The organism is Bradyrhizobium hipponense, assembly GCF_008123965.1.
In the GTDB taxonomy this organism is placed as follows: Bacteria; Pseudomonadota; Alphaproteobacteria; order Rhizobiales; family Xanthobacteraceae; genus Bradyrhizobium; species Bradyrhizobium hipponense.
The window spans coordinates 1-53,282 of record NZ_VSTH01000101.1 but is presented as its reverse complement, the minus strand read 5'-3'; the positions used below and the strand labels follow the sequence as shown (position 1 = coordinate 53,282).

At 59.4% G+C, this 53,282-nt stretch carries 54 protein-coding genes and 4 pseudogenes; 46 read left to right on the top strand and 12 right to left on the bottom strand.

What is annotated here, in order from left to right:
• Positions 1 to 1,523: 1,523 nt before the first annotated feature.
• Together FXV83_RS27950 and FXV83_RS27940 are read left to right on the top strand one after the other, a co-directional pair.
• A complete protein-coding gene (locus FXV83_RS27950; protein WP_148742796.1) occupies positions 1,524 to 2,336 on the top strand; it encodes a ferredoxin--NADP reductase in 813 nt (270 codons plus the stop codon).
• Positions 2,337 to 3,120: 784 nt separating this feature from the next.
• The gene (locus FXV83_RS27940) at positions 3,121 to 3,303 is read left to right on the top strand and encodes a hypothetical protein (RefSeq protein ID WP_148742794.1); all 183 of its coding nucleotides are present in this window, start codon (positions 3,121 to 3,123) and stop codon (positions 3,301 to 3,303) included.
• 448 nt (positions 3,304 to 3,751) lie between these two features.
• On the opposite strand, the gene FXV83_RS27935 is transcribed toward FXV83_RS27940, so the two are convergent.
• Positions 3,752 to 4,006 carry a helix-turn-helix domain-containing protein gene (locus tag FXV83_RS27935; RefSeq protein ID WP_148742793.1) on the bottom strand — a complete coding sequence of 85 codons (255 nt, stop codon included), beginning with the start codon at positions 4,004 to 4,006 and terminating at the stop codon, positions 3,752 to 3,754.
• 163 nt (positions 4,007 to 4,169) lie between these two features.
• Between FXV83_RS27935 and FXV83_RS27930 the strand changes: the two genes are divergently transcribed.
• The 6 genes and pseudogenes from FXV83_RS27930 (at position 4,170) to FXV83_RS27905 (ending at position 6,514) form a co-directional block, all read left to right on the top strand.
• The gene (locus FXV83_RS27930; RefSeq protein WP_148742792.1) at positions 4,170 to 4,448 is read left to right on the top strand and encodes a DNA -binding domain-containing protein; all 279 of its coding nucleotides are present in this window, start codon (positions 4,170 to 4,172) and stop codon (positions 4,446 to 4,448) included.
• A 162-nt stretch (positions 4,449 to 4,610) separates the two neighbouring features.
• The gene (locus tag FXV83_RS44320) at positions 4,611 to 4,802 is read left to right on the top strand and encodes a transcriptional regulator domain-containing protein (protein WP_148742791.1); all 192 of its coding nucleotides are present in this window, start codon (positions 4,611 to 4,613) and stop codon (positions 4,800 to 4,802) included.
• 58 nt (positions 4,803 to 4,860) lie between these two features.
• Complete coding sequence (locus FXV83_RS27920) at positions 4,861 to 5,382, top strand: DUF2285 domain-containing protein (protein WP_187436206.1); 522 nt, start codon at positions 4,861 to 4,863, stop codon at positions 5,380 to 5,382.
• 124 nt (positions 5,383 to 5,506) lie between these two features.
• Positions 5,507 to 5,785, top strand: coding sequence for a helix-turn-helix transcriptional regulator (locus FXV83_RS27915; protein ID WP_148742789.1), 279 nt, complete (start codon positions 5,507 to 5,509; stop codon positions 5,783 to 5,785).
• Between the two features lie 3 nt (positions 5,786 to 5,788).
• Positions 5,789 to 6,107, top strand: a pseudogene (locus FXV83_RS27910) (replication initiator protein A); the annotation flags it as partial.
• 29 nt (positions 6,108 to 6,136) lie between these two features.
• Entirely contained in the window at positions 6,137 to 6,514 is a 378-nt protein-coding gene (locus FXV83_RS27905; RefSeq protein ID WP_148742804.1) for a DUF2840 domain-containing protein, read from the top strand.
• A 301-nt stretch (positions 6,515 to 6,815) separates the two neighbouring features.
• On the opposite strand, the pseudogene FXV83_RS44315 reads toward FXV83_RS27905, so the two are convergent.
• Positions 6,816 to 6,944, bottom strand: a pseudogene (locus FXV83_RS44315) (transposase); the annotation flags it as partial.
• 20 nt (positions 6,945 to 6,964) lie between these two features.
• Between FXV83_RS44315 and FXV83_RS27890 the strand changes: the two are divergent.
• The 7 genes and pseudogenes from FXV83_RS27890 to FXV83_RS27855 form a co-directional block, all read left to right on the top strand.
• Positions 6,965 to 7,214: pseudogene (locus tag FXV83_RS27890) on the top strand (EAL domain-containing protein); the annotation flags it as partial.
• 664 nt (positions 7,215 to 7,878) lie between these two features.
• Positions 7,879 to 11,079: a hypothetical protein gene (locus tag FXV83_RS27885; protein ID WP_235940228.1), complete on the top strand. Its 3,201-nt coding sequence runs from the start codon at positions 7,879 to 7,881 to the stop codon at positions 11,077 to 11,079.
• A gap of 102 nt (positions 11,080 to 11,181) precedes the next feature.
• Positions 11,182 to 12,552, top strand: coding sequence for a hypothetical protein (locus tag FXV83_RS27880; protein WP_235940227.1), 1,371 nt, complete (start codon positions 11,182 to 11,184; stop codon positions 12,550 to 12,552).
• A gap of 142 nt (positions 12,553 to 12,694) precedes the next feature.
• Complete coding sequence (locus FXV83_RS27875; protein ID WP_235940223.1) at positions 12,695 to 14,881, top strand: di-heme-cytochrome C peroxidase; 2,187 nt, start codon at positions 12,695 to 12,697, stop codon at positions 14,879 to 14,881.
• Positions 14,882 to 14,940: 59 nt separating this feature from the next.
• Entirely contained in the window at positions 14,941 to 15,129 is a 189-nt protein-coding gene (locus tag FXV83_RS27870; RefSeq protein ID WP_148742786.1) for a hypothetical protein, read from the top strand.
• Between the two features lie 140 nt (positions 15,130 to 15,269).
• Positions 15,270 to 15,722, top strand: coding sequence for a hypothetical protein (locus FXV83_RS27865; RefSeq protein ID WP_148742785.1), 453 nt, complete (start codon positions 15,270 to 15,272; stop codon positions 15,720 to 15,722).
• Positions 15,723 to 16,274: 552 nt separating this feature from the next.
• Complete coding sequence (locus FXV83_RS27855; protein WP_148742784.1) at positions 16,275 to 16,595, top strand: DUF736 domain-containing protein; 321 nt, start codon at positions 16,275 to 16,277, stop codon at positions 16,593 to 16,595.
• A 162-nt stretch (positions 16,596 to 16,757) separates the two neighbouring features.
• Here FXV83_RS27855 and FXV83_RS27850 read toward each other — a convergent pair whose 3' ends face one another.
• Complete coding sequence (locus FXV83_RS27850) at positions 16,758 to 17,039, bottom strand: helix-turn-helix domain-containing protein (protein WP_148742783.1); 282 nt, start codon at positions 17,037 to 17,039, stop codon at positions 16,758 to 16,760.
• 107 nt (positions 17,040 to 17,146) lie between these two features.
• Between FXV83_RS27850 and FXV83_RS27845 the strand changes: the two genes are divergently transcribed.
• The 5 genes from FXV83_RS27845 to FXV83_RS27825 all read left to right on the top strand — a co-directional run bounded on the left by FXV83_RS27845 (position 17,147) and on the right by FXV83_RS27825 (position 19,655).
• The gene (locus FXV83_RS27845; protein WP_148742782.1) at positions 17,147 to 17,425 is read left to right on the top strand and encodes a DNA -binding domain-containing protein; all 279 of its coding nucleotides are present in this window, start codon (positions 17,147 to 17,149) and stop codon (positions 17,423 to 17,425) included.
• A gap of 158 nt (positions 17,426 to 17,583) precedes the next feature.
• Positions 17,584 to 17,766, top strand: a complete 183-nt coding sequence (locus FXV83_RS44310; RefSeq protein WP_148742781.1) for a transcriptional regulator domain-containing protein — start codon at positions 17,584 to 17,586, stop codon at positions 17,764 to 17,766.
• A 172-nt stretch (positions 17,767 to 17,938) separates the two neighbouring features.
• Complete coding sequence (locus FXV83_RS27835) at positions 17,939 to 18,346, top strand: DUF2285 domain-containing protein (protein ID WP_342760689.1); 408 nt, start codon at positions 17,939 to 17,941, stop codon at positions 18,344 to 18,346.
• A 124-nt stretch (positions 18,347 to 18,470) separates the two neighbouring features.
• On the top strand, positions 18,471 to 18,749 hold the full coding sequence (locus FXV83_RS27830) for a helix-turn-helix transcriptional regulator (protein ID WP_148742779.1): 279 nt from the start codon (positions 18,471 to 18,473) through the stop codon (positions 18,747 to 18,749).
• 3 nt (positions 18,750 to 18,752) lie between these two features.
• Positions 18,753 to 19,655 carry a replication initiator protein A gene (locus tag FXV83_RS27825; RefSeq protein ID WP_148742778.1) on the top strand — a complete coding sequence of 301 codons (903 nt, stop codon included), beginning with the start codon at positions 18,753 to 18,755 and terminating at the stop codon, positions 19,653 to 19,655.
• Between the two features lie 317 nt (positions 19,656 to 19,972).
• Here FXV83_RS27825 and FXV83_RS27820 read toward each other — a convergent pair whose 3' ends face one another.
• The 3 genes from FXV83_RS27820 to FXV83_RS27810 form a co-directional block, all read right to left on the bottom strand.
• Positions 19,973 to 20,167, bottom strand: a complete 195-nt coding sequence (locus tag FXV83_RS27820) for a hypothetical protein (RefSeq protein ID WP_148742777.1) — start codon at positions 20,165 to 20,167, stop codon at positions 19,973 to 19,975.
• A gap of 81 nt (positions 20,168 to 20,248) precedes the next feature.
• Positions 20,249 to 20,932, bottom strand: a complete 684-nt coding sequence (locus FXV83_RS27815; RefSeq protein ID WP_148742776.1) for a transposase — start codon at positions 20,930 to 20,932, stop codon at positions 20,249 to 20,251.
• 15 nt (positions 20,933 to 20,947) lie between these two features.
• On the bottom strand, positions 20,948 to 21,247 hold the full coding sequence (locus tag FXV83_RS27810) for an IS110 family transposase (protein WP_187436205.1): 300 nt from the start codon (positions 21,245 to 21,247) through the stop codon (positions 20,948 to 20,950).
• Positions 21,248 to 21,621: 374 nt separating this feature from the next.
• On the opposite strand from FXV83_RS27810, the gene FXV83_RS27805 reads away from it, so the two are divergent.
• From FXV83_RS27805 to FXV83_RS27760, 10 genes and pseudogenes are all read left to right on the top strand, one after another.
• Positions 21,622 to 22,086 carry a DUF2840 domain-containing protein gene (locus FXV83_RS27805; RefSeq protein ID WP_148742774.1) on the top strand — a complete coding sequence of 155 codons (465 nt, stop codon included), beginning with the start codon at positions 21,622 to 21,624 and terminating at the stop codon, positions 22,084 to 22,086.
• A complete protein-coding gene (locus FXV83_RS27800) occupies positions 22,086 to 22,592 on the top strand; it encodes a S26 family signal peptidase (RefSeq protein ID WP_148742773.1) in 507 nt (168 codons plus the stop codon). Before FXV83_RS27805 ends, FXV83_RS27800 begins: the two co-directional genes overlap by 1 nt.
• 305 nt (positions 22,593 to 22,897) lie before the next feature.
• Complete coding sequence (locus FXV83_RS27795) at positions 22,898 to 23,491, top strand: lytic transglycosylase domain-containing protein (RefSeq protein WP_235940220.1); 594 nt, start codon at positions 22,898 to 22,900, stop codon at positions 23,489 to 23,491.
• A gap of 241 nt (positions 23,492 to 23,732) precedes the next feature.
• A complete protein-coding gene (locus FXV83_RS27790; protein ID WP_148742771.1) occupies positions 23,733 to 25,460 on the top strand; it encodes a relaxase/mobilization nuclease domain-containing protein in 1,728 nt (575 codons plus the stop codon).
• A 1,037-nt stretch (positions 25,461 to 26,497) separates the two neighbouring features.
• Positions 26,498 to 28,477: a conjugal transfer protein TraG gene (locus FXV83_RS27785; RefSeq protein ID WP_148742770.1), complete on the top strand. Its 1,980-nt coding sequence runs from the start codon at positions 26,498 to 26,500 to the stop codon at positions 28,475 to 28,477.
• A 13-nt stretch (positions 28,478 to 28,490) separates the two neighbouring features.
• Positions 28,491 to 28,910, top strand: coding sequence for a CopG family transcriptional regulator (locus FXV83_RS27780; RefSeq protein ID WP_148742769.1), 420 nt, complete (start codon positions 28,491 to 28,493; stop codon positions 28,908 to 28,910).
• Positions 28,911 to 29,550: 640 nt separating this feature from the next.
• The gene (locus tag FXV83_RS27775) at positions 29,551 to 29,886 is read left to right on the top strand and encodes a hypothetical protein (RefSeq protein WP_148742768.1); all 336 of its coding nucleotides are present in this window, start codon (positions 29,551 to 29,553) and stop codon (positions 29,884 to 29,886) included.
• A 92-nt stretch (positions 29,887 to 29,978) separates the two neighbouring features.
• Positions 29,979 to 30,533: an SDR family oxidoreductase gene (locus tag FXV83_RS27770; RefSeq protein ID WP_210250767.1), complete on the top strand. Its 555-nt coding sequence runs from the start codon at positions 29,979 to 29,981 to the stop codon at positions 30,531 to 30,533.
• Between the two features lie 53 nt (positions 30,534 to 30,586).
• Positions 30,587 to 31,421: pseudogene (locus tag FXV83_RS45505) on the top strand (nitrilase-related carbon-nitrogen hydrolase); the annotation flags it as partial.
• A gap of 657 nt (positions 31,422 to 32,078) precedes the next feature.
• Complete coding sequence (locus FXV83_RS27760) at positions 32,079 to 32,234, top strand: hypothetical protein (protein WP_235940216.1); 156 nt, start codon at positions 32,079 to 32,081, stop codon at positions 32,232 to 32,234.
• A 155-nt stretch (positions 32,235 to 32,389) separates the two neighbouring features.
• Here the strand turns inward: FXV83_RS27760 and FXV83_RS27755 are convergent, their stop codons facing one another.
• The 3 genes from FXV83_RS27755 to FXV83_RS43090 all read right to left on the bottom strand — a co-directional run bounded on the left by FXV83_RS27755 (position 32,390) and on the right by FXV83_RS43090 (position 34,244).
• Positions 32,390 to 32,605, bottom strand: coding sequence for a hypothetical protein (locus tag FXV83_RS27755; protein ID WP_148742765.1), 216 nt, complete (start codon positions 32,603 to 32,605; stop codon positions 32,390 to 32,392).
• 940 nt (positions 32,606 to 33,545) lie between these two features.
• Positions 33,546 to 34,004 carry a hypothetical protein gene (locus FXV83_RS43095; RefSeq protein ID WP_187436203.1) on the bottom strand — a complete coding sequence of 153 codons (459 nt, stop codon included), beginning with the start codon at positions 34,002 to 34,004 and terminating at the stop codon, positions 33,546 to 33,548.
• A 27-nt stretch (positions 34,005 to 34,031) separates the two neighbouring features.
• Positions 34,032 to 34,244 (bottom strand): hypothetical protein, encoded by a 213-nt coding sequence (locus FXV83_RS43090; RefSeq protein WP_187436209.1) that lies wholly within the window; start codon positions 34,242 to 34,244, stop codon positions 34,032 to 34,034.
• A 31-nt stretch (positions 34,245 to 34,275) separates the two neighbouring features.
• On the opposite strand from FXV83_RS43090, the gene FXV83_RS27745 reads away from it, so the two are divergent.
• The 15 genes from FXV83_RS27745 to FXV83_RS27680 all read left to right on the top strand — a co-directional run bounded on the left by FXV83_RS27745 (position 34,276) and on the right by FXV83_RS27680 (position 48,977).
• Complete coding sequence (locus tag FXV83_RS27745; RefSeq protein WP_430648953.1) at positions 34,276 to 35,571, top strand: MFS transporter; 1,296 nt, start codon at positions 34,276 to 34,278, stop codon at positions 35,569 to 35,571.
• A 223-nt stretch (positions 35,572 to 35,794) separates the two neighbouring features.
• On the top strand, positions 35,795 to 36,997 hold the full coding sequence (locus FXV83_RS27740) for a TlpA family protein disulfide reductase (protein ID WP_148742763.1): 1,203 nt from the start codon (positions 35,795 to 35,797) through the stop codon (positions 36,995 to 36,997).
• A gap of 546 nt (positions 36,998 to 37,543) precedes the next feature.
• Positions 37,544 to 38,839 (top strand): C4-dicarboxylate transporter DctA, encoded by a 1,296-nt coding sequence (dctA, locus tag FXV83_RS27735; protein ID WP_187436207.1) that lies wholly within the window; start codon positions 37,544 to 37,546, stop codon positions 38,837 to 38,839.
• A gap of 247 nt (positions 38,840 to 39,086) precedes the next feature.
• On the top strand, positions 39,087 to 39,245 hold the full coding sequence (locus FXV83_RS43085; RefSeq protein WP_187436202.1) for a hypothetical protein: 159 nt from the start codon (positions 39,087 to 39,089) through the stop codon (positions 39,243 to 39,245).
• Between the two features lie 281 nt (positions 39,246 to 39,526).
• Positions 39,527 to 40,447, top strand: a complete 921-nt coding sequence (gene trbB / locus FXV83_RS27730; protein ID WP_148742799.1) for a P-type conjugative transfer ATPase TrbB — start codon at positions 39,527 to 39,529, stop codon at positions 40,445 to 40,447.
• Positions 40,444 to 40,770, top strand: coding sequence for a TrbC/VirB2 family type IV secretion system protein (locus FXV83_RS27725; RefSeq protein WP_148742762.1), 327 nt, complete (start codon positions 40,444 to 40,446; stop codon positions 40,768 to 40,770). The genes trbB and FXV83_RS27725 overlap by 4 nt, the downstream gene beginning before the upstream one ends.
• A complete protein-coding gene (locus FXV83_RS27720; protein ID WP_148742761.1) occupies positions 40,770 to 41,033 on the top strand; it encodes a VirB3 family type IV secretion system protein in 264 nt (87 codons plus the stop codon). The genes FXV83_RS27725 and FXV83_RS27720 overlap by 1 nt, the downstream gene beginning before the upstream one ends.
• Positions 41,034 to 41,041: 8 nt before the next feature.
• Positions 41,042 to 43,483, top strand: a complete 2,442-nt coding sequence (gene trbE / locus FXV83_RS27715) for a conjugal transfer protein TrbE (protein WP_148742760.1) — start codon at positions 41,042 to 41,044, stop codon at positions 43,481 to 43,483.
• Positions 43,480 to 44,214, top strand: coding sequence for a P-type conjugative transfer protein TrbJ (gene trbJ / locus FXV83_RS27710; RefSeq protein ID WP_148742759.1), 735 nt, complete (start codon positions 43,480 to 43,482; stop codon positions 44,212 to 44,214). The genes trbE and trbJ overlap by 4 nt, the downstream gene beginning before the upstream one ends.
• On the top strand, positions 44,214 to 44,591 hold the full coding sequence (trbK-alt, locus tag FXV83_RS27705) for a putative entry exclusion protein TrbK-alt (RefSeq protein ID WP_148742758.1): 378 nt from the start codon (positions 44,214 to 44,216) through the stop codon (positions 44,589 to 44,591). The genes trbJ and trbK-alt overlap by 1 nt, the downstream gene beginning before the upstream one ends.
• A gap of 3 nt (positions 44,592 to 44,594) precedes the next feature.
• Positions 44,595 to 45,821 (top strand): P-type conjugative transfer protein TrbL, encoded by a 1,227-nt coding sequence (gene trbL / locus FXV83_RS27700; RefSeq protein WP_148742757.1) that lies wholly within the window; start codon positions 44,595 to 44,597, stop codon positions 45,819 to 45,821.
• 47 nt (positions 45,822 to 45,868) lie between these two features.
• The gene (trbF, locus tag FXV83_RS27695; RefSeq protein WP_148742756.1) at positions 45,869 to 46,549 is read left to right on the top strand and encodes a conjugal transfer protein TrbF; all 681 of its coding nucleotides are present in this window, start codon (positions 45,869 to 45,871) and stop codon (positions 46,547 to 46,549) included.
• 2 nt (positions 46,550 to 46,551) lie between these two features.
• Positions 46,552 to 47,526, top strand: coding sequence for a P-type conjugative transfer protein TrbG (gene trbG, locus FXV83_RS27690; protein ID WP_235940211.1), 975 nt, complete (start codon positions 46,552 to 46,554; stop codon positions 47,524 to 47,526).
• Complete coding sequence (locus tag FXV83_RS27685; protein ID WP_148742755.1) at positions 47,523 to 48,728, top strand: TraB/TrbI/VirB10 family type IV secretion system protein; 1,206 nt, start codon at positions 47,523 to 47,525, stop codon at positions 48,726 to 48,728. The genes trbG and FXV83_RS27685 overlap by 4 nt, the downstream gene beginning before the upstream one ends.
• A gap of 6 nt (positions 48,729 to 48,734) precedes the next feature.
• Positions 48,735 to 48,977 (top strand): DUF2274 domain-containing protein, encoded by a 243-nt coding sequence (locus FXV83_RS27680; protein WP_148742754.1) that lies wholly within the window; start codon positions 48,735 to 48,737, stop codon positions 48,975 to 48,977.
• Here the strand turns inward: FXV83_RS27680 and FXV83_RS27675 are convergent.
• From FXV83_RS27675 to FXV83_RS27665, 3 genes are all read right to left on the bottom strand, one after another.
• The gene (locus tag FXV83_RS27675) at positions 48,950 to 49,903 is read right to left on the bottom strand and encodes a LysR family transcriptional regulator (protein WP_148742753.1); all 954 of its coding nucleotides are present in this window, start codon (positions 49,901 to 49,903) and stop codon (positions 48,950 to 48,952) included. The two genes, FXV83_RS27680 and FXV83_RS27675, sit on opposite strands and share 28 nt — an antisense overlap.
• 63 nt (positions 49,904 to 49,966) lie before the next feature.
• A complete protein-coding gene (locus FXV83_RS27670) occupies positions 49,967 to 50,599 on the bottom strand; it encodes an acyl-homoserine-lactone synthase (protein WP_148742752.1) in 633 nt (210 codons plus the stop codon).
• A gap of 84 nt (positions 50,600 to 50,683) precedes the next feature.
• On the bottom strand, positions 50,684 to 51,406 hold the full coding sequence (locus tag FXV83_RS27665) for a LuxR family transcriptional regulator (RefSeq protein ID WP_148742751.1): 723 nt from the start codon (positions 51,404 to 51,406) through the stop codon (positions 50,684 to 50,686).
• Between the two features lie 303 nt (positions 51,407 to 51,709).
• Between FXV83_RS27665 and ald the strand changes: the two genes are divergently transcribed.
• Entirely contained in the window at positions 51,710 to 52,822 is a 1,113-nt protein-coding gene (gene ald, locus FXV83_RS27660) for an alanine dehydrogenase (RefSeq protein WP_148742750.1), read from the top strand.
• The last annotated feature ends 460 nt before the right edge of the window (positions 52,823 to 53,282 follow it).

Genomic DNA, 53,282 nt, shown 5'->3' with positions numbered 1-53,282 from the left:
CAACTTTCAGCGATAGCTCGAAGGTGGCGAGGGGTACACCCTGCTCTGGTCACGGCCGCGCAAGAACGGCGAGTGAGACTCGCTCTAAAGGCCCGCCCGAGTTGATCGGGCGGGTTCCTTTTGGAGCCTAAAGTCGAAATCATCAACGCTGCCGCTGCGTCGGCGCAGTCGATTCGTGATTTTCGCGTTTTAGAGCGCACAGTACCGATCTGGGTGGCCATAAAGTCGCTCTTGCGCAGCGGTGCTATTTCTTCTTGGAACGTGGGCTCGCCCGCTTGCGAACCTTAGGCAAAGTGCTTCGGTGTCGTCGCTCCTCTGGGTGGCTGAACAGAGACTTCAGATAAGTGAACATCCAGCGTCTCGGCCAGCCGGTCAAGAAGATCAGTTGTCGGGTTCTGAGATTGCCTCTCGAGGCCACCCATATATGAGCCGTCAATGCCGGCACTGTGGCAAGTTGCTCTTGGCGCACCGGAGCCCTTGCCGAGGCTAGTGCCAGTCGTGCGGAGCGCGTCTGCCTCGCCGCTGCGCTTCTGCTGACTTGCATCGGGCAGCTACAGACAGGCATCCCTTGGTTGGTGTGCTGTAGTGCGCATTCGGGGAGCGCAACATCAAAGAGGCCGCACCTAGGGCCTTCTATTCCGCCGAACTGCACTCGATGCAGACTTTGAAGTCCGTGCCCACGCCTCTTCTGTTTCCGCGTCGCCTGCTTGATTCAGTGGGAGGCCGAGGCACGGGGTGTCTGCATCGGTCCGAGCATGTGCCGTCATGACAAGCCCGCTGTCCAGAGGCGATCGGGGAAGTGCGGGAGCAGGCGCGTGGAATCCATCGAAGAAGGTAGCCAAGATGCAGGATTTAACCGCGAACACGCGGCTCATTGCATTAAGCAACATCACAGAATTGTTACAGTCAGCTCGGCGCAATCACGTGCGGTCGTAGGAAGCATGTTCAGGCGATATTATCTCGGCGAATCTCGGAGCGTCGATTCTCGCTGGGGCTGCGTTCCAGTAGCTTTGCAATAGAGCGCAAGTTCAAGGCGAGATGGGGGGCTTCTGTACGCAACGCTCCAATCTGGAGTCGAGACACCACCCTTCAGGTGCGAAACGAGATTGTTTGTTCGCTATGTACTGTGTTTTGTCGGAGCAAATGCGCCAAAGTTGCCATTAGCGTCTGCTCGAGGAGGGCACGACCACTCGGCAGGGAGTAAGCTGGCAAGCCAGCCGACCGGCCCGGTGTAAACTGGCGAAAAAGTTCATCTGGGTAGCGCAGATGCCGGCGGGCTCAAGAGTAAAGCGGTTGAATATCTACGTGAATGGGCATCGGCCGGAGTTGATGGCTACAGGCGGGGCACAGGCCGATCTTCCAATGAAAGCCAAAGCGGTTGTGGGCGTGAAGCTATCGGTCCGACTGTACTTCATCGAGAGCCTGTTGGTGCCTGTAGTATGATCATTCGGAAAACTGGTGCAAACTTTGCGCGAACGCGGCCCGTGGATTTGGATCGTGCTTTAATTTCGCCGGGCGGTGAGATGAGCAATTTCACAAAGGAAAGCATACTGAGCGTCCATCACTGGACCGACAATCTCTTCAGCTTCACCACGACCCGGAATCCGTCGTTCTGCTTCCGTAGCGGTGAATTCACCATGATCGGGCGCAAGGTCGACGAGAAGCCGCTGCTGAGGGCCTACAGCCTCGCCAGCGCCCATTACGAGGACCGGCTGGAATTCTTCTCGATCAAGGCGCCGGATGGTCTCTTAACCTCGCGTCTGCAGCATCTGAAGGAGGGTGACGAGATCATCGTCAGCCGCAAGGCGACCGGGGCGCTGGTCATCGATAATCTCGAGGACGGGCGCAATCTGTATCTGATCGGCACCGGCACCGGGCTTGCGCCGTTCCTGAGCGTAATCAAGGATCCCGAAACCTATTTGCGATTCGAGAATGTTGTGCTGCTGCATGGCTGCCGCCGCGTCGCCGAGCTCGCCTATGGCGAGATGATCACGGAAAAACTGCCGAGCGACGAGCTGGTCGGCGACTTCGTGCGCTACCAGCTGATCTATTATCCGACCGTGACGCGCGATCGCTTCCGTAACCGCGGCCGGATCACCGATCTGATCGTTTCAGGCAAGCTGTTTACGGACATCGAGCTGCCGGAACTGGAGCCGCAGCATGACCGCATCATGATCTGTGGCAGCCCCGGTTTGGTGCGCGACGCCCGCGAGCTATTGGTGGCGAAGGGCTTTGTCGAAGGCGATCACGGCGAGCCGGCGCAATTCGTGTTCGAAAAGGAGTTCGCCGAACGCAAAAGTTTGAGCTCTTCTCGGAAAAGAGGTCATGAACCATAACGGCAAGTAGGAATTGCAATGAAGCATCTGCAATGACAGACGAACAGCGCGAGCTGGAGCGCTGCAAGCAAGAGATTCGTCGTCTCTCACAGTTGGTTGCGTTTCTCAAAAGGCAGGTTGTGCGGCTTTCTGAAGTCGTCTTACGCAACGCCGTAAAGAGCGCCGGGAACGGAAAATCGGAACGCACGTGAGTCTCTGAGCGACGCCGAAGTAGCGCGCTGTTTCCCAGTAGCGTGGCTCCCTGGCTTTGGGTGTCGGAGAGCGGCCTCGCCCTTGCACTCATGGAGGCCGGGCTCTTAGTTTTCAGTCAGAAGCACGGTGCTATATGAGGATTAATGTTCAATCATGACGGTGACGTTTGGCCTCAACTTGCGGCCTATCTCTGCGCTGTGCTTGTCGCGTTCTCTCTGTTGTACGGCATTGGTCAACTTCTAACAGGGGCCAATCTTGAGCTGCCTCTTAACCTCGGATGAGAGAGCATCGGTACCTTATTAGAGAGATCGCACGCGCCTAAGCGAATGGGTGGCGGGAGCGATCAAACGGCATCCGCTACGGGTCCAGCCGCGAAAATGGAATTGTAATGAAGTCATCTCCTCTTATGTGGCGAGACAAGGCTGGGGCGACCTCAATTGAGTACGGCCTGACCGCGGGCCGGGATTTCTGCTACTGTTGCCCTTGCCCTGACTGTTCTTGGCACCAGCCGCATGCAATTCTTCAGCTTCTCGGCGCGCCAACTCGACAGGTTGGATCTCGTACGTGAATTCAGCAATGATAGGCAAGGCGAATGACCGTCAGCGAATATCAGTTCAGGCACGAGCTGCGGCAGCTGATCGAGACACACATCAGCTCCTCGAGCACTTTCGAGAACTACGTGCTGATCACAGGGGAGCTGGAAGAGGCGAAGAACAGGCTGGAGCTGGACGCCGAGAAATTCCCGGACGAGGAGGTCGACGCCTGTGAACTATAGTGCCGGCCCGAGCGCTTAGCGCTCGTGGTCAATCCTTGGGCGGAGGCTCAGTTGGAATGACAAAGCGCCTTTAGGCAGCCTATTATGACCATGGTCTTGAAGCCCTAATTTCCGAGTCCTCATAGATGAATTGCCGGGTGAACGACTCATAATCTTGCTATGTGATGCACAATATAAGCGCGAGATAGCGCAGTGCGGTCAAAGCGCTCCGAAGAAGGCGCGCGAATAGCTCTCGCACGAGCTCGACGACCCTCCTCGACGCGCCGATCTACGCGAATTGTTCGACCACAAGGCCGCAAGGGTTACACGCTGCTCTGGCCGCGGCCGCGCAAGAACGGCGAGTATCACGCTCCACCAGGTCCCGCCCGATCTCCTCGGGCGATGGCTTCTTGTTCCAGCCGTCAGCAGCAAGTGCCGGCGCACCAAAAATTTGCCTCTGGCCGAAGTTCTATGACTTTTGCTTCGGCGTCTTGGTTCGCTGTTTCCAGAATTCTTCATCGGGCAACACGAGATGGACGTGGCTAACACCTAATGTGCTCGCGAGTTCGAACAGCGTCACCACCGTCGGATTACGCCGACCACGCTCTAAATCGCTGATGTATTGCTGAGTAAAGCCAGACGCCTCGGAGAACTTCTCCTGCGTGAAGCCTTTCTGCTTCCGCAACTTAGCGAAATTCCGCCCCACCAACTTGCGCATGTCCATCTGCGCAAGTTGCGTCTTTACATACTATGAGGTTTATCTCCTATAGTATGTATTCCCAAGCGGACCTGACTTGGGAACAAAGCCAAGGTGCGGCTTTCAGCGGACGCCCGCTGAGCGTACGTTGGCTGCGGGCGCTCTTATTGTTTTTCTTGCGAGATTCTTGATGCAAACACCGCCGCTTGACCCGGATGTCGCGGAGCTGGCGCCCAACGATGCGGTGCTCACGTCCTATGACGAGCAGCATTTGGTAACGTATTGGCGTCTGCTCGATGCGGAGGCCGATGGCGCGGACTGGAAAGAAGTGGCCCTGATCGTATTGCATATCGATCCGGGTCGCGAACCGGCGCGAGCCCGCAATGCATTTGACAGCCATCTGGCGCGAGCAAAATGGATAGCAGACCAGGGCTACCGCGACTTGCTTCGCGGCGGCACCAATAAATAGCAAAGATTCTATCGTCTCGAATTCCAAATCGAGAACAGATTTCTCCCGCTGAAAGCGTGATCGCCAGCGCGCATCACGCAATGCACATTTGGTGACTTCCCCGACAACCCAGGGCTTTATAAACATTTCGCGGCAATCGATTTACGGCAGGGGATCAGAGTAATGTCTAAGTTCGACTGGCGCTCTCCCGAGGCGTATCAGCACGCCATCAAGTCAGCGGAGATGCCGGACTTGGCTTGGGAGTCACTGCGGCGCAGTCCCAACTATCGAGCTTCCTTTCGGGAAGTTCGCTCCAAAGGCGGGCAGGTGACGTCCGAATTCCGGAGGAGATGGGGCGTCTGCTTTCGTTCATGACCCGCAGGGGTCCTTTTACCAACAGACAATCTTCTGGGCACCTGAGGCGTTGCCGACGGTGGTGCCGGTCGTTCGATGCGCGTCCGGCTCAAAAGCGGTCGGCGAGGGTCTACCGCTTGCCGACCTTTCATCGGGCACCATCAGACAGGCATCTGATGGCTGGCATGCCGTATTGCGCATCCAAGGGGCACAACATCATCTCTGGCTGAAAGAGGCGCCGCAGTTTGGTGTCTCTTATGCGGCCGAACTGCCGCTCGATGCGGACTTTGAGATCCGCGCCCACGCCTCACATCGGCTGTGGCGCGCAATCAACGGCCGCCCGCCAGGACCACCCTTTCATCAGCTTTCGGCGCAGCGGCGCGAACGACTCGTCTTGGTGCTGCGAGCGCTCGATGGACACATGGATGGTGCTTCATATCGCGTCATCGCTGAGGTGCTGTTCGGCCGAAAACGCATCCCTGAGCGCGCCTGGAAAACCCACGAATTGCGCAGCCGGACCATCCGCCTGGTGCAGGCTGGCTTGGCTCTAATGCGTGGCGGCTATCGCGCGTTGCTACGTCCCTCATCTCGCAAGGAGTAGAGCAGGGGTGCCGAAAATCATCGCTCAATCTTCGGCATCCCCCTAAGCACTCCTACTGCGCCATCGTGACCGTCGACGCGCGGCCCGAGCCGGCCGCGCTCCAGACGACCACGGAGCCTCGCAAATGCCCGATCCGAACGCCGGCCTGCCGCCGCGATACCTTCGCACGTCCGAAGCGGCGCGCTTTCTCGGACTCTCCGGCCGAACCCTCGAAAAGCACCGCACCTATGGCACAGGCCCGACCTACCGCAAGCTCGGCGTTCGCGTTGTGTATGCGCTCGAGGACTTGAAAGCGTGGGTTGATCGTGGCGCCAAAACGTCCACAAGCGATCCCGGCACGGGCACGGTCCTGCCCGCGAAGCGACACGCACCCATTCCCTATGCCGGCAAGGAGCGGCGCTGACCCATGCCGGACAGCAACTCCACTGCAAGCAGCCGGCGGCGGTCAGAGCGCGACCAACTCGATCTGTTTCGTGCGCTCCCTGGCGATCTGCCGCCACGGGACGAAGACCTGATGGCATATCCGTTCTTTTCGCTGGCAAAATCGAAGCGGATCGTTCCCATCGATTTCCGCGCAGGCACCATCACCATTCGTGTCGAGGCCGTGCCGGAACACGGCATGGCGACGATCTGGCATGCGGACGGTTCTGATCTGGGCTGCATCGCAGATTGTCGAGGCCCGTGATGCCGGCCTGAAAACGTCCCGGCTGATGGTAGCGACGCCTTCCGGTTCGGCAAGCCTGTATCGGAGAAGATCATTGACCAGCACCGGCGCATTCTCTCGTTTATGCCCGGCAGCACCTTCGCGTTCGTGCGCTGGACATCCAATGACTTCGGAACCATCCTGTCTCGCTTCGACATTTTGCGCGCGATCATACCGGGGCAGCGGTATTCGACCGTGCCTTGGGTCAGCCCCGGCGGCGAAAGCCTGCTGCGACTGGCTGGCTGGCGAAAGGTCGAGCGCGTTCTCCAGTTGATCGACGCCGTGGAGTCACTCCGCATTGATCCTGCCGATGCAGCCCCCGAATACTGGCATCACGTCCACAACCGTCTTTCCGTCAACGAAACGCCGCGACCTTATACGCGTGCGCGCCACCAGGCGTGGCTCCGCCGGCGCAGGATGGTATTCTGATGGGACGGCTAAGGATCATCCTTGCGATCTGTGGGGCCACAACGCTCGCGCTTTGGCCGGTCACCGACACCTCACTATCGTACATCTGGAACGCTTCCGAAAATGTGCCGATCGGCCTCTACCGTTTGCAAGGGACCACACGATTGCACATCACTGAGCTCGTGGCCGTTCGACCACCAGAGCCGCTTGCGAGCTTCCTCGACTTCAGACGAGGTGCAGTCCCGATGATCACAATCGCATTTCGTCGCAGGATGTCGAAGCTAGTCGCAGCTTTGAGAGTGGTCGGCAGAGAGCCGGGATTGGGCCACCGGGCGAGGGCCGGATAAACCTTGAGGTGAAGAGGGATACCGACGGCCCACGCCAGGCCGCGTGTTGTGAGCCGCTGACGGAACGGCGCGCTGAGGCCGTAACCGGCATCCGCCGTTTCGCAAGGTCCTTCACAAAGAGCGCTTTCCGTTCGATAAGATCAAGAACGATCGGTTCCGACTGCGTCGCCATCGTGCGCGCGATCTCGGGCCTCGGGCGTAGCCTCAACATCACCACGACCGCGGAGGGCGTGGAGACCACCGAGCAGCTCGATTGGTTTCGCGCCGAGGGCTGCAACGAGGTGCAAGGAGTCTTATTCAGCAGCGCCAAGCCTGCCGCTGAGGTAGAGCAGCTCTTGCGTCGTTTTGGCGCGAGGGCCTCGAGAGCTGCGTAAATTTCGGGCCCGACAGCACCCGGTTTGTAATGAATCGCGTACAGATCCTGATCGGGCGCGATACCGCCCGAGACCGTCTCTCGTGCCCACTGGGCGGCATCTGGGAACGCATTGTGCTGCGCTAAGGTCGTTTCTATCTCAGCTCACCTCTCGCGCATTTCTCGCGTAGACCAAGGATCAGCGCTTGAGAGCGCGAAAAAGCTGCGCAGTTAGTCAATTAGGCGCATATATTCAAACTCTAGTCGGACTAAATTGAGAAACTCTGACTTCAAGGTACGGTACGTTGACCGCGCCGGGACCCTGTCCGGCGGCGAGTAGGACGAAGACGATCTATCGAGTGGAGACCGATAAATGTTGTACGCAACGTACAAAGGCGTGTGCTTGCCGCGTGGACCGGCAATGCAGCCAACGAGTTCGTTATAGTCTCGGGTATCCGCGTCGAAAAACTCTTGATCCACCGTCGACAAAGCCGGATTGCTACTGTAGGTTAAGTCATCCATTTCGACGCTCTTCTCGCGAGCGCGCCCATAATTATTTTGTTGCAGGTCGCCTGTATGTCCACGGGCTCGATCCTGTTCGGTACAAGCAGCACGAATGTCCGGAATCCGCGTCTACTTTACTAACTCAGTGAGTATCTCCGCAAACCTGTGAGGGAAATGATGCGATGACTGTGCGCGAGCAGCTCTTTGCCCTGTTACGCAACCTCCGGTGGATGATTGTTCTATCGGTAGCCATCTCAGTATTGCTATATCTGCCAGATCAGATTCAGGAGCTCTATCGGATAGCCGCTGACGACATTGGTTGGGTGACGGTCAGGGAGTTCGCTGCCCTGGGCGTGATTGCCGTAACGATCTGGGCAGGCGCGTTTCAGCTCACGACTGCGTCCCTGCCAGAAATCCCCCACGCTACGGGCCGTTTGGCCTTTTACATAAGGCTTGCGCCCGTTTTGCTCGGAGCGCTGCCGATAATCGCCGCGACGGCAGGTCAATTCGCGTCGCGCCCAGCGAGAAAGGTCGGTGAGGTCGAGGAAGTCGGAAGTATCTTCCGCATTCAGGACCAGGCGCTCGCGTTCGAGCGTAACATGCTGCTCATCCTCGCAATCGCCATGCTGATCATGCTCGTCTGCTTCGTGATATTTACGTGGCGGATGGGATCGAGAGATCGATCGATTGATCTCGCGAGCCGCGCCAACAATACCTACTTCATCCGCTACAGGTTTCTCGCGCTCACGATCGGCGGCATCGTCCTGTTGACAACGGCATTCATCCTGCTGCCGGATAGGCTCGCACAATTTTTCGGATCGTTCGGCGTGATCGCTCTCTTTGCGGTTTGCGTCGTTGGTCTCGCCGTCCACTTTGCTCTACTGACGATCAAGTTTACCTTTCCATTTATACCCGTTGTCTTTGGCGGCTTGTTTCTGCTTGCCTCCTTGTTGGGAGGCGACGACCACGAACTGCGCACCGTCGCTGAAGCAAACAGCCTGCCGAAAGACGCACGCATGTCTGCGGTCGCGGCGTTCCGTGAGTGGCTCTTACAGAAGCCGCGGCTGGAGGAAGCCAGGAGGCTCGGCGAATATCCCGTCTTCATTGTCGCGGCGCAAGGAGGAGGTATCTATGCTGCCAATAATGCGGCGCGGTTTCTTGCGAGAATGCAGGATCTCTGTCCGGCATTTCGACAGCATCTGTTTGCGATAAGCGCTGTCTCAGGAGGCAGTGTCGGTTCCGCCATCTTCGCCGCTGCGCTCCACGCCGAGAATGCGTCCCTTGATTCGAATGCCGCCGACGGAAAGACATGTCCGAAAATCGCGGACTTTCTGGCCGGCGTCGGACGAGTCCAAGATATTGATGCCCCTGGGCCGGTGGAGCAGCGCGTCGCAAGCGTCTTGGCGACCGATTTTCTGTCGCCTTTGGTCGCCGGCTTCCTGTTTACCGATTTCACTCAGATGTTTTCTCCGGTCGCGATCCCCGCCTTCGATCGCGCGCGTTTTCTGGAATATACTTTGGAGAACGCCGGTGACAGAATGCTCGACAGCCACAAGGGCACCGGCGATCAATCCAATCTGCTAAGGGCCGACTTTCAGTCCCATTGGACAGCCGGCAACAACATGCCGGCGCTGTTGTTCAATACGACAGATGCCGGCAGCGGCAAACGGGCCGTCATCTCTCCATTCGATTTCGATCCGTTACACCCGAATGACACGGACCTGTGTATTCTCGCGGGACTCGAACGCGTCGCAACGGGGGCCGACCAAACGGTCAAGAGCCACTCACTTCGTATTCCGCTCAGCACAGCCGCTTTCGCGAGCGCGCGATTTCCATGGGTGACGCCGGCAGCGACCGTCTCGTTGAAAAATGACTGTATAACCACTAACCCGCAGGCGCGCTTGGTCGATGGCGGATATGTGGAGAATTCGGGAATCGAGACCGCGCTCGACCTAATTGAGAAGCTTAACAGCATCAAGGGCACTTCTGACGCACCAAAATTCCGGATTTACCTGCTGTCCCTGGTGAGCGGGCAATTCGGTGATCATGGTTCATTCATGTTCGGTGAGCTCATGGAGCCGGTACGCGCGCTCTTGAGCACGCGAACCTCCCGAACCTATGTCGCGCTCAATCATGCAACCAGCATCGATCGTCGGCCGGACGCCGAAGTCACCCCCAGCGTGCAGCGTTTTCCAACCTTCGGCCGAACCGACATAACAGGCTTGTTCTATAGCCTTCCGCTCGGATGGACGTTGTCGCAGAAGACCGAAGATATCATCTCACTGAGCAGTGGCCGGTTTTGGGACTGCGTGCCGAAGGACGACTTCGATCAGTCCCGCCAGAGGCAGAGCAACGCTGATTGCCTGCAAGTGAAGTTGTTTCATCTTCTGAATGGATCGGTCGCGTCCGCATTTGAAACGCTCAAAGACGCCAAACTCGCACAGGCTGCCTACGCCGACGAGCTAGCCAAGGAATATCGACCAACTCCAAAGATCAAGCCGCAGCCGTTGCTTGCCTGTTATGAGAGCAATTGGTTGCAAGAGCGCGGTTATGAGAAATATCAGGATAAAGTCGCCGCCTACGAGCACCAGCTGACTGAATCGAGCAAGGACCATTCGCCGGCCCCTTCACCTGTTCCGCCATATCGCAAGAGCTATATGGCATATTTTCAGGCCGAGCAGGTCAAAGCCTTGTTGCAGGAATGGGATCGCGTCGAGGAAACGGATCCCCGTATCCTGGCCTATATTCTGGGATCAGTCTCCTACGACAGCGCCGACTTTACGCGCAGCAGCGAAAACTTCTCTTACAGCGCGGCTTCTCAACTCCCGCAGAAATGGCACGATCGCATCGACAAGAACAACGCAAAGCTTGTGGCCGCAAACAGGCCGGCGGTCGACGTGAACTCATTGCTTAACCATCCCAAGGAGTTGGCCAACTTCGTTCTTGGCTACGACGGCAACCCGTTCGGAAACCAGCCCGGAACGGATGACGGTTGGCTGTTTCGTCCGCGAGGAATGTATCAATTGGTCGGGCGCGAACAATATCAGGAAGCACAGAGCCAAACGCAACAGCTTGACGAGCTGGAAGGACTTGATCTGCTAACGCTTCCCGACGCGCTAAGGGATGCAAAGATTGCAGCCAAGGTGACGTTCGCTCACTTTCGACTCCATCCTTACGAAAACCATCAGACACTGTTCGAGTTGCTGAAAGATCGTGCGAAGGAATGGACGGCCGTGCGTGCATTGCAGACGGACATGGAACATGCCCCGGCTGACGGCGCGCGCGTCAATGCAAGGAGTGAGATGTTTGTCGGCTGTATCGAGGAGGCATTGCATCCGACGAAACTCAAGACCCTGCAAAGCCAGTTCTACGGTGAGGAATGAGAAGCTTGATCCGCCGGTCCGTTTTGCTTGTTGAGTGAACGCTGCGTCGAGATTTCGACGACTGATGTTTGAACTTTTTGGTCTCAAAGGGGGATTGCCAAGATGACAAGGGGTGAGATGTGCGGATCGAGGTTTCGTCGACGGCTTGCAAGACTGTTTGCGGCGGGGGTGGTGTTCGTCACGGCTTTGGGCGTGGGAGCGGCTCCGACGCAAACGGCCGCAAAGCCGCTTTCGCCCAACGATGTGTCCATCCTCTTCCCTCCACCGAAGTCGTCGGCTGACCTGGCCAATCTGATCGCGGCATCCGATCTCGCCGGCCCCACAGGATCTCCGCAGCGACTTTTTTCCGACGCAGACTTCGTGCGCTTTATTGCCAACGCCGAGAATCCCGAGCGTCCGGGAGTGCCAGACTTGGGTGTACGTCACATCCAGCTGCCCGATGCCGTGAAAAAGATCGACGCCTGGTTTGTTGCCGGCATCAGAATCGACCCGGGCGCGCCGGGATTGTCGCCGGATGTCATCGCCCAGTTTGGCCGACAACCGCAAATCCGCCTCATCATTCAGCCGGTAACCAATGGACCAGACGGATTCAAAGTTCATGACACCGCCGGCCACCTTATCTTTAGCTTTAACCTCGACCCGGATCCGCCTCTCGACGGTTGTGCGCCGTTTCCGCGGTTCAAGCCGGACGATGAAGCCTTTAAGGCAATCATTCGTGATGTCGCGACCTTGCGCGATCAACTTGCAGCCGGACATTTTGGCAATGTCAAAGTCTCGACTGCCGGAGATCTGAATGTGCATCCGGGCCTTGTTGGGGCATCGGCAAAGGCGTTTCGTGATGCACTCAAGACCTTACTCGAGAAGCATCTTTCACCGCAGCGCCTCAACACCATGGCTGTCATGGGCATCTCGTCGCCCGAGCCCTGGATTTTCGTCTCGATGTTAAGGGTCCCGCAGGCTGGCTTGATACCCGTGCCTGGCCCGACGCTTGATGGCGTGCACGCAGCGCAGATGTTCAGCATTATCGGCGGAAAACCCATCATCCCGCAGCCGGTTACCAACAATCAGAGTCCGATCACCTGTCGTCACGCGGCATTGCAAAATCCGCCTTTAGCAGCCGCCGATCGCAAGGGTGTTTCGACGTCCGAGTTCATTGATGGCAACGTGCCCAGCAGTCGCATACTCGAAATCGTCGATATCATTGCCGACCCTAAGAAAAGCCACTTCTTCAATACCGATTGCGTCAGCTGTCACACCGAGACGGCGCAGCCACTCGCCAGGAAAATTCCAAACTTCGCAGTGCCAGGCGTGAACCGAGCGGTCTTGCCAAAGGAAAACTGGAATGTTCGCAATTTCGGTTGGTTTCCATCCTTCTTGCAGGGCGGCCCGGCGGCGGCGACGATCACGCGGCGCGCGGCAGCCGAGACGGCCGACGTGGTCGCCTTCATCAATAGCCAATTGCTGAACAAGTAACAGACGCCGCCGCCGTTTCCGGCTGCCCGCCGGCCCGGCTGAACGCACGACAGAGATAGATGGAGTGCTCGCTATGGGGAGACGTTCTTTCGGCTCTCGGCTTTATTCCTCGGTGAGGCGCTGGCCTCATGTCGCCGGGCTGTTGTTCGCAATCGTCGTCGTCGCGATCGTGTCGGCCGGCTTGGTGTATTTCGCGCCGGAGAAGGTTCGCGATGCAGCTCTTAAAATCAAGAACGACGCAAATCTGATCGCTCAACTGCTGCCTGCGACCTTGCCGCAGCCACCGAAAATCGAAAGCGCCTATTGGCTGCCGCAGAATTGGAGCTCGCGCCAGCGTTACTGGTTTCACCACACGTCGCAGGGGACGGCAACCATACCTGTCCCTTATCAATGGTTCCTGGCGTTGGAGCGCCCGGAGTTGTCCTTCTCTTACACAAGCTTGACGGACGACGGCTACTTGCGCCGCCTTGGCTTTATCCCCAGTCCTGGCTCAAATAACTTCGCCGGTAACGCTCCCTCATACGGTTATCACGAAGATGGCTCGAATGGGGACGGTGGGAGCCCCGGTTGGACTCCAAACTTGCCCGACAATCCAAATGGCTTGCCTGTCGGCTTTGCCATCCTTAAGGGCGGTGTCGACCCGACGACGGGAGCCTCATATGAAGATCAGATCGGATTGACCTGCGCCGCCTGTCATACAGGGCATCTGGAGTACAAAAATGTCAGCCTTCGGTTCGACGGTGGGCCGGCGATGGTCAATCTCGGCGAGGTTGAACGAGTCATCGGGCTGTCTATCGGCTACACGCTGATTTTGCCGTGGCGGTTCGAGCGTTTCGCCAGCAGGCTGGAGCAGATCAAAGGTCAAGGCGTTGATCGAAAGCAGCTTCGAAGCGATCTAGAGCTTGCACTTCAAAAGATCAAAAAACAAAAGGTGCAGGGCGATAGGCTTTTGACGGGACAGGGAGTTGCGGATCTCGATGAAGGTTTTGGTAGACTTGACGCGCTGAACCGGATCGGGAACCAGGTTTTCTATAGCAACCTACTCGATCCCCTGACCGGCGAACTCCCGGATCCACTCCTCAAGGGCAACTTTGCCCGCCATGATGCGCCAGTAAGCTTTCCGCCCATCTGGGACACACCGTATTTCCTCTGGGCGCAGTATGACGCCTCCGTTCTCAACGAACTTGTTCGCAATTCAGGCGAGGCGCTCGGTGTCAGCGCGAAAATCAATATGACCGCGCCCGCGCCCGGACGGCCACTTTTTGCCTCATCGATACATCTATCCGACATCGCGCGGTTCGAAGAGCTTCTGCGCGGCGCCGATCCCTTTTCGGCGGCCGATGCAAGCGGCAGAAAATTTACCGGGCTCGTAGCGCCCAGGTGGAAGGACGCACAGGAAAAATTTCGGAGCGACCCGGCATGGGGCATTGACGAAAAGTTCGTTGAAAAAGGCCGCGATCTATATCGCGCGCACTGCTTTGAATGCCACCGAGGCCCGGTCAACGATCCTGCCTTCGACAAAAGATGGCCGGAGGATTCGTTCTGGAAGCCGGAGAACCCCGATCGTTCCGCCAAGAATGAGAAGAATTGGGTGGACATAGGGGGGCGGCATTATTTCAATGTGGTCCAGATGCCGGTCACGGCGATCGGTACCGATCGTCAACAATCCGATGTCCTCACGACGCGCCGCGTTCACCTACCTGAGTCACTTGGATTAAGTCCAGTCGATGACCTCAATAAAGCCTGGGCTTGCGGCCTTCCCGCGAACAAAGGGGCAGATCCTCTTTTCGTACTCGCACTCATGGACGTGGTCGGGAAGACAATCGACCAATGGATCATTGCGAACGGCACCTCCGAAGAAGCCAAGCAGCAGATCTGGGGACCCAGGAAGAATTGTCAAAACCAACGAGTCTACGTTGGGGCTCGGGCGAACCATAACGGAAAGGACGAAGATGTTCTTGCCCTGGAACCTCAATATCGGGCGCGCCCGTTGGATGGCGTTTGGGCGACAGCGCCCTATCTGCACAACGGGTCCGTGCCGACGCTGAGAGACATGTTGTTGCCGCAGAAGGAGCGGCCGACGTCTTTCTGCGTTGGCAGCCGCGAATTCGATCCGGTCAATGTCGGGCTTGTTACGAAAACACAAGCGAGCGACGCCTGTGCGGCCGGTCTGACGGACTTCAATGTATCGCTGCTTGGGAACAGCAATCGTGGACATTCGTTTGAGGGCAAGGAACCCGACTTAACAAAGCTGCCGCCTGGTGTCATCGGGCCAGAATTGACCGACGCCGAGCGGCGAGCGCTTGTCGAGTATCTTAAGACGCTGTGAGAGGTCCGTTGCCCGCACGTGGAAAGTCAAAGCGAGATCTTTCGAATTGTCGAAGCCGTTTGCTCATCTCGACCATACGAGCAGCTCTTCCCTCGGTCGCTTCCCCGAGGTGGGTCAAGCGCAACGACGCTCTGCTCGAGCTTCTGCCAATCGGCGTCATGCATTTCCCGGGCACGGGAATTCAGGACAATCTCGCTGACAAGGCGAAGCGGCTCGGCATTCCCGTCTGGAAGTTCGGCGGCGCGTGAGCGCCGTCTTCTCGCCTCCAAGCTAACGAGGCGGAGTTGCGCTGCAACTCCGCCTCGTTTCGGTTCTATGTCCGAAATTGCGCCATGGTGGTGGTGGTGGAAGGCGCGACTGGTACATCTATGCACATGGAGCCACCACCATGCTCGCTCTTGGGCTCGTTCTCAACACACTCGGCATCGGTTTGTTCTGCTGGGCGATTTTCGCGCTGGCAGTGTATGCCTTGCCGTTTTTCGTCGCACTCCGCGTGGGTGTCGTCGGCGCACTGCTTATCGGAATTGCTTCTGGCGCGCTGACGCTCGCCGCTGGTCAGGTCGCCGTCGCCGTTAGTCGGTCCTTGACCTTGCGCGTCGCGATCGCAACCGCATTCGTCGTCCCTGCGGCAATCGCTGGCTATCATCTGGTGTTGGCCCTGTCGCAGATCGGGGTGCCTTCGCTAGCTTGGCGCGAGGCCTTCGCTTGCCTAGGTGCGGTTTGCATCGGCGGCACGGCATGGGCGCGCCTGACCGTTTTCGCGGAGACCAGCCCGTTCGAGTCGGCTGGCGTGGCGGAGAAGATGCCGCAACCAGTTCTCACAGCCGCCACGCATGAGTGATGAGGCTTCGTCGCCATCATCGGTCGGGCACGACCGCACAGGGCGCCACGTTGAACGAGGGGTCGTCGAGCTTGAGCGAGAGCTAACCGCACTTCTCCTCGGAGCGCTTTAAGCGAGCTCTACCAATCACTGTCTGGCCCACATAGCTGCGGTGGGGCGGCGCGCCGCGCTCGATCATTCCTTCCGGGACGGCCCCCCTTTGCGGCAGATTGTTTCTCTTCCGCGCCGAACCGTACCAACCCCTTGTTCAGCACAACCGAGATTCGCCAGTGTTCTCCTCAAGATTGCGGTTCAGCACGCAGACCACGTGGCCTCTTTGATGGCTTGATCTGGCCGAAGACCGGCTGCGCCTCGATCGTCTGAGCCGCAACGCCGTTGATGCGACTTTCTTCCCCTGGGCTTCGCCCATTCCTCGCGAAACAAGAAAGTCGCTCCAACGGCGTCCTCCGCTGCGCTCCGGCCCTTGCGGGTGCGTCGCCGATCGTCATCGGCCTGCAGATCGCCATCGAGGCCGCGGTGGTCGTGGGCTCGAAACACAACAGGAGAAGTGACATGGCTAACATCGGTTCCTTCAAGAAGGTCGGCAACGATTTCCAGGGCGAGATCATCACTCTCAGCTTGCAGGCCAAGGGCGTCCGCATCGTCGCAGAGACCAATCGCTCCAACGACAACGCGCCTAGCCATCGGGTCTACGTGGGACGCGCGGAAATTGGGGCCGCCTGGTCGAAGCGCTCCGAAGAGGGCCGCGACTACCTCTCGCTCAAGCTCGACGATCCCTCATTCAACGCGCCGATCTACGCGAACCTGTTCGATGACGAAGGCGGCGAGGGCTACACCTTGCTCTGGTCGCGGCCCCGCAAGAACGGAGAGTGAGGCTCATCATAGCCCCGCCCGACAGCCTCGGGCGGGGTTCACTCTTGGAGAAAAGCCGATTGACCAAAGCTGCAGCTGGACCGGCTTGGTCGAGTTGATTTTCACTTGTTTAAGACGCGCCCTTCCGTGGCGCTTGTCCGCATGGGCTGAACTCGCCCAATGCTATTGTTTATTGGAACGTAGACGCGCTGACCTGCGGCCTTTGGGCAACGTCTTGGGTGTCGCCGCTCCCTTGGGTGGCTGAATAAAGAATTCAGATAAATGAACACCCAGCGTCTCGGCGAGCCGGTCGAGAAGATCAATTGTCGGATTCTCAGATTGCCGCTCAAGGCCGCTCATATATGAGCGGTCAATCCCGGCATCGTAGGCCAGTTGCTCTTGCGGAATGCCGCGATCCACGCGGATCCGGCGCACATTCCAGGCCACGAGCGCACGAGCTTTCATGCGCTCAAACAGCCATTAGGCAGACCATCAAACCACTGGCTATAACCGAACTATTCCGGTAAGTTTCGCCCACAATGCAGATTAGCGAAGTGCGCGCATAAGCCTACATGACGAAGCCGCAGCTAGATCCTGATGTCGCCGATGCAGCTCCGGATCAGTCGGTGCTGACGACCTATGACGAGCAGCATCTGGTGACGTATTGGCGACTTCTTGACGCCGAAGCCGATGGCGCGGATTGGAAAGAGGTGACCCGGATCGTGTTGCATATCGACCCGGATCGCGAACCGGCGCGTGCCCGCAATGCGTTTGATAGTCATCTGGCGCGAGCAAAATGGATGGCAGACCACGGCTACCGTGGCTTGCTTCGCGGCGGCGCGACCAAATAGGAAAATCTGTCATGATGAATTCGCACTCGAGAACAGATTTCTCTGCTGACGCGTGATCGCCTGCATGCATCACGCGATGCACAATTGGTGACTTCCCCAACAATCCCAAGCTTCATAGACATTGCGCCGCAATCGACTTACGGCAGGGAATCATAGCAATGTCTGAGTTCGACTGGCGCTCACCGGAGGCGTATCAACACGCTATCAAGTCGGGCGAGATGGCGGATTTCGCCTGGGAGTCACTGCGGCGCGGCCCCAACTATCGAGCTTCCTGTCGTGAAAATCGATCGCAGGTAACTTCCGAATTCCGAAGGAGATGGGGCGTCTGCTTTCGCTCATGACCCCCAGAGGTCCTTTTACGAGCAGACGATCTTCTGGGCGCCCGAGGCCTTGCCCACCGTCGTTTCGGTCGTGCGCAGCGCGTCAGCATCACGAGCGATCGGCCTTGGGCTACCGCTTGCCCAACTTGGATCGGCAAGCATCAGACAGGCATCTGACGGGTGGCATGCGGTCTTGCGCATTCAGGGGGTGCAACATCATCTCTGGTTGAAAGAGGCGCCGCAGCCGGGTGTCTCTTACGCGGCTGAATTGCCGCTCGACGACGACTACGAGATCCGCATGCACGCTTCGCGTCGGTTGTGGCGCGCGATCACCGGCCGCGCCCCAGGACCACCCTTTCATCAGCTTTCGGCGCAGCGACGCGAACGATTGGCCTTGGCGCTGCGCGCGCTCGATGGGCACTTGGACGGCGCTTCTTATCGCGTCATTGCCGAAGTGCTGTTCGGCCGAAAACGCATCCCTGAACGCGCCTGGAAAACCCATGAGCTGCGCAGCCGGACCATCCGCCTGGTGCAGGCTGGTTTGGCTCTGATGCGCGGCGGCTACCGTGCATTGCTACGTCCCTCATCTCGCAGGCAGTAGAGCCGGGGTGGCGAAAATCATCGGTCCATCTTCGGCATCCCCCTGAGCACTCCTACTCCGTCATGGTGACCGTCGACACGCGACCGAACCCGGCCGCGCTCCAGACGACGACGGAGCCTTGCAAATGCCCGATCCGAACGCCGGACTGCCGCCGCGATACCTGCGCACGCCCGAGGCGGCGCGCTTTCTTGGACTGTCCGGCCGCACCCTCGAAAAGCACCGCACCTATGGCACAGGCCCGACCTACCGGAAGCTGGGCGGCCGGGTTGTGTATGCGCTCGAAGACCTGACGGCGTGGGTTGACCGCGGCGCCAAAACGTCCACCAGCGATCCTGGCGCAGGCACAGTCCTGCCCGCGAAACGGCACACGCCGATTCCGTATGCGGGCAAGGAGCGGCGCTGACCTATGCCGGACAGCAACTCAACTGCAGCCAGGAGGCGGCGCTCGGAGCGCGACCAACTCGATTTGTTTCGCGCGCTTCCTGGCGATCTCGCGCCACGGGACGCGCAAGACTTGATGGCATATCCGTTCTTTTCGTTGGCAAAGTCGAAGCGGATCGTTCCGATCGACTTCCGCACAGGCACCATCACCATCCGTGTCGAAGCGGTGCCGGAACATGGCCTGGCCACGATCTGGGACGCGGACGTTCTGATCTGGGCTGCCTCGCAGATTGTCGAAGCCCGCGATGCCGGCCTGAAAACGTCCCGGCTGATGGTAGCGACGCCTTACGAGATCCTGACCTTCGTCGGCCGCGGCACCAGCGTACGCGACTACGACCGCCTCAAGGCTGCGCTCGACCGATTGCAATCAACCAGCGTCATGACCTCAATCCGGCAGCCGACAGAACGGCGGCGGCACCGCTTCTCCTGGATCAACGAATGGAAACACACAAGCGATGTGCACGGGCATGCCCGTGGGATTGAGCTGATCTTACCCGATTGGTTCTACACGGGCGTTCTAAACGAATCGCTCGTGCTGACCATTGACCGCGCGTATTTCGATCTGACCGGTGGACTGGAACGTTGGCTCTATCGCCTCGTCCGCAAGCACGGGGGTCATCAGCATGGCGGCTGGAGCTTCGGCCTCGTGCACTTGCATGCCAAGTCCGGGAGCCTCTCGCCGCTCAAGCACTTCGCCTACGACCTGCGGCAGATCGTGCATCATCAGACCCTGCAGGGCTATCGGCTGGCCATCACACACGACCTGAATGGCGAAGAACGATTGAATTTCGCACCCGTGCCGATCAACCCGCCTACGCAGCGGCTGCGAAAGCGTGGCGTTATCAGCCCTGCGGGGGATAAGCTGTGAATTCGCTCGTGCTATTAGGGACCAGAACCCTCGTGCCATCGGGGACGCGATGCTCGTGCTATCGAGGACCGGAATCAGAGCTAAGGTTCTGCGGCGCCAAGACTTCCTGCTCTCGTAACTTTACTAACGTACTGACACTAACTTCTTGTTGTGAATCAGTGCGTTGTGAACAAGTCAGGCGCGCATGCAGCAGCAGCGAGGATGCCTCATGCGCCCACTCTGTCACGCGCAAAACCGTCCTGCAATGCGAATCTGTTTTCCAATATGCGCGCGCGAGCGCCATCACGCGCAAAATTACGCGATCGCCGGCATCGGCGTCACCGCATCACGCTCGTCGCATTCCCTTGCGGCAGCTCGCTCCTCGAGGAGAACTCGCTAACGTCCGTGGTTGGCACGGCCGCCACCACATGCCGGAATCTGGAGAATGGACGGTCAGGCTCACCAGCGCCGTACTTGATGGCTTCAAAGGTGTCCATGAAGCCGCCGGCAAGAAAAGTTGCGATTTCACCCACATCCCCGTCTGCTCGGGAGACGCCGCTCCGCCATCACGGAAGGAAAAGGCGCGCGTGGAAGCTGCCGGTTCGCGGAGGCCCTTAAGCCGCCGCAGCGACCGGGCCGCGCTTGCCGCCGGCGCCAAACCGGAAGGTCGTGCCATCGATCCAGATCTTGTGCGGCAGAACGGCGAGCGCGCGCGCCACCGTGGTCGCCTCGCACTTCAGATCCTTCTTCCTGGCCCGCCGCAGGACCCGCAGCCGCAGCTTAAAATTCTTCGGAATGCGCGTGAGGATCACGATCGCCGCCTCGTCCAGCATCGCTCGCGTCAGCTCATCGCCGCATTTGGAGATGCTGCCGATCCGGCCGGTCTGGCCGGATTGATAGCCCCGCAGCGTCAACCCGACATGGGCGCCGACATTGGTCGACTTCTTGAATCGCACCGGATCATCGATGGTGGCGCGGAACGTCAGCGCCACGAGCGCGCCGACACCGGGGACGGTCATCATCCGCCGCACCGCGCTGTTGCTGCGCGCCGCCACCAGCGCCAGGCGGTGCAGTTTGGCCAATTGCAGCCGCATCGCGCTTCGGGCGTCCAACAGCGGCGCGACGATCGCTTCCAGTTCTCTCTTTCCGGCAACGATCTCGCGCACCCGCGCGTCAAAACGGCCGACCGAGATCTCGGCGACTTTGAGGCCGAACGGGGGCAACAGGCCGCGGAGCATGTTCTCCATGTCCAGCACCTTGCCGAGCGTCGCCTTGCGCCCGACCAGCAGCGCTCGCACCGTTTGCGCGCCTTCCTATTTGACGTCGACGCCACGGAACCAACCGGTCCGCACCATCTGCGCAATGCCTTTGGCGTCGTTGCGATCGGTCTTCTTCAGCATCGCGTTCGGCGCCGCCTTGGCGTGCTGGGTCTCAATGCAGATCACGGGAACGTCCTTTTCGCTCAAAGCCGTGAACAGCCAGGCAGAATAGGACAACTCCTCAAGCCCGTCGCGCTTCCGCTGGAGTGTCCACTCCGCGAGACACAGCTTAGTCGCGTCCGGATCGGCCTCGAGCGTCGCTTCCTGGACGACGTTGCCGTCGCCGTCCGCCACGCAAACATTTGTCGCCTGCAGCTACACGTCGAGCCCTGCATAAAATTCGGTCGTTCGTCTCTACCATTCTCTGCCGGAACGCGCCGCCAGCTCCGTTCCCGGACAGTCGCGAAGCATCATCTCCGCAATCCCGCCGGCGAGAGGACACAAGTCACTACCTCGGGAAAACCTGCAATGCTTTCGGTTCTTCTAACGAATTGGAGTCTCGCCGATGTGGTCCTTTGCAGCAGGATTGCTGCAAGCCTTCGGCGACCACGATCCATCGAAGCCGTCATTGCAGCCGTCCTGCCGACGCCAAGGCTCTTCGTGCGATGCGCCAGCGAAGCGCATCGTTGGCACGACAAAAAGTCCTCTCAACAATATGGAGCAGTCAGGTGAGCGACCTCACAACTATTGAGCTCTTGTGGCTCGAGAAGCGGATCGAAAATCGAATCCGGTTCGGCAAACCTGCATCAGAGAAGATCGTTGACCATCACCGGCGCATTCTCTCTTTTTTGCCCGGTAGTATCTTCGCGTTCGTGCGCTGGACGTCCAACGACTTCGGAACCATCCTGTCTCGGATCGACATTTTGCGCGCGGTCGCGCCGGGGCAGCGATACTCAACCGTGCCTTGGGTCAGCCCCGGCGGCGAAAGCCTGCTGCGATTAGCTGGTTGGCCAAAGGTTGAGCGTGTTCTCCAACTGATCGACGCCGTAGAGTCACTGGGCATCGATCCTGCCGATGCAGCCCCTGACTATTGGCATCACGCCCATAACCGTCTTTCCGTCAACGAAAAGCCACGAGCTTATACCCGTGCACGCCACCAGGCGTGGCTTCATCGGCGCAGGATGGCACTCTGATGGGACGGCTGGGGAACATTCTTGCGATGTGCGGGGCCATAATGCTCGCGCTCTGGCCAATCAACAACACCTCACCATTGTACATCTGGAATGCTTCGGACAGCGTGCCGATCGGCCTTTATCGCTTGCAAGAGGCCGGACGTTTGTACGTCACTGAGCTCGTGGCGGTTCGAGCGCCAGATCCGCTCGCGATTTTTCTAGACCTCAACGGCTATTTGCCAAGCGGTCTTCCAATGCTCAAGCGTGTGCTGGCGCTTCCTGGCCAAAGCGTCTGCAGAACGGGCCTCACGATCATCGTCGACAGCATACAGATGGGTGAGGCAAACGAGCGCGATCGCCGCGGCCGACCCTTGCCGGTCTGGCAGGGTTGCCGCGTCATTGCTGAGGACGAAGTCTTTCTCATGAACTGGCAGTCCGCGGACTCGCTAGACGGCCGGTATTTCGGCCCCCTGCCGAGATCGGCCGTCATTGGGCGAGCGCTCCCGGTGTGGACCAGGGAGAAGTGACCATGCCGGATGTGCCCGATTGGCCTGTCATTTCTCCATGCGCCTGGTCGCAACATCGTTCCTCCGTCTCGGCCAGCTTCTCGAGAATCGGCGCGCATTGCTGCAGGATCGGGCGGCCTCAAGGTCGGTTGGGAGAAACTTTGTACTTGGCGGCTGTCCGCACAATGCGATGTGGGGCTACTGCTTGCTTTTTGGTAATTCTGCTGACGTTCGGACCGCCCTCGACCGCCACAGCGGAGCTCGCATCGCGCGCACAAGCTGCGCACTCCACAACCCTGCTTCCTAGCCTTGCATACGCCGCCTTCGTGACCGAAGCCTCCCATCGATTCGCGATCCCGGAGCGCTGGATCAATGCCGTGATGCAGGTCGAAAGCGGCGGTAATGCGCACGCCATATCGCCTTCGGGAGCGCTCGGGCTGATGCAAATCATGCCCGCGACTTGGGTCGAACTGAGCGCTCGTCACGATCTTGGTATCGATCCGTTTGATCCGCACGACAACATTATGGCTGGGGCAGCGTACCTTCGCGAGATGCTCGACCGGTTCGGATCGGGAGGGTTTCTTGCAGCCTACAATGCGGGACCGAAGCGGTACGAGCAGCATTTGACGACAGGCCGATCCCTTCCAGATGAAACGCAAACCTATGTAGCCAGAGTAACACCATTGATCGGTCTTGAGCAGCGCGAGAGCGCTGGTTCGGCCGCCAGACAAGTTGTCCTGTGGCAGCAGGCTCCAGTTTTTGTTGAGCGATGCGGCAGCTCATCCGCTGCCGATGGCTGTGCATCAGGAGTGCGCACAATGACTTCGTCGAAGCCAGCGACTAGAGCGGTTGCCAGCGCACTCGTACCTCGCGCGACGGGGCTGTTCATGCATCGATCAGTCAAGGAGCAGTCTCCATGATAGCAATCGCATTTGCTCGCATGGCCTCGAAGGTTCTCGCATCTTTGAGAATGGTCGGGAGGGTGCAGGGGGTAGCCGACCGCCGAGGGCAGGATAAAAGCCGCAAGGTGCGGCCGGTCGGTTGTGCGAGAAAGTCTATCGATTTCAATGATCGACTATACATTGCGGCGACTCGGAGCAAAGTTCATCTTTCGCCAAGGCGCTGTTCTTACACGGCTTTCGGTGCCTTGCGGCGGCCGGAATGACGCGTGACGATGATCTTCGGATCCGTCCCGGCCGTATCCGTTCCACGCGCGCGCCCCGGACAAAGCCCTTTCTGGCGCAGGCACTCACAGCCGCTCAGAAGGCCGGCGGCCTCTCGCGAGGCAAGCATGGCCATGGCCGTAAGTTTGGACGCGGCCGCGCCGCGAGCATCGCTGCGGCGCGGCTCCTCAACGCCCGCGCCCGCGGCGCTATGGTCAAGGCGCGGGTGGTGCGGCGGATGCGTTCGCCGGGCGCGTTGCGCGCCCATATCAGTTACCTGCAGCGCGATGGAGTCACGCGCGACGGCGCTCCGGGCAAACTATTCGACGCTGCGGGGGACGATGCGGACGGTCGCGCCTTCGTCACGCGTTGCGAGGGTGATCGCCATCATTTTAGGTTCATTGTCTCGCCTGATGATGCTGGTGAACTTGCCAGCCTGCGTAGCTTCACTCGGGAGCTGATGGACCGAGCCTCGCGCGATCTTGGCACACGGCTTGACTGGGTCGCGGTCGACCATTGGAATACCGAGCATCCGCACATTCACATTCTCGTGCGGGGCCGTACGGATGACGGTGCTGACCTCGTCATCAGTCGCGACTATATCGCTATGGGCCTGCGCGCCCGCGCCAGCGACCTTGTCACGCGCGAACTTGGCCCTCGCTTGGAGCTCCAGATCCGCCAGAGCCTTGAGGCGGACATGACAGCCGAACGCTGGACCAGGCTCGACCGGGCGCTTGCCCGGGAGGCGGGGACGGCGGACGGCGTCATCGATTTGAGGTCAGAGCGGGATGCCGGGGGCGATCCATTGCGGGAAATTCGGATCGGGCGGATGCGGACGCTTGAGCGGCTCGGCTTGGCGGAACCTGCGGGGCCCGCGGTCTGGGTCCTTGCCGCCGATGCGGAGGCGCGGTTACGCGCGCTTGGCGAGCGCGGTGACATCATCAAGCGGCTGCACAAAAGTCTCACGCGCGACGGCGCCAGCCGCGCTCCTGCATCCTGGGCACTGGAGGGCGAACGTCATGGCGAACCGATCGTTGGTCGTCTCATCGCGCGCGGGCTTGATGACGAGCTCAAGGGCACGGCTTTTGCCATTGTCGATGGGATTGATGGGCGCGTGCATCACGTGAAGCTTCCCGACCTCGAGGCGGCCGGCGATGGGCCGATCGGTGGGATTGTCGAACTGCGCCGGTTTGCGGACGCCCGTGGTCGAACACGGACTGCACTCGCGGTTCGCTCGGAGCTCGGTCTCGATCAGCAGGTCGCGGCGGACGGAGCGACCTGGCTAGACCGCCAGCTCGTCGCGCGAGAGCCTGCCGAGCTCTCGCGAGTTGCATTTGGCGCTGAGGTTCGTACGGCACTCGAGCAGCGCATCGATGTTTTGGCCGGCCAAGGGCTCGCCCAGCGCGATGGCAACAAGGTCCGGCTAAGCCGCAATTTGATCGAAACCCTCCGCGACCGCGAACTCGACGTCATCGCACGACGTCTCATGAAGGAAACGGGCCTTCCGCACTTGTCATCTGATGCAGGTGAGCAGATTTCGGGGATTTATCGTCGGCGCCTGTCATTGGCCTCGGGGCGCTTCGCGATGATCGACAACGGCCTCGGCTTTCAGCTTGTGCCCTGGTCGCCTTCGCTCGAGCGGGAATTGGGCAAACAGGTCAGCGGCATCGCCGGTCCAGGCAGCGTCGACTGGGACTTCGGGCGCAAGCGCGGACTATCGCTCTGACCTGAGGTCCTGGCGCTGCACTGCGCCCAATTGCAGCGCGGGCGAGACTTGGTTGCCCCCGCGTGGACTGGTCAAGACGGGAAAATGGGAGAGAAGCGACAGTGAGCAGCGAATGGCAAATGGAGGATCCACCGTTCTGGACCTATCTCTTTATCGCCCCGCTTTCCCTCGACCTTGGTGGCGCTCGATGGTCGGCTGGACGCAGCTGTGTGGAAAAATGCGCCGTACGATGAGCTTGCTGAGACTCGTCAGCCTCTCAACGGCCAAATCGGCTAGCCGGACCCTTCGAATCTAGATGGCCATCCCGTGTCGCGGAAACGGCATAGGACCTTCCATCTTGAAGTGATCGGAAGTGTCTGGCTGTGGCGTGATCGCGGTGACGGTACTTCCGTGCGTGCTGGTCTCGGATGCCGATGGTCAGATGCTCTGCGCAGATGACTCAGCCGCTTCGCTCACCGCCTTTAGCATCTAGCGGGCCAAAACAATAGGGCGCCAATAGGCGACCGGCTGGAGGAGGGACTCGCTCGATACCGATCTGCGGGAGTATCTCGATGAACGTCGGCCCGGCAGTGTCGTCCCGTCGGGAATAAGCTCCTGCCGGGACGCTCCCCGCATGAGCCTTATACTCCGGGAACTCCGCCTCCTGCCGATTTAATCCGCGAACGTCCGCCTCATCAACAAGGAGTTGAGGCACGCCGCACGCTCTCTGGATCGCGGGCGCTTGACGGAGAGCTTAGGGGGAAGACCACAGCTAGCCTTCGCAGGAATCTAGGAGCGTCGCTTCGCGAAGGCCGGCCCGGTTCGCCTCGAGCGGCAGCACGGTACGAGTTGATTCTGTCATCATCCGAGCGCCGATCACGCGAAGCTGGTTGGGACGGTTCCTTGAGGAAGCCTATTCTAGGCCGCGCGAACTTTTTTCGGCCCAAACGCCGCTTCCCGATCTGATCCGCCGATCCCTTCGCTAGGGCGCGCGCGACTACGAGAAGCGTAAGCCCCTGATTGTAGCCAACGGTCAATGGTGTCGATATCCGCAAGCTATGTCTGCGACAAAAATCATCTGGCATCAGGTGATCCTGGTTTGCCTAATCGCGTTCACCTTCGTGTGGGCAGCGACCGAATGGACCGCCTATCAGCTTGCGTTCCAGCCGCAGCTTGGACCGGCCTGGTTCAGGTTGGGGAACTGGCCCATATACGAGCCGTTTGCCTTCTTCATCTGGTGGTTCGAATTCGACGCTTACGCTCCCACGATATTCCTCCAGGGGGGCGCCATCGCCGGAAGTGGTGGGATCGCGGCAGTCGCCGCAGCAATGGTGCTTTCGGTCTTGCGCGCGCATGAGGCTCGCGATGTCACGACTTACGGATCAGCGCGTTGGGCCGATACGCGCGAGGTCAAACGGGCGGGGCTGCTAGACGCCGATGGCCTCGTGCTCGGGCGTTTCGACGGTCGATATCTTCGCCATGATGGACCTGAGCACGTGCTCTGCTTTGCGCCTACCCGTTCGGGCAAGGGGGTCGGCCTGGTCGTTCCAACTCTGTTGACCTGGCCGCGCTCGGTGATCGTCCACGATATCAAGGGCGAGAATTTCCAGTTGACCTCGGGATGGCGCGCGCGCCTTGGAGATGTACTCTTGTTTGACCCGACAAACGCGGCAAGCGCGGCCTACAATCCCCTTCTTGAGATTCGCCGTGGTGATTGCGAAGTACGAGACGCCCAAAACGTGGCGGATATCCTCGTCGATCCAGAAGGGGCGCTCGAGCGCCGCAATCATTGGGAAAAAACCAGCCATTCTCTGCTCGTCGGCGCGATCCTGCATGTCCTCTATGCTGAAGCTGACAAGACACTTGCCGGGGTCGCCAGATTCCTTTCGGACCCATGCCGCCCGATCGAGACCACGCTGAATGCGATGCTTGCGACCCCTCATCTTGGTGATCGTGTTCATCCTGTCGTCGCTTCAGCAGCGCGAGAGCTGCTCAACAAGAGCGAGAACGAGCGGTCGGGCGTGCTGTCGACCACAATGAGCTTCTTGGGCCTTTATCGCGATCCGGTCGTCGCTAAGGTCACCGCGCGGAGCGATTGGCGCATTCGCGATCTCGTCGACAGACCGCAGCCCGTTTCGCTCTATCTCGTCGTGCCGCCATCCGACATCGTCCGCACAAAACCCTTGATGCGGCTCATCCTCAATCAGATCGGGCGGCGCCTGACCGAGAGCCTGGATCCCGACCGCCGCCGCCAAAAGCTCCTCCTGATGCTCGACGAGTTTGCAGCCCTTGGCCGACTCGACTTCTTCGAGAGCCAGCTTGCCTTTATGGCGGGCTATGGCATTCGCAGTTTCCTGATTACTCAGAGCTTGAATCAATTAGAACGCGCTTATGGGCCGAATCACGCGATCCTCGACAATTGCCACATCCGGATCGCCTTTTCCACGAATGACGAGCGCACCGCCAAGCGCGTCTCGGATGCGCTGGGGACCGCGACCGAACTGCGCGCCATGAAAAACTATGCCGGGCATCGCTTAAGCCCATGGCTTGGACACTTGATGGTGAGCCGGCAAGAGACGTCCCGTCCGCTCCTGACGCCCGGCGAAATCATGCAGCTCTCATCGAAAGAGTCGATTGTGATGGTGTCGGGCCTCCACCCTCTGCGTGCCACCAAGGTTCGTTACTATGAGGACCCGCAATTTCAGAAGCGAATCTTCAAGCCCGCTGAGACAGGAACGATTCTCTTGTCCACGCGCCCGGATGAGGACTGGTCAGGGCACCCAAGCGCTGCGCCCTCGATCGAACCGCTTGCGCCTCGGCAGCGAAAACATGGCGATCCGAACGGGGGGCTGCGGCGCGAGCCAGAATTGCCGCAGCACGAGGAGATCGAAATCAAGGCACCGCTCGCGGAACATGAGTTCGATGCTGGTCCCGATGAGCCGGACGCAGATGCGGTCCAGGCACAAGCCCTAAGCCGCGCAATGCAGGGAGTGGCGCGAGCGACCAGCCTCGACCCTGACGATGGCATGGACCTGTGAGCGGGCTAAATTGGTGAAAAAGATTCAGCTCAGCGTCTACCTTGATCCGCAGACATTCAGAACGCTTGAAGTCTTCGCAGGGCGTCGTGGCCAGCCCAAGTCGCTGGTCGCAGAGGCCGCGATCGCGTCATTTCTCTCGCCTGACGATTCCGATCGACGCGAGGCGGTTGTTGCCAAGCGGCTGGATCGGATCGCGCGGCTGCTCGAACGTCTCGAACGCAATGACACCATCATGCTGGAGACGCTCGCCCTGTTCATCCGCTTCTGGTTGACGTCGGTGCCGGCGTTACCGGAACAGTCTAGTCCAGCCGCCCGAGCCAAAGGCGCCGAACGTTATGATCGGTTCATTGAAGCACTCGGCCGAAGGCTTTCCAGTGGTTCAACTGTTCTGAAAGAGGTGAGCTTCGATTTGAACGCCGAAATTCCAGAGTAAGTCATCGACGGTCGGAGCGGGCGGATCATGCTGTTTGAGAACAGGCTGCGATTGCGCGCGAGGACCGCAAGGGAGCTTCCGAAGGTACCTCGCGCCGAGTGCATTCGGCCGCAAACAACAATAGGGCCAAATCGAATCGTGCGAGCGCGTTTGATCAGAACCGAGGACGGATATCTGAGGGGACAGACTGCATGACATGAATGCTGAAATCTGAAGCGAGTTAAGAAAAGGCTCGGCCTCCATCCGAGCTGCCGCTCAATGGAGAGAGGCTGCTTGCTTGAGCAAGCGCAAGCCTCTCAGCCTTCGCAAGAGCTTCTTAATAGTTGCCCCTACCAGTTTTTGCGGATTGCACGGCAGGTCCTCTGTGTTAGCAATCCACATTGTCCGGCCTGACTTCGCGAACACCATGTCGAAAAATGCGACAACGTACACTGCCCCAAAGATCAGCGAATCGGTGCGACGTCATCTGTTTACGTCAGATAGCAATCAGGCGGTGCCCGAGACCGCCTGCAATAAGTTTCGGCATTCAAAAGGGACGCGAACTAAATCACCCCGTTTCGATGAAAGGGACAACTGGGCCAAGAGAAGCACATTGGCTTGGAGCCGTTCAATGAGACCCAATTCCCCCGGGGTGGCGACGATGGCCAAGCATCCTCACAGCGAGATCAATCTGATCAGCTCTCTCGCCTCGCGGCCAGACGGCGTTACGCAAGCAGAGTTGCGCAAGGCCACGGGATGGAAGCTTGTCCCGATGCCCCTGATCGCCAAGCGGTGCAAGATGCAGCTGATTACCAAACGTGAGAAGGGCAACGTCACTCGCAAGAACGGCAAGATCGCCAGCAAGAGCGGCCACTTCACCACGTACTACATGATGGCGCATCATTCGACTGCGGCAGTAGCCGACGCGACTACCTACACAGCGGGCAGAAAGCCTTGTCCCTCAATGCATAAGCCGAGCGGTGCGGAAAACGCGTAATGAGCCAAAGTCCTGCAGTGCGTTGCGCAGCTATCCGGACAGCGAGGCTTGGCTATTGGCGCTTCTCGCGCCAGCTATCCCGCTTCGAAGGAATGCGCGAAACGATCATAGCCCATTTCGATGCCAATGCCGAAATCGCGAAACTCGGCTCGCTCGCGGAAGCAACGCGGCAGAGCTTTGACGTCTTGAACGTCAATTTCCGCAGATCCGATTTTAACGTTCAGAAGGCATTGCGTCTGATGCACAACGGCAGCGCGATCGTTTTCACGTCTTCTTTGTCCGATCAGGCCGGAATCGCGGCCACATTGACCGTACCGGCATCGAAGGCTGTACGGCGCAACTTCACGCGAAGGCTTGGCGCCGAGCTGATCCGCCGAAGCGTGCGGGTAAACGCCGAGAGCTCGGGCGTCATCGAAGGCCCGCTGTTCAGGAGGTTCGGCATTTCCGAGGTCAGCGTGCAAGAACACGGAAAGGCCCTGCTGGAGCAGATATCCGCGAAACACTTCGGAAAGCCGCGGAAGATCGCGACGGGTGACGTTTCTCGCTTCCGACGACGCATCCTACATCACCGGCATCGACGTGGCTGTCGATGGCGGACGCAGCACGCAGCCCTAAGCCCTGCCGGTGTGCTCGAACCAGCCCGGTGAGAGTCATCTGCCAATGCCACGCCTCCGATGCCGACAATGAGCAGGGGAAGACAATGACAAACATCGTCAAGGCAGCCGCCGTACAGATCAGCCCCGTGTTGTACAGCCGAGAGGGGACGGTCGAGAAGATCACCAAGAAGATTCGCGAATTAGGCAAGAAGGGGGCGTTTCGCCACGTTTCCGGAGACCATCATTCCTTACTACCTGTATTTCTCGTTCGTCCAGCCGCCCTTCACGCATGAAGGAGCATCAGAGGCTGCTTGAGCAATCCCTTACGGTTCCCTCTGCGGAGACGCATGCGATCGCCGCGGCCGCGAAGGATGCCCAAATGGTCGTTTCCGTCGGCGCCAACGAGGGGGACGGAGGGTCGATCTAGAACACTCAGCTCCTGTTCGATGCAGACGGCACGCTGATCCAGCCGCAAGATCACCCCCACCTATGACGAGCGGATGGTCTGGGGCCAAGGCGACGGTGCCGGCCTTCGCGCCGTAGACAGCGCCGTTGGCCGGATCGGCCAGCTTGCGTGCTGGGAGCATTATCTCCCGCTGGCCAGATACGCCTCATGCCCTTGAGTCGGCCTGCTTCGTCGTCAGCGCAACGCATGGCTCAATGCCGACCAACAAGCCCAAATTGCCAACGACACGGGCGGTGCTATCGGTCCGATTTCGGGCGGTTCCTTCACCGCTATCGTTGCCCCCGACGGTCAATTGATAAGGCGAGCCCCTGAAGGGAGGTGAAGGAGAGGTGATTGCTGATCTCGACTTCATCGAAATCGACGGGCGCAAGAGAGTGATGGATGCAAGCGGTCACTACAGTCGCCCTGAATTGATCAGCCTGCTGATCGCCCGGACACCTTCTTCGCACGTCCATGAACGGATTGTTCCTCCCAGGGGCGCGGCTACAAGCGGCCCGCCAGGCTACAGCGCACCTCGTCACAACTGCAGCGGCAAGTCCGCTTCAGGTGTCCGAACTGTTACGCTGGCGGCGCGCATTGTCCATCCATGCAGCGCCTCGCCTCGAGATCTGGATGTTGCCTCGGATGAGGATCCGCTCATACGGAAGGCCGCATCGTCAGCTCGAGACGGCTCGTCCCGGCAGGTCTTTCCGAGCGGCGCGCACCGGCGGGAGATCAGCTCCTGGCGATCCTCGCCGGGGAAGCTGGCGGCTGAAAGTGAAGCGCGCACTATAGGTACGGTGATCTCCATGCAAGAGCATCCTGCATCCTGCGCAACACGAGCGCCCATTTCGGGTTAAGGAATTCCACGGAGGACGATAAAACCAGATTGCCGCGGAGAAGGTGCCCCCGTTTGCCCGCTCGATCAACGATGCGGATCCACCCGCGGCCTGAGCACTGGGCCAAAGAATACGCAAAGCCTTCTCGCAGAGCCGGCCTCCAGACGCCATCAAGATTCATTTACTGCCGCCGCACGGTCCTCCGGGAGGCGCGCGCGCTCTCAGTAAACCACCGCAGTTTCAGGGCGCAGTATCCAGGCCTATGCTGGCCGGATGGAGCAATCAGTACTCTTCAGGTGCCCGCGCATCGGCATGAACGTGCAGCACCTGCTGACAGGGCTGGAGCAGATCGGTCCGGACACTCATCTGCCGGTCGTTTGTCCGGCATGCTCCTCGGTCGATTTCGTGAATGCCTCCACCGGCAAGCTGCTCGGCTACCGCAGTGCGGTGATGGCGGTCGACGGGTGACATCCGGCATGCTCACTCCGGTTTGGGTGCGCATCATTTGCCGGTGTAGGTCGTGTATCGTCCCTGGAAAATCCAGCGCCTTGGAGCCCCATGCGAGGGTTGATGCTTGCTGCCGCTGCAGGCGTCGCAGTCGACCTCGCTGCCGGCAATCTTCGTCAAGCCTCGCCAGCATCGGAGATGGAGCTCACGGCTGGCACGGTGCGGGGAAGCGGCAGCATGCGTTGAAGATTGCGGCTGGCCGGCGAAGGCTTGCCGAGCTTGGCATCGTATTTCTCGGCCAGCACCAGAAGCCGCTTTCGCGTGAACGGGTCGGCCTTATCGGCTAGATCGCGGGCCTGCTGTGCAAAACTCCTGTAGAACTCGACATCCATGATGTACCCCCAGTCAACGCTACCAGGATTGCACTTAAGTACATCGACGGCTCCGACGTCAAGGCGGGCGAGCAGGGTGGGCCCGTCGCAGAATGTTCTGCGATGAGCCTGTAGCAGCCGATCTGGCGCAAGTAAGCTCGCCGTCGGCAGGGGCAATTCACTGGCAGTCCTCCATCGGATCCGGAAGCGATGCCCGGAGTACGGGGGGACGATGAATCTCGTGGCTGGCGAGGACGGGCACAACGAGCGCGACCTCTGCAGCCATCGCGAGCGGACCCGCTGCGTGATCCAGCCGCCCGCCAGTGCGGCCGACAGTTCCCCTGAGCCTCCCGACGAGTGAGTTGGTCGCACCGGGCCAGCAGATACGTTTCAACGGCGCGGCACGCGAACGGTTGTAAGTCCTATCGAACGCTGGTGATGTATGCCGGACATGGGCGAGGCGCGGGTGTATTCGGTCGCGCGCGACATGAGCTGGTGCGCTTGGTATGAGGCGCATCACTCCCACAGGAACGACGCCGGTGCGTCCGCGGCGGTCGTTCGCGCCGTCACGGCGCGAGCGCGCCATCTAGATTGCGCCTGCGCCTGTTTTTTGGATCGGTAACTTTGTCGATTTCAAGCAAGGGTGCACGCACCGTCCGCGAAATCGCTCGTCTGTCGGCGACCTGGCTGTCTAGAGGGACAAGAGGCTACGAGAACGTCTGGCGCTGGTCTCTAGGAGTCCGCCGTTTCTTTCTTTCGGTACGCCAGACTGCGACCAGAATGTCCCCGCGGTTGAAGCGGCATGCGGTCTCGGCCTTTTTGTCGTGCGTCATCGCAGGGCGATCCATCCGTTCCAACCGAACTTCCAGACAACGCGCGTGCAAGTGCGGGCGGTGTGCAGTCGCAGACAGAAGGAAGCTGGAGTATGCAGATTGGCGGCGAGCGCCGGAAAGAACCGGGCTCAAGTCGGAATGAAGCTGAGGTGGACGCGCAGCCAAGTCCAAGCGAAGCTCAGCGGACCAGAAAGATAACGATTCAAGTTTCGGAGAGCATTTTCCAGCGACTTGAAGCCGCGACTGACCGCCCAGGGATGGGCAAGAGCGTCGTCGTAGAGGCGGCTCTTGAACGCTTCCTGGATCCGGCGCCGCCTATAGAGGGTCTTGTTTACCAGGCGATCGAGCGAACGAATGAGCAGGTGCTCAGTCTGCGTACAGACATCGCGATGATCGCGGAAATAGTGGCTCTCCATGCGCGATACCACCTCACTCTGACGCCGCCGATGCCGCCATTCAAGCAGGACGAGGCGTGCGTACTCGGGCTTGAGCGCTTCAGGGCCTTTGCCGAGCAGGTCGATCGTCGCGTACGGTTTGGCCGCCCCTTGCTGCAGGAGACAATCGATCGCCTTGGAAATTCCAGCCAATCCAGGTCTGAAATGGGCGGCGGGGCGTCACGCGACGTTGCACGAGCGCCAGTTGAAGAAGAGCGCTACTGTGTGGCCGCCGTAGGTGAAAGATCGGAAGCGTGTGCTGTCGCCGAGGAGGGCGGCAGCAATATCAACTTTCGACAGCTGCCAAACGCCTTTTGCTAAAGCCAATAGCCGCGCTCGGAGAAGCACGCGCAGCGATTCCACTGGGCGGATATCACGCGAAAAGCCGGTCATCCGGCCTTGGAGCTGGCGGATAATCTCTTGCGTGTTCCTTCCCTTTGCCGCGGGATACTATCTTTCCTACCTGTTTCGGATGATCAATACGCTCATTTGTGGCCGCCTCGCCTCTGAATTCGAGCTTGGTACGGCCGATTTGGGGCTGTTGGCCTCGATCCACTTTCTGGTCGTTACCGGCAGCCAGATTCCGTTGGGCATGCTCTTGGATCGCTTTGGTCCGCGCCGGGTCCAAAGTGCGCTCTTGCTGCTGGCCGCCTCAGGCGCTGCGCTTTTCGGATTATCGAGCGGATTCCTGTCGCTTCTGCTTGGTCGCGCGATGATAGCGTTTGGTACCGCAGCTTCCCTCATGTCTGGCCTGAAAACAGTCGTCCTCTGGTTTCCGAGAGAGCGCGTGGCGCTCATCAACGGCTATATGATCATGCTGGGTGCACTGGGCGCGGTAACGGCAACCGCACCAGCCGAGGCATTGCTTAACTGGATAGGCTGGCGCAGCCTGTTTGAGGTGCTTGCCGTATCCAGTGCCATCGCAGCCGCTGTGATCTATTTTTTGGTTCCAGAGCAAGACGCAACTAGAAAGAGTCCCCGAGGGACAGTCAGTATGAAGACCGTCTATACGGATGGGCGGTTCTGGAGAATTGCGCCGATTTCTTCAACATGTATCGGGTCCGCGTGGGCCTTGCAGTCCTTGTGGGCAGCGTCTTGGCTGAGCGATGTGGAAGGGTTGGATCGAACGAGCCTTGTTACACAATTGCTCGTCATGGCGATAGCCCTAAGCATTGGCGCATTGCTGCTCGGCGTGGTCGCCGATTCGCTGCGTCGGCACGGCAAGAACATTGAAACGTTGCTCGCGATCATAGCTGCTGTGTTCATTGCAGCCGAACTCGCGCTGATCGTGCATCCACCTTTCCTGTCGCTACCGTCATGGACCATTGTGGCGGTGGTCGGATCAGCAATCGCCCTCAGCTGCGCCATCATCGGAGATTACTTTCCGACCGAATTGATCGCCCGCGCAAACGGCGTGCTCAACGTTCTGCATTTCGGGTGGGCTTTCCTCGTCCAGTACGGAACGGGGTTAATTCTCGAGCAATGGCCGGCCAAAGACGGACACTACCCCTCAATCGCGTATCAGACGGCGTTCAGCATCAATGTTGTGCTGCAGCTGGCCGCCCTGGTCTGGTTCATCGCCCCTTGGCTCAAAAAGTTGAATTGGAAATCTCAGATCGCCCTCAGGCGCAAGTCGATGGACCAAAGCAGGTCAGTTCAGGTCGTGATCCCGAGCGCCGAAATGGTCATCCTGGGAACCGATGAAGATGTGGAGTGGTGAACTCGGCCTTTGCGCTGCCTGACTTCCCGCCTCGTCGGTCTACAGGCGCGTCAAGAACGTCCGGCCGACTGATTGCCTGAGAAGCTTCAAACAGCTGGTCGGACATGCGACATGCGTCGCAAGGTCGACAGGAATGACAAAAAAATGCGCAATATCAATGAGCGCTGGCTGGCACGCGACTTGCTATTTTTCTCCGCAGAGCCAGGAAAAGCGAATTAGAGCAATGACCAGTCTGACTGAGAGCGCAAGTCAAGTCGGTGCGGAGAACGTGCTGAGCGTCGGTTCCCCAGCTCCCTCCATCAAAGTTGAGGATTGGCTACGTGGCCAGCCCGTTACAAAGTTCGAACCTGGGAAAGTATACATCATCGAGTTTTGGGCGACGTGGTGCGGACCATGTATCGCCTCGATGCCGAATTTGGTGATCCTGCAAGACAAATACAGGAGCAACGGAGTTGAGGTGGTGGGAGTCGCGGCTCCGACGGTAGATGAAGCGCGAGCCAGCTTGGACGCTTGGTTGACGAAGAGCTTGCCAAATCTGAACTTCGCGATCGCATTCGACGACGCGGGCGAAATGAACAAGATTTGGATGGATCCTAGCTTTTCTGTCGAGATTCCCGCGTCATTCGTGGTGGACCGTGACGGCCGCATCGCCTTTATCGGCCATCCGACGCAACTCGATAACGCCTTGCCCAAGATTCTGAACGGATCGTGGGCAAGGAGCGATGAAGCCAAAGCGCTGGATGCGGAGAGGATAAACACGGGTCAACGCAGAAAGCGTGAACTATCGCAGAAGCGAGGGCTGGCGGAGCCGATCTTTGCCAGACTCGAACCCGCCATAAAGAGTAAGGATTGGCCGACAGCCCTTTCAGCGATCGAGGAGGCCCTCGCTGCGATGCCGGACGAGGTCACCATCCGTGGGCTTCATGCGGAACTGTTGCTTCACAAAATGCGCGACATGCGGGCTGGCCTGCCCGTGTTGCGTCAATTGGTTCGCGATGCGATCGAGAAGAAATCCGTGGTTTGGATGAGCGTGGCGATCCGCCAACTGTTCGACCCCGCGAAAGACTACTCCGGTTTCCCACATGCCGAGCGCTTTGCCATGGGCAAGGACCTCTCCGAACACATCCTAGCGACGAACCCGCCCCAAGGCGGCGAGGGCGCTAAGTTCCTGTCGTACGGGGCGGTCGCTCAGTACTATTACGAGACCGGTAAGAGGGACCGCGCGATCGAGCTGGTCAAGGTGGCGCTGAAGTGGCTGGATGCAGCGCCTGCCTCGGATGTAGCGAAACGGGATGTCGTGCCGTGCTCTCTGCAGGATTTGGCGAGCTACAGGAGTGAGAAGCTCTGTTATGAGGAGTGTTGTTCAGCCCCGCAAAACACGGCTAGCGAAAAACCGGAACCGAGATCGCCAAGTGAGGCAGCGTGAACAATGCTGCGTGCCACGTCTTTTCGGCCTCGTGCTTTTGCGATCGAATTCGATCCCTATTGGGAATGTCGGGGCATTCACATGAAGTGAGGATAGGAGAAGTGAGCGGGTGAACGCGGGCGAGGCCGCACCACCACCAGATCTTTACGGTGGTGAATGTTTCTTCAAGATATGTCGCGCTCGGGCGCGATAGCGGCGAGAGTGCCTGTCCAGGTGAAGAGTGGTCGCCGGCTGCTAAGGTTGGCGTCTTAGAAGATGCTGGATGGCATCTTCGAACAACCAAAAAAGATAGAAATGGGTGGTGACGCTGATGCTTTCCAGCTCTCAAGGAAGCTTTCTCAAGTTTCTATCGCTGCTCTCAGAAGCGATTCAGAACTTCGTTTCGCGTCGACCACAAGCCGATTCGGGAGAGGCGCCAATCCGCGGCAATGGACGGGGCCATCTGGAGCGGTCAGAGTCCCCTGCGCTCCGCACCGAAGGAACACTGAGCGAAGCCGTACCTTCATTGTCACCCCTCTTTGATACCACGGCACCGGGTCGAGCATGATGTACATTCACCGCCAGCGCCGCTCTGTCAAAGCCGCCGCCCTGTTCCAGCCATCTGGCCCCTGGTACAAAGTTCTTTACATCCAGGTACTCATCGCGATCCTGGTTGGCATTCTCGTTGGCTGGTTGTGGCCTGCTGTGGGAACGAGCAGCTGGGTCAAAGCGCTTGGTGACGGTTTCATCAAGCTGATCAAAATGGTAATTGCGCCGATCATCTTCTGCACTGTTGTGTCCGGAATTGCGCATGTTCAGGATGCACGAAAGGTCGGCCGAGTCGGCGTCAAGGCGCTGCTTTACTTCGAGATCGTATCAACCTTCGCGCTCGTCCTGGGTCTCGTGATGGGCAATCTCGTTCAGGCCGGTCATGGGCTCGCTCCCAGGGCTGATGCCGCGGCGGTAGCCAACTACGTCAAAAGGGCGGAAGGGCAGAAGGCGGTCGATTTCCTCCTCAATATCATTCCTGATAGCGTGGTTGGCGCCCTGGCGCGAGGCGACGTGCTACAGGTGCTGCTGTTTGCCATCCTATTCGGGTTCTCGCTGATGGCGCTTGGCGAGCGGGGTGAGCGGATGCGCGGTCTGGTTGACGATGCTGCGCACGCGGTGTTTGGTGTCATTAGGATCGTGATGAAGGCCGCGCCGATCGGAGCGTTCGGCGCGATGGCCTACACCATCGGCGAATTCGGACCCTCCGCGCTCGGTAAACTCATCGGATTGATTGCGCTGTTCTATGTGACAGCCGGGCTCTTCGTGATCATTGTGCTTGGCCTGATCGCGCGCTTGGTCGGCTTTTCTATCCTAAAGTTCATCGTCTACATTAAGGATGAGCTGCTGATCGTGCTCGGAACGTCGTCGTCCGAAAGCGCGCTGCCGCAGTTGATGGAAAAGCTCGAACGGCTGGGTTGTTCCAAGCCAGTCGTTGGCCTAGTGGTGCCGACCGGATACTCCTTCAATCTGGACGGCACCAACATTTACATGACGTTGGCGACGTTGTTCATCGCACAGGCGCTCGGGGTCGATCTCAACTTTGGCCAGCAGCTCACGATATTGGTTGTGGCGATGCTCACCTCGAAGGGCGCAAGCGGTGTTACCGGTGCCGGCTTCGTCACCCTGGCCGCAACGTTGACGGTGGTCAGTCCTGAGCTTGTCCCGGGCATTGCGATCGTATTCTCGATCGACAAGTTCATGAGCGAGGTGCGCGCGCTTACGAACATTATCGGGAACGGTATTGCCGCGGTATTTGTGTCCTGGTGGGAAGGCGAACTCGACCATGCCTCGCTACACGCGCAGCTCAAGTAGATGTGCGAGCTAAGCTCGGCCCTGCGACGGCCAATACCGTCGCCAACGGAATGCCGCGGGCCAGCAAAGTCGCAGTTCAATCTTGTCCGGGAGCGCCCAGCGAAAGGCGTTGAGATTCCAGACTTTGTTGCAATTGCGGACTAGAAATCGCTCCTTGAACTCCTGTATTTTGCGTTGGCAATTATCGTGCAGTAGTCGTCCGGCCTGATTTGGAAGAAATGGTCCTGCAGGGGGCGCGACACTCGCGGTGGTGTACCAGACCAGCCTTTCGGCATTGGTGTTTGCGGCAGCCCGCCGGCTGGTGTGGTTCATTATCCCCGGCCTGACCTTCCTCAAAAAGAAGCGGGATCTCAATCGTGCCCACGTGGGCGAGTGGCACTGGTTCAGGAGAAGCAACTTAGCCTGAGCAAACATCGCTACCGCGAGAGGCGCAAAATCGTAAACGCGGGTCATCAGTCATTGCGGATTTCTCGCCTCGCCGTCGATGGGTCGTGGCGTCAAGCTAGCTCTTTCCAAAAGTTTCTTCTTCTACGCTAGGCTACGAACGGCATATTCCCTTTGTTGCGGTAATACAGGTCCTGCCTTTTATTTGCCTCCAGATGAGGGCGCCGAAGCGGCCTCAGCAGCTTGGAGCAAATCGTGCCGATCCATTCTTTTGATTCAGAAGCGAACTTGCGCGGAGCGCGTATGCTGCGTACCGCGCTGGGGCCCGCCATCGCTGGGTTTTTGGAAGATCCGGAAATCGTCGAGGTGATGCTCAATCCCGATGGCCGACTGTGGATCGACCGTCTGTCGAGCGGCCTTACGGATACTGGCAAGACTATATCCCCCTCTGATGGAGAGCGAATTATCCGCGTGGTGGCTCACTACGTTGGTGCCGAGGTTCATCCCGGGAGCCCACGGATTTCTGCCGAGCTGCCCGAGACGGGGGAGCGGTTCGAGGGGCTGCTGCCGCCGGTCGTTGCCGCGCCAACATTAGCGATCAGAAAGCCGGCGGTTGCCGTGTTCAGCCTCGAGGATTACGTCGCAGTCGGCATCATGACGCCGGATCAGGCCGGTGCATTGAGGGATGCAGTTCGCGCGCGCAAGAACATTCTGGTCGCCGGCGGCACCTCGACCGGCAAGACGACACTGACCAATGCCCTTCTCGCGGAGGTCGCTAAAACGACTGATCGGGTCGTTCTCATCGAAGATACGCGCGAGCTTCAGTGCCTGGCGCCAAACCTCGTGGCGCTCCGCACAAAGGACGGCTTGATCTCGCTTTCCGACCTGGTCCGCTCGTCGCTCCGTCTGCGCCCCGATCGAATTCCAATCGGTGAGGTGCGCGGAGCCGAAGCGCTCGATTTGCTCAAGGCTTGGGGCACAGGACATCCTGGCGGAATCGGCACGATCCATGCCGGAACGGCGCTTGGGGCGTTACGTCGGCTCGAGCAGCTCGTCCAGGAAGCTGTTGTCACAGTCCCGCGTCCGCTTATCGCCGAAACAATCAACGTGATCGCGGTGCTCAGCGGCCGCGGCGCCGAACGCCGCTTGGGCGAGCTCGCCCGCGTCACCGGCTTAGGAGCATCAGGTGATTACAGCCTTTCTGCAATTGGAGACCGCTCATGAGCAAGCCTTCATCTCTCCGCCGCGCCAGCATTCCGGCTACAGCAATTGTGAGCCTTTGGCTGAGCAGTATCCCGGCTTGGGCCGCTGGCTCAAATATGCCGTGGGAGCAGCCGCTCAATCAGATTTTACAATCGGTCGAGGGTCCCGTCGCCAAGATTATCGCCGTCATCATTATCATCGTGACCGGGCTCTCGCTCGCATTTGGCGACACATCTGGTGGCTTTCGTCGCCTGGTTCAGATCGTGTTCGGTCTGTCCATCGCCTTTGCGGCATCGAGCTTCTTTCTGTCTTTCTTCTCCTTCGGCGGCGGCGTGGTGATCTGATGGAGGAGCCTGTCGCAGGCTTTATCGCGCCCGTTCATCGTGCGCTCACCGAACCGATCCTGATGGGGGGTGCGCCGCGTGTCGTGGCGATCGCCAACGGCACGTTAGCGGCGGCACTCGGTCTTGGGCTGCGCCTTTGGGTTGCCGGCCTTCTCCTCTGGTTCGTCGGCCACATGGCCGCCGTCTGGGCCGCAAAACGCGATCCCGATTTCGTGGAAGTCGTGCGCCGGCACGTCCGCATTCCAGGCCACCTCAGCTCCTAGAGTTGCATATGATGAATCTTGCCGAATATCGCCGTTCAAACACGCGCCTTGCCGACTTCCTGCCTTGGGCGGCCCTGGTCGATAGGGGCGTCATTCTCAACAAGGATGGCTCGTTTCAGCGGACGGCAAGGTTCCGTGGACCAGATCTCGATAGTGCCGTTCCGTCTGAACTCGTCGCCGTCGCTGGCCGGCTGAACAATGCGCTCCGACGGCTAGGTTCTGGCTGGGCGATTTTCGTCGAGGCTCAGCGTCATTCGGCCGGGGCTTACCCTGCGAGTACTTTTCCGGATGCGGCGTCAAGCCTGGTCGACGCGGAGCGGAAAGCGCAATTTGAAGAGACAGGCGCTCATTTCGAATCGAGCTATTACATGACTTTCCTTTATTTGCCGCCAGCGGAGGGCGCCGCCATGGCTGAGCGGCTCCTGTACGAGGGCAGTCATCGCACGGGCGCCGCCGATGCACGAGAGGTGCTGGGCGGCTTCATCGACCGGACCAACCGCGTCTTGCAGCTTGTGGAAGGGTTTATGCCGGAATGCAGCTGGCTCGATGATGAGGCAACGCTGACCTACCTGCACTTGACGATTTCGACCAGGCGGCATCGGGTTCGCGTCCCTGAGATCCCCATGTATCTCGACGCGCTACTTGCCGATCAGCCGCTCACGGGTGGACTCGAGCCGATGCTGGGCGAGGCGCATTTGCGCGTTCTGACGGTGGTGGGCTTTCCGACCGCGACCACCCCCGGGATTCTCGACGACCTCAATCGGTTGCCCTTTCCATATCGCTGGTCGACCCGGGCCATCATGCTCGACAAGGCGGATGCTTTAAGGCTCCTGACCCGAATCCGACGGCAATGGTTCGCCAAGCGGAAGTCGATCGCCGCGATCCTAAAGGAGGTGATGACGAATGAGGCTTCAAGTCTTCTCGATAGTGATGCTCACAACAAGGCGATTGATGCAGATAGCGCGCTTCAGGAACTGGGCTCGGATCAGATCGGTGAGGCCTTTGTCACAGCGACGGTCACGGTCTGGGACAGGGATGGCGGCGCCGCCGACGAAAAACTGCGGCTCGTCGAGAAAGCGATCCAGGGGCGGGACTTCACCTGCATGGTGGAGACAGTTAATGCAGTGGAAGCCTGGCTCGGCAGCCTGCCGGGACAAACTTACGCCAACGTCCGTCAGCCGCCGCTTTCCACCTTGAACCTCGCCCATATGATCCCGCTTTCGGCCGTATGGGCCGGTGAGGTGAGGGACCACCACTTGAAGGCGCCGCCGCTATTCTTCGGCAAGACCGAGGGATCGACCCCATTCCGGTTTTCACTGCATGTTGGGGATGTCGGGCACACGCTGATTGTCGGGCCGACGGGAGCCGGAAAGTCGGTTCTGCTCGCGCTCATGGCGCTGCAGTTCCGCCGCTATGACGATGCGCAGATCTTTGCCTTCGATTTCGGCGGGTCGATCCGGGCAGCCAGCATCGCCATGGAAGGAGACTGGCATGATCTCGGCGGCGCGATTGGTACCGAAACCAGTGAGTTTGTCGCTCTCCAGCCTCTTGCGCGCATCGATGATATCGCAGAGCGCGCCTGGGCCTCGGAATGGATTGCCTCGATTCTCGCCCGTGAACGGATCGATGTCAGCCCCGAAACCAAGGATCACGTTTGGTCGGCCCTGGCGTCACTCGCCTCGGCTCCCCTTCAAGAGCGTACGCTCACGGGACTTTCCGTTCTTCTCCAATCCAATGCCTTGAAGCGCGCACTCCACCCGTACTGCTTAGGTGGGCCATATCAGCGGCTCTTGGATGGCGAAGGTGAGCAGCTTGGGGATTCATCCGTCCAGGTCTTCGAGACCGACGGATTGATCGGGACGCCCGTCGCCTCGGCAGTGCTCGCCTACCTGTTCCACAGGATTGAGGATCGTTTCGATGGCCGTCCAACGCTGCTTATCATCGATGAGGGCTGGCTCGCGCTCGATGATGCCGGGTTTTCCGGGAAGCTTCGCGAATGGCTCAAGACTCTGCGCAAGAAGAACGCCTCCGTCGTTTTCGCGACCCAGTCGCTTGCGGACATCGATGGGTCGAAAATCGCGCCCGCGGTGATCGAGAGCTGTCCAACCCGAATTCTGCTCCCGAACGACCGCGCGATCGAGCCACAGATCACCGCGATTTATCGGCGCTTTGGACTGAACGACCGCCAGATCGAGATCCTCGCTCGCGCGACACCCAAACGGGATTACTACTGCCAGTCGCGCTGCGGTAATCGACTGTTCGAACTCGGCCTTGGCGAAATCGCGCTCGCCTTTACGGCCGCGTCTTCCAAAGCCGACCAGGCGCTCATCGAGCGGGCGATAGCCGAGAAGGGAAGGGAGGAATTCGTCAGGGGTTGGCTGCAGGCGCGCGACCTTGGTTGGGCCTGCGATCTCATTCCGCAGCTTGCCAGGAACGGAGGCACCTCATGAGGCGGCTCCGTTTCCCCCTCGCTGCGAGCTTGATCGCCATTGCTGCTTCCGGGGCGCCTCGGCAAGCCGCTGCGCAGTGGATCGTGTTCGATCCGAACAATTATGCGCAGAATGTGCTGACGGCCGCGCGCGAATTGCAGCAGATCAACAACCAGATCACTTCGCTCCAGAACCAGGCGCAGATGCTGGTTAATCAGGCCAAGAATCTCGCAAATCTGCCGTACTCGTCATTGCAGCAGCTCGAGCAATCGATTCAGCGCACCCAGCAGCTTCTCGCTCAGGCGCAGAGAATTGGCTACCAGGTCCAGCAAATCGACAGCGCATTCTCAACCACCTACGCGCCCACGTCAGTGAGCATGTCCGACCAGATGCTGATCGGCAACGCCCAAGCGCGCTGGCAAAATTCGGTGGCGGGTCTCCAAGATGCCATGCGGGTCCAGGCCACCGTTGTCGGAAATCTCGACACCAACCGTACGCAATTGTCGGCGCTCGTGACGGCCAGTCAAGGGGCGACAGGCGCGTTGCAGGCAAGCCAGGCCGGCAATCAGCTGATCGCACTTCAGGCGCAGCAGCTTGCGGATCTGACGGCCGCCGTCGCAGCCCAAGGGCGCTCGCAATCTCTAGAGTCAGCCCAACGTGCCGCGGCCCAAGATCAGGGCAGGGAGCAGCTCCGGCGCTTCCTTCAGCAAGGCCAAGCCTATCAACCCACAACCGTGCAGATGTTCCACTAATGACCACTCGATTTGAACGGCTGCCTGCCTTGATCGCCTTGGCGCTCGCTGTCCTCGTCGTTGCCGCCTGCGCAATCCGGCTCCGTGACAACGAAACCGAAACAGCTCAGTCGCGTGCCGCGCTAGATCACGTGGAAAATCCCGTGGCGGCCAAGCTCGAGCGTTGCCGCGCCGTCACCTACGAGCAGCGGGACGCTCTTCTTGAATGCCAGAAGATCTGGGCCGAGCAGCGCCGGCAATTCCTCAAGAAAAACGATAGCTTTTCACCACGTTCGGACAGCGAGCCTGCAAGCGCTGGGCCAGCGTCACCTGTGCCGCCGAAGGACAACAGCCGCTTGCCTTCGGGCTACCCCACCGTTCCTGCCCAAAGTGAGTGACCTATGGCCAGCACCGGCGTCATCGACCAGTTCCTCGAGACGTTTACGCGATATATCGATTCCGGGTTTGGTCTCTTGGGCGGCGAAGTCGGATATCTCGCGACCACGCTTGCCGCAATCGACCTAACGCTTGCGGGCCTGTTCTGGTCGTTGGGGACCGAAGAGGACATTATTGCCCGTCTGGTCAAGAAAACCTTGTTTGTCAGTGTGTTTGCATACTTGATCGGCAATTGGAACAACCTCGCGCGCATCATCTTCGAAAGCTTTGCGTCTCTAGGCCTTAAGGCCTCAGGCACGAATCTTTCATCAGCAGATTTTTTAAGGCCAGGTCGCATTGCGCAAGTTGGGCTGGATGCCGGGCGGCCGATTCTGGACTCGATCTCCTCCCTGATGGGTTACGTCAGCTTCTTCGAAAACTTTGTCCAGATCGCGGTTCTGCTGTTCGCCTGGATCATCGTGCTGCTGGCCTTCTTCATTTTGGCAATCCAGCTCTTCGTCACCCTCATCGAGTTCAAGCTGACCACGCTTGCAGGTTTTGTGCTGATCCCCTTCGGCCTGTTCGGAAAGACAGCCTTTGCGGCGGAGCGGGTCCTGGGAAACGTCATCTCTTCAGGCGTGAAGGTCTTGGTTCTGGCCGTGATCGTCGGCATTGGCTCGACCTTGTTCTCGCAGTTCACGGCCGGCTTTGGCGGCAACCAGCCCACAATCGCGAATGCGATGGCTTTGGTGTTGGGCGCTCTTTCCTTGTTGGGCCTCGGCATCTTCGGCCCTGGTATTGCCAACGGCATCGTCTCCGGAGGGCCTCAGCTTGGTGCGGGCTCAGCCATTGGTGCGGGCCTTGCGGCCGGTGGTGTGGTGGCGGCCGGAGCCGGACTTGCCTCAGCCGGCGCTGCGTTGGCCGGCACTGCGGCGGTTGGTGCCGCCAACGGGGCGAGAGCTTTTACGAGCGGCGCCTTTGGCGGAGCTGGACTGTCGGGTGCGACGGAGGCGGGTGCCTCGACTGCGGCAAGCCCATTGCGCTCCCTCGCCGCTCGTTTTGCCGGAGCTGGTGGTACGAGCGGTGGTGCCGGCAATAGCTCTTCTTCATCTGAAAGTCCACCTTCATGGGTTCGCCGCATGAAGCGCGCCCAGACGATCAGTCATGGAGCATCAGCTGCGACGCAGGCAGTTCGCTCAAGCGAGCACGGTGGCAGTGGTGGGTCGGTCGATCTCTCGCAAGAGGACCGCTGACGCGTCTTTCCGAAATCCCAATCTCAGTCATGTGTTGAGGTTAAAACATGTTCAAACGATCGGCCGTCCACTATGGCCGTACGCCCGAGCCGGTCACGCCCTATCAGCGCGCCGCGCAAGTCTGGGATGACCGCATTGGCTCAGCGCGCGTCCAGGCCAAGAACTGGCGCCTGATGGCCTTTGCCTGTCTGTTTCTCTCCGCAGGCTTTGCCGGCGCCCTGGTCTGGCAGTCGGCCCAAGGGACCGTCACGCCATGGGTCGTGGAAGTTGACCAGCTGGGCGAAGCGAAAACTGTCGCGCCCGCGAATGCCACTTATCAACCGACTGATCCGCAAATCGCGTTTCACCTGGCGCGGTTCATCGAGCATGTACGCGGCCTGCCGCTGGACGCCATTGTGCTACGACAGGACTGGCTGCGCGCCTACGATTTTGTCACCGATCGCGGCGCTGCCGCGCTCAATGACTATGCCCGCACCGACAATCCTTTCGACAAGCTCGGGAAGACACAAGTTGCCATCGAGGTCTCAAGCGTCATCAGGGCCTCGCCCGAGAGTTTTCGCTTAGCCTGGATCGAGCGCCGCTATGACAACGGTCAGCTTGCCACAACTGAGCGGTGGAGCGCGATCATCACTATCATCGTGGAAGTGCCGCGCGACCTCGACCGCCTGCGGAAGAACCCCCTCGGCATCTATGTTAACGCAATCAATTGGTCGAAGGAGCTCGGCTAGCCATGCTATCAGTTCTTGTATTTGTTTTAATGAGAGTCCGGCCAAGCCTGGGGCTCGCTCTTCTGATCTCTGTGTCTACCCTGGGCGGCTGCACCGTCTTCAAGCCTCCGCAGATCAGCTATGACAGCGAGGTCCCGCCGCTGCCAGACCTGCCGGCGCTTGCCGAGGATCGTCCGCGCCCGCTGCATGTTCCGCCCGCCTGGCGGCCCGCGCGAGGCGGAAAAAACGCCGAGGCCAAAGAGCCCGTCGAGCGGATCGAAACGGCAAACGATGCCGCACGGGTGCAGCCCCGAAAGGCCGGCTACTTCAATGCTGTGCAGGTGTTTTCCTTCAGTCCGGGCGCGCTTTACCAGATCTACGCCGCGCCCGGGCAGATCACTGATATTGCGCTGGAGCCCGGCGAGCAGCTGATTGGCTCAGGGCCGGTCGCCGCCGGAGATACAGTGCGCTGGGTCGTTGGCGACACCGAGAGCGGCAGCGGCGATACGCGCCGTGTGCATATCATGGTGAAACCGACCCGCCCTACGATCGAGACCAACCTCGTGGTCAACACCGACAGGCGCACCTACCTGATCGAGCTTCGCTCCCGCGAGAAGCCGTACATGCCATCGGTCGCGTGGTTTTATCCCGAGGACAGAGCATCGCGTAGCAAAAGTCTGCCGCCCACACCCATGATTCCGGATCTGACACAGCGCCGCTATCGTTACAGCATCGAAGGAGACAGTCCGCCTTGGCGTCCCGTCAATGCCTATGATGACGGCCGCAAGGTCTATATCGAATTCCCAGCAGGTATCGGTCAGGGCGAAATGCCGCCACTCTTCCTCATCGGGCCTGATGGCGACACCGAACTCATGAATTATCGCACTTTTGGAAACATGCTGATCGTCGACCGTCTCTTCGCAGCCGCCGAACTGAAATTGGGCGGGGAACACCAGCTGAAGGTCCGGATTGTGCGAACTGACGGGAGGTCCTCGTGACCGACACTGATCAGGGGAATGGACAAAGTGACAATGCTGCTCGGCCCGCGACGTCGGAAGAGTTGGGTGAACGCCTGAGGCTCCGCGCCGCGCCGCCGCCGGTAGCGCGCCTGTCCCGCAAGGTGCTTGCAGGGGGCAGCGCTGTGGCCCTCGTTTTCATCTGCGGTGCCGCGTTCTGGGCGCTGCAGGGCAGGAGATCGCAAGCGCCTGCTCCGGAAGAACTTTACTCGACCGACCACCACGACGTCGCCGATGAAGTTACGACATTACCCAAAGACTATGCCGCGTTGCCTAAGGACGTGCCACGGCTTGGACCGCCTTTGCCGGGCGATCTTGGCCGGCCAATCGTTGCGGCCCAAGGCTCGTCCTCATCGAGTGCCCTTGGCCTTGATGCCGAACAGCAGCGGGTCAATCAGGAATCGGAGGCGGCGCGCATCAGCAAGGTCTTTGCCAGCACCAATGTCCGGCCCCCGGCAGCGGTGACATCGCCGGGAGAGGCGCCTTCAACGGCGTCGAGCTCCTCCGATGAGGCCTTCGCCCAGAACGCGCAGGATCGAAAACTCGCTTTCGTCAATGGACCTGTCGATAGGCGGACAACGAGCTCCGACCGCTTGGTGAAGCCGGCCTCGCCTTTTGTGGTTCAAGCTGGCACCGTTATTCCAGCTGCCCTCATCACTGGAATCCGCTCCGATCTGCCAGGCCAGATCACCGCGCAAATAACGGAAGCGGTGTATGATAGTCCTACGGGGCGGGCTCGCCTTATCCCGCAAGGAGCAAGGCTCATCGGCACTTACGACAGCCAGGTTGCATTCGGACAATCGCGCGTGCTCCTGGTCTGGACGAGGCTCATCATGCCGAATGGCCGATCGATCGTCCTGGAGCGCCAGCCTGGTGCCGATGCGGCGGGCTACTCCGGCCTTGAGGACCAGGTCGACAATCATTGGAAGGAACTGTTGGGAGCGGCTGCGCTCTCGACTCTGCTTGCTGTGGGCACCGAGGTGAATTCCGGCGCCGATACCGCTAACAGCAACAGCGACCTCGTCGCCGCGCTCCGTCGCGGGGCAGGCGATTCGATCAATCAGATGGGCCAGCAGGTGGTTCGTCGCAATCTCAACATCCAGCCGACGTTGACTATTCGTCCGGGATTTCCAGTGCGCGTGATTGTAAACCGCGACTTGGTGCTCGAGCCATACAGAGGATGAGGAACCATGCCGAAATTGAAATTGGGAGCAATCGAAGACGACAAGCCGGTTAAGGTCACGCACGAACTGCCGGCGAGCGTCCACCGGGATCTCGTGGCCTACGCCGATATCCTCGCGAAAGAGACAGGACAACCGGTCGGAGATCCTGCCAAGCTTATCGCACCCATGTTGGCGCGGTTCATGACAGCCGACAGAAATTTCCGAAAGGCTCGACGGGCGCGTCAGCGTCCGAGCGGAGGTGAGGGATAGCGCTTCGAGAGCAACTTGAGGAAGGCGGTCAGGACAGGATTTTCATTGTCGGCTCGCCAGTATGCCAAAAACTCGAAGCGGCTCGGACCGGCGTCGTCGCGCAGCTCGCGGTAGACGAGGTCTGCATAGTTGATGCCCGTGTCGGATTCTAGCAGAAGACTGATTCCTGTGTTCATGCTGATCAGGCCCTTGATCATGCCGCGGCTGACGTCATGGCGCTCGATTTTAGGACGATTCTCAGGCGACACGATCTTGGAAATCAACAGTTCTTCCAAGTCATTTCCGGGATCGTCATGGCTCAGCAGCACCGTCTCGCCGCGCAGGTCCGTCCAGTAGATGGTGTCGCGCGGGGCGAGGGGATGATCATGGGGTAAGGCGACCAGAACACGCTCGCTCCATAACGATATTGCTTTGTTGTCGAGTAACGGCAGCTTCCCTGTGACGATCACGACATCGAGACCGCCGTTGCGAAGGGCCGCTGCCAGGCGAGTCCGTGATCGCTCGACTGTGACAAGTTCGATCTGCGGGACTGCTTGTTTGAACTCGAGCAGCGAGCGTTGCAGACTGCCTGGCGAAAGCGAAGGGCAGAAGCCGACACTCAGCTGCCCGCTTTCGCTGTTGTCAGCGGATCTCGCGGTCGCGATGAGTGCGTCGAATTCTTCCAGAATAGTCCTCGCCAGCCGAAGAACGTTGCAACCGGCCCGCGTTGGGCGAACTCCTCCGCTATAACGCTCAAAAAGAGCGATACCCAAGTGGTGTTCTATCTCGCCAATTCTCCGGCTGATGCTAGACTGTTGCGAGTTCAGCAACTCCGCGGCTGAACGAAAGCTGCCGCAATCGGCCGCAGCAACGGCCGATCTCAGATGTTTCAGTTCAAGCGCTTTGCGGGCCTGAAGAGAAGGTCTTGATCGAAAGAAATTGTGCATCTTTAAGGCTCACCGGAGATCCCGATAGGGAGCGATGCCGCAACTGGTCTTGCTTTGAAAATCCTACGCGGCCGCTCGGATGACCGGAGCCCAGAGCACCGGACCCGCGATGCGCCCCATCTTGCGGATCCGCTCCAAGGCACCGGTCGATACCTCGAGGAATCCGCCTATCGCTATGGTATTTCCAACAGGACAAGCTTTTCCGATCGGGCGGAGGGGCCAGCCCGCGCGCCGAAGAATGCGTTCCATCCGCGCGTCGGTGACAGTGACGATTTCGGTCAGTTCGATGGAAAGGCCGAACTCAATCATGCCCGCAAACAGCTCGTAAGTGGCGGCAGCAAGTCCGCCACTCGCTTTCGGTGCATCCGGAGGAAGATCGAGCGCAAATCGGCTGCTTTCCCATATCTGCCAACTTCGGGGCGCCGGCTGCCCGTCGAGAAGAATCGGAAAGGTGTCCCTCAGCATGGTTGAGCCGGTCGATGGTAGAAGCCGGACGCCACCCTGAATATGTCCGGCAGGAGAGCGGTTCAGGAGATGCACCGGTCGAAGGACATCAAACTCGTCGATCTCCATGTCGCCGCTGATCTCGACGTTCCAGTCCAGTCGCTGTTTGAAAACGCGATAGCGCAGCCGGTGCATCTCGGCGAGCTCGTGAACGAACTCACCGTAGTACTCGGGGGTGATAAGCTGAATCATACTGCCTGCCTGCTTTGCTGGGAGAATAAGCAAAGAGGGCTAGCGAAGCATACCTGTGCAGTTGCACAGGTGTGGGCGGAGTTTTTATTTTCGAGATTTTGATTCGGTTAGCAACACGATAGCTTGACGAAGCGAGCGGACCCCGAGCTTCGCACGGGCGTTGTCCAGGTGAAATCCCGCCGTTCGCTCGGAGATGCTGAGAATGATCCCGATCTCTCCGGCAGATTTTCCGCGCGCGGACCATTCGAGACATTCGTACTCGCGAGGAGACAGCACCACCCCGCCGACCATGCGATCAATCGTCCAAAACCGCTTCGCGTGTGAATGGAAGAACCATGCGATGAGCCGCAGGCTGTGTGCGTGCTCGAGTAACGAGCGGTCGAAAACCGTGCGATGCTCGTCCGTCGCAAAGCTCAAAGCGGCGATCGCGCCCCGGTCATCGTGGATCGGGAATGTAAATCCGCAGCGAATTCCAAATTGGGCCGCCTCTTCGAACAACGTGCGTTCTGAAGCCGACCGATTGTGCTCTTCGATTCCAAGGCCCCACCGGAACGGTTTAGGCTGGCGGATCGCCCGGCGTACCACCGGATCGACGGAGTCGTACCCACGCCGCAGATAAAGACCGGTCCAGGAAGATGGATATGTCGAGATTAGGTTCGGGACGCCGCCGGCCCTACTGGGTAATGCAAGATATGCGAAGTAAGATAATCTCAGCGCAGCGGTGACATCGGCCATGCTCTGCTGAGCTTCATCTGGGTGTGAGCTTGCAGTCAATCGCTCAGCAAAGTTCTGAAAAACCCGATCCATCGTTGATGAACCCGCGGGCCTCCCTCATAAGCGCTACTCGCAGTATCAGAATCGAGCATTACTGCGAAAGGGGCAAAACAAGGAAGAAGTCGGCGTCTTCGAGCGTAGATCAGTGTGATCGCGAGGGGTGATTAGCCATCTCCTGGCGGTCACGGGTGCTAGCTCTGCCTGCTCCGCGTCCGCTGTTCGAAATCCTGCAACGGTACCGAGAAGATTGATGGATTACTGCGCTATTTAGGCATCCGGGTTGGAGGTTCGTACCGCTCTTCCGACTACAAAGAGCCGCTCGCCAAGGAGACTGCAATGAAGGTCGGCATTCCCAAGGAAATAAAGACACACGAATACCGCGTGGGGCTGACGCCTGGGACCGTTCGCGAGTACGTCGCGGCCGGCCACAGCGTCTTGGTTGAGACGAATGCCGGTGCGGGGATTGGCGCCACAGATGATGCCTATCGCAAAGCTGGCGCTACCGTCGCGGCATCTGCTCGCGAGGTGTTCGCGTCGAGCGAAATGGTGGTGAAGGTCAAGGAACCACAACCCTCCGAATGGACACAACTGCGCGAAAACCAGATCCTTTTCACTTACCTCCATCTAGCTCCAGATCCGGAGCAGGCCAAAGGCCTCATCAAATCGGGCTGCACCGCAATTGCTTATGAAACGGTCACTGACGCGCAGGGTGGGCTTCCCTTGCTTGCTCCGATGAGTGAAGTTGCGGGGAGGCTTGCGATTGAGGCAGCGGGTGCGGCGCTGAAGCGGTCCGCTGGCGGACGAGGATTGCTGATTGGCGGCGTACCCGGGGTGCAACCCGCGCGCATCGTGGTGATCGGAGGGGGAGTTGTCGGCACTCACGCGGCCCGGATGGCAGTGGGGCTCGGAGCTGAGGTTACCATCCTGGATCGTTCGATTCCTCGGCTTCGCGAACTCGACGAGGTATTCAACGGGAGAGTTCGTACCAGATTCTCAACTATAGAATCTCTTGAAGAGGAGGTATTTGCGGCGGACGTCGTCATCGGTGCCGTTCTCGTTCCGGGCGCGAGCGCGCCGAAACTTGTCAGCCGCAGCATGTTGAGCTCGATGCGCAAAGGCTCTGTGATCTTGGACGTGGCTATCGATCAGGGCGGATGCTTTGAGACCTCGCGGGCTACGACGCATGCTGATCCAACCTACGAGGTGGATGGCGTTATCCACTATTGCGTTGCAAATATGCCCGGAGCTGTCCCGCTCACCTCAAGCCAGGCATTAAACAACGCCACGCTTCCTTTCGGCTTGGCACTCGCCAACAAAGGATTTGCGGCTGTGCTCGAAAATCCTCACCTGCGGGCAGGTCTGAACGTCTATCGAGGGCGGCTAACCTATAAGGCTGTCGCCGAGAGTCTCGGCCTTCCCTTCTCACCGATCGAACAGGCTGCGGCCTGATCCCAGAGGCCTCCGTAGGGGGCGTTTTCCTCCCTGACTCGGTGGGCCACTCCTTCGGAGTGGCCCTTTTTTAAGGGCGGCACCGCAAACAACATGCACTCGCCATGGCTTGGACGTCGGCGGCTCCACAGAATATCCACGGCCCACCTCAGCAAAACTGCGGTCGGCCTCTCCCCTTGCGAGTTTCCCGCTGTTGACGCGTCGAGAAAAGCCTCCAGCCGACAACGGATGGTAGATGCTGTCTCATCCGGCGGGTACTTACAGGTAAGGGTCGCCCCTGATCTCTGGCTGGCAGCGGATACAGGCGATCGACCGTACGTAAACATCTGCGCGGGCACTGCGGTGCGCTAGTTTGGCAGGCCGCACAATTGTTCGGAGCTCAACGGCTTCTCCGGCGAAATGCCTGGGACAGGTGTCAATCGGCTTGCAAATTTGACCCTCGCATTGCCTCACCCAGAAT

Bases quoted from the DNA above. Each gene is read 5' to 3' on its own strand.
- FXV83_RS27950 (WP_148742796.1), top strand. From the start codon at position 1,524: ATGAGCAATTTCACAAAGGAAAGCATACTGAGCGTCCATCACTGGACC.
- FXV83_RS27940 (WP_148742794.1), top strand. From the start codon at position 3,121: ATGACCGTCAGCGAATATCAGTTCAGGCACGAGCTGCGGCAGCTGATC.
- FXV83_RS27935 (WP_148742793.1), bottom strand. From the start codon at position 4,006: ATGGACATGCGCAAGTTGGTGGGGCGGAATTTCGCTAAGTTGCGGAAG.
- FXV83_RS27930 (WP_148742792.1), top strand. From the start codon at position 4,170: ATGCAAACACCGCCGCTTGACCCGGATGTCGCGGAGCTGGCGCCCAAC.
- FXV83_RS44320 (WP_148742791.1), top strand. From the start codon at position 4,611: ATGTCTAAGTTCGACTGGCGCTCTCCCGAGGCGTATCAGCACGCCATC.
- FXV83_RS27915 (WP_148742789.1), top strand. From the start codon at position 5,507: ATGCCCGATCCGAACGCCGGCCTGCCGCCGCGATACCTTCGCACGTCC.
- FXV83_RS27885 (WP_235940228.1), top strand. From the start codon at position 7,879: ATGACTGTGCGCGAGCAGCTCTTTGCCCTGTTACGCAACCTCCGGTGG.
- FXV83_RS27880 (WP_235940227.1), top strand. From the start codon at position 11,182: ATGACAAGGGGTGAGATGTGCGGATCGAGGTTTCGTCGACGGCTTGCA.
- FXV83_RS27865 (WP_148742785.1), top strand. From the start codon at position 15,270: ATGCTCGCTCTTGGGCTCGTTCTCAACACACTCGGCATCGGTTTGTTC.
- FXV83_RS27855 (WP_148742784.1), top strand. From the start codon at position 16,275: ATGGCTAACATCGGTTCCTTCAAGAAGGTCGGCAACGATTTCCAGGGC.
- FXV83_RS27850 (WP_148742783.1), bottom strand. From the start codon at position 17,039: ATGAAAGCTCGTGCGCTCGTGGCCTGGAATGTGCGCCGGATCCGCGTG.
- FXV83_RS27845 (WP_148742782.1), top strand. From the start codon at position 17,147: ATGACGAAGCCGCAGCTAGATCCTGATGTCGCCGATGCAGCTCCGGAT.
- FXV83_RS44310 (WP_148742781.1), top strand. From the start codon at position 17,584: ATGTCTGAGTTCGACTGGCGCTCACCGGAGGCGTATCAACACGCTATC.
- FXV83_RS27830 (WP_148742779.1), top strand. From the start codon at position 18,471: ATGCCCGATCCGAACGCCGGACTGCCGCCGCGATACCTGCGCACGCCC.
- FXV83_RS27825 (WP_148742778.1), top strand. From the start codon at position 18,753: ATGCCGGACAGCAACTCAACTGCAGCCAGGAGGCGGCGCTCGGAGCGC.
- FXV83_RS27800 (WP_148742773.1), top strand. From the start codon at position 22,086: ATGGGACGGCTGGGGAACATTCTTGCGATGTGCGGGGCCATAATGCTC.
- FXV83_RS27790 (WP_148742771.1), top strand. From the start codon at position 23,733: ATGACGCGTGACGATGATCTTCGGATCCGTCCCGGCCGTATCCGTTCC.
- FXV83_RS27785 (WP_148742770.1), top strand. From the start codon at position 26,498: ATGTCTGCGACAAAAATCATCTGGCATCAGGTGATCCTGGTTTGCCTA.
- FXV83_RS27775 (WP_148742768.1), top strand. From the start codon at position 29,551: ATGGCCAAGCATCCTCACAGCGAGATCAATCTGATCAGCTCTCTCGCC.
- FXV83_RS27770 (WP_210250767.1), top strand. From the start codon at position 29,979: ATGCGCGAAACGATCATAGCCCATTTCGATGCCAATGCCGAAATCGCG.
- FXV83_RS27760 (WP_235940216.1), top strand. From the start codon at position 32,079: ATGAACGTGCAGCACCTGCTGACAGGGCTGGAGCAGATCGGTCCGGAC.
- FXV83_RS27755 (WP_148742765.1), bottom strand. From the start codon at position 32,605: ATGGATGTCGAGTTCTACAGGAGTTTTGCACAGCAGGCCCGCGATCTA.
- FXV83_RS43090 (WP_187436209.1), bottom strand. From the start codon at position 34,244: ATGACCGGCTTTTCGCGTGATATCCGCCCAGTGGAATCGCTGCGCGTG.
- FXV83_RS27740 (WP_148742763.1), top strand. From the start codon at position 35,795: ATGACCAGTCTGACTGAGAGCGCAAGTCAAGTCGGTGCGGAGAACGTG.
- dctA (WP_187436207.1), top strand. From the start codon at position 37,544: ATGTACATTCACCGCCAGCGCCGCTCTGTCAAAGCCGCCGCCCTGTTC.
- trbB (WP_148742799.1), top strand. From the start codon at position 39,527: ATGCTGCGTACCGCGCTGGGGCCCGCCATCGCTGGGTTTTTGGAAGAT.
- FXV83_RS27725 (WP_148742762.1), top strand. From the start codon at position 40,444: ATGAGCAAGCCTTCATCTCTCCGCCGCGCCAGCATTCCGGCTACAGCA.
- FXV83_RS27720 (WP_148742761.1), top strand. From the start codon at position 40,770: ATGGAGGAGCCTGTCGCAGGCTTTATCGCGCCCGTTCATCGTGCGCTC.
- trbE (WP_148742760.1), top strand. From the start codon at position 41,042: ATGATGAATCTTGCCGAATATCGCCGTTCAAACACGCGCCTTGCCGAC.
- trbJ (WP_148742759.1), top strand. From the start codon at position 43,480: ATGAGGCGGCTCCGTTTCCCCCTCGCTGCGAGCTTGATCGCCATTGCT.
- trbK-alt (WP_148742758.1), top strand. From the start codon at position 44,214: ATGACCACTCGATTTGAACGGCTGCCTGCCTTGATCGCCTTGGCGCTC.
- trbL (WP_148742757.1), top strand. From the start codon at position 44,595: ATGGCCAGCACCGGCGTCATCGACCAGTTCCTCGAGACGTTTACGCGA.
- trbF (WP_148742756.1), top strand. From the start codon at position 45,869: ATGTTCAAACGATCGGCCGTCCACTATGGCCGTACGCCCGAGCCGGTC.
- trbG (WP_235940211.1), top strand. From the start codon at position 46,552: ATGCTATCAGTTCTTGTATTTGTTTTAATGAGAGTCCGGCCAAGCCTG.
- FXV83_RS27680 (WP_148742754.1), top strand. From the start codon at position 48,735: ATGCCGAAATTGAAATTGGGAGCAATCGAAGACGACAAGCCGGTTAAG.
- FXV83_RS27675 (WP_148742753.1), bottom strand. From the start codon at position 49,903: ATGCACAATTTCTTTCGATCAAGACCTTCTCTTCAGGCCCGCAAAGCG.
- FXV83_RS27670 (WP_148742752.1), bottom strand. From the start codon at position 50,599: ATGATTCAGCTTATCACCCCCGAGTACTACGGTGAGTTCGTTCACGAG.
- FXV83_RS27665 (WP_148742751.1), bottom strand. From the start codon at position 51,406: ATGGATCGGGTTTTTCAGAACTTTGCTGAGCGATTGACTGCAAGCTCA.
- ald (WP_148742750.1), top strand. From the start codon at position 51,710: ATGAAGGTCGGCATTCCCAAGGAAATAAAGACACACGAATACCGCGTG.